At 74.6% G+C, this 48,716-nt stretch carries 34 protein-coding genes and 1 pseudogene; 17 read left to right on the forward strand and 18 right to left on the reverse strand.

Features of this window, described 5'->3' with window-relative positions; genetic code table 11:
• Positions 1–1,071: 1,071 nt before the first annotated feature.
• The 4 genes from UO65_RS11780 to UO65_RS11795 are packed head-to-tail and all read right to left on the reverse strand — an operon-like array spanning position 1,072 to position 11,417.
• The gene (locus tag UO65_RS11780; RefSeq protein ID WP_035281720.1) at positions 1,072–4,566 is read right to left on the reverse strand and encodes a DUF5682 family protein; all 3,495 of its coding nucleotides are present in this window, start codon (positions 4,564–4,566) and stop codon (positions 1,072–1,074) included.
• On the reverse strand, positions 4,550–5,698 hold the full coding sequence (locus UO65_RS11785; protein ID WP_035281722.1) for an ATP-binding protein: 1,149 nt from the start codon (positions 5,696–5,698) through the stop codon (positions 4,550–4,552). Before UO65_RS11785 ends, UO65_RS11780 begins: the two co-directional genes overlap by 17 nt.
• The gene (locus tag UO65_RS36705; RefSeq protein WP_052021056.1) at positions 5,695–10,569 is read right to left on the reverse strand and encodes a hypothetical protein; all 4,875 of its coding nucleotides are present in this window, start codon (positions 10,567–10,569) and stop codon (positions 5,695–5,697) included. Before UO65_RS36705 ends, UO65_RS11785 begins: the two co-directional genes overlap by 4 nt.
• Positions 10,566–11,417, reverse strand: a complete 852-nt coding sequence (locus UO65_RS11795; protein WP_035281723.1) for a DUF4132 domain-containing protein — start codon at positions 11,415–11,417, stop codon at positions 10,566–10,568. Before UO65_RS11795 ends, UO65_RS36705 begins: the two co-directional genes overlap by 4 nt.
• Positions 11,418–11,613: 196 nt before the next feature.
• Here UO65_RS11795 and UO65_RS11800 point away from each other — a divergent pair, with 196 nt between their 5' ends.
• The 7 genes from UO65_RS11800 (at position 11,614) to UO65_RS11830 (ending at position 17,068) form a co-directional block, all read left to right on the forward strand.
• Entirely contained in the window at positions 11,614–12,030 is a 417-nt protein-coding gene (locus UO65_RS11800; RefSeq protein WP_035281725.1) for a hypothetical protein, read from the forward strand.
• Between the two features lie 82 nt (positions 12,031–12,112).
• Positions 12,113–12,925 carry an alpha/beta fold hydrolase gene (locus UO65_RS11805; RefSeq protein ID WP_035281727.1) on the forward strand — a complete coding sequence of 271 codons (813 nt, stop codon included), beginning with the start codon at positions 12,113–12,115 and terminating at the stop codon, positions 12,923–12,925.
• Positions 12,926–13,010: 85 nt separating this feature from the next.
• The gene (locus UO65_RS11810) at positions 13,011–13,547 is read left to right on the forward strand and encodes an RNA polymerase sigma factor (RefSeq protein WP_110078831.1); all 537 of its coding nucleotides are present in this window, start codon (positions 13,011–13,013) and stop codon (positions 13,545–13,547) included.
• The gene (locus UO65_RS11815; RefSeq protein ID WP_035281730.1) at positions 13,544–14,368 is read left to right on the forward strand and encodes a zf-HC2 domain-containing protein; all 825 of its coding nucleotides are present in this window, start codon (positions 13,544–13,546) and stop codon (positions 14,366–14,368) included. Before UO65_RS11810 ends, UO65_RS11815 begins: the two co-directional genes overlap by 4 nt.
• Positions 14,369–14,394: 26 nt before the next feature.
• Positions 14,395–15,189, forward strand: coding sequence for an ABC transporter ATP-binding protein (locus UO65_RS11820; protein ID WP_035281732.1), 795 nt, complete (start codon positions 14,395–14,397; stop codon positions 15,187–15,189).
• Positions 15,186–16,508, forward strand: coding sequence for a hypothetical protein (locus UO65_RS11825; protein WP_052021057.1), 1,323 nt, complete (start codon positions 15,186–15,188; stop codon positions 16,506–16,508). The genes UO65_RS11820 and UO65_RS11825 overlap by 4 nt, the downstream gene beginning before the upstream one ends.
• Positions 16,505–17,068 carry a hypothetical protein gene (locus tag UO65_RS11830; protein ID WP_035281734.1) on the forward strand — a complete coding sequence of 188 codons (564 nt, stop codon included), beginning with the start codon at positions 16,505–16,507 and terminating at the stop codon, positions 17,066–17,068. Before UO65_RS11825 ends, UO65_RS11830 begins: the two co-directional genes overlap by 4 nt.
• 29 nt (positions 17,069–17,097) lie before the next feature.
• Here the strand turns inward: UO65_RS11830 and UO65_RS11835 are convergent, their stop codons facing one another.
• Positions 17,098–18,063 (reverse strand): SDR family NAD(P)-dependent oxidoreductase, encoded by a 966-nt coding sequence (locus UO65_RS11835; RefSeq protein WP_035281736.1) that lies wholly within the window; start codon positions 18,061–18,063, stop codon positions 17,098–17,100.
• A gap of 246 nt (positions 18,064–18,309) precedes the next feature.
• On the reverse strand, positions 18,310–18,684 hold the full coding sequence (locus UO65_RS33230; RefSeq protein WP_052021059.1) for an ATP-binding protein: 375 nt from the start codon (positions 18,682–18,684) through the stop codon (positions 18,310–18,312).
• A gap of 451 nt (positions 18,685–19,135) precedes the next feature.
• Here UO65_RS33230 and UO65_RS11845 point away from each other — a divergent pair, with 451 nt between their 5' ends.
• Both UO65_RS11845 and UO65_RS11850 read left to right on the forward strand, forming a co-directional pair.
• A complete protein-coding gene (locus UO65_RS11845) occupies positions 19,136–19,771 on the forward strand; it encodes a GntR family transcriptional regulator (RefSeq protein WP_035281738.1) in 636 nt (211 codons plus the stop codon).
• Positions 19,768–20,229: an OsmC family protein gene (locus UO65_RS11850; RefSeq protein ID WP_035281740.1), complete on the forward strand. Its 462-nt coding sequence runs from the start codon at positions 19,768–19,770 to the stop codon at positions 20,227–20,229. Before UO65_RS11845 ends, UO65_RS11850 begins: the two co-directional genes overlap by 4 nt.
• A gap of 699 nt (positions 20,230–20,928) precedes the next feature.
• On the opposite strand, the gene UO65_RS11855 is transcribed toward UO65_RS11850, so the two are convergent.
• Entirely contained in the window at positions 20,929–21,603 is a 675-nt protein-coding gene (locus UO65_RS11855) for an SDR family oxidoreductase (RefSeq protein ID WP_035281741.1), read from the reverse strand.
• A gap of 69 nt (positions 21,604–21,672) precedes the next feature.
• Here UO65_RS11855 and UO65_RS11860 point away from each other — a divergent pair, with 69 nt between their 5' ends.
• Entirely contained in the window at positions 21,673–22,494 is an 822-nt protein-coding gene (locus tag UO65_RS11860; RefSeq protein ID WP_035281743.1) for a LysR family transcriptional regulator, read from the forward strand.
• A 40-nt stretch (positions 22,495–22,534) separates the two neighbouring features.
• On the opposite strand, the gene UO65_RS11865 is transcribed toward UO65_RS11860, so the two are convergent.
• The 4 genes from UO65_RS11865 to UO65_RS11880 all read right to left on the reverse strand — a co-directional run bounded on the left by UO65_RS11865 (position 22,535) and on the right by UO65_RS11880 (position 26,408).
• Positions 22,535–23,458 (reverse strand): DUF5996 family protein, encoded by a 924-nt coding sequence (locus tag UO65_RS11865; RefSeq protein ID WP_035281745.1) that lies wholly within the window; start codon positions 23,456–23,458, stop codon positions 22,535–22,537.
• Positions 23,458–24,318, reverse strand: coding sequence for an NmrA family NAD(P)-binding protein (locus UO65_RS11870; RefSeq protein ID WP_035281747.1), 861 nt, complete (start codon positions 24,316–24,318; stop codon positions 23,458–23,460). The genes UO65_RS11865 and UO65_RS11870 overlap by 1 nt, the downstream gene beginning before the upstream one ends.
• A gap of 79 nt (positions 24,319–24,397) precedes the next feature.
• Complete coding sequence (locus UO65_RS11875) at positions 24,398–25,354, reverse strand: alpha/beta hydrolase (RefSeq protein ID WP_035281765.1); 957 nt, start codon at positions 25,352–25,354, stop codon at positions 24,398–24,400.
• A 58-nt stretch (positions 25,355–25,412) separates the two neighbouring features.
• On the reverse strand, positions 25,413–26,408 hold the full coding sequence (locus UO65_RS11880; protein ID WP_052021060.1) for an alpha/beta hydrolase: 996 nt from the start codon (positions 26,406–26,408) through the stop codon (positions 25,413–25,415).
• Between the two features lie 118 nt (positions 26,409–26,526).
• Here UO65_RS11880 and UO65_RS11885 point away from each other — a divergent pair, with 118 nt between their 5' ends.
• Both UO65_RS11885 and UO65_RS11890 read left to right on the forward strand, forming a co-directional pair.
• On the forward strand, positions 26,527–29,256 hold the full coding sequence (locus UO65_RS11885) for an AAA family ATPase (RefSeq protein WP_052021061.1): 2,730 nt from the start codon (positions 26,527–26,529) through the stop codon (positions 29,254–29,256).
• A 158-nt stretch (positions 29,257–29,414) separates the two neighbouring features.
• Positions 29,415–30,374 carry a glutathione S-transferase family protein gene (locus UO65_RS11890; protein WP_052021066.1) on the forward strand — a complete coding sequence of 320 codons (960 nt, stop codon included), beginning with the start codon at positions 29,415–29,417 and terminating at the stop codon, positions 30,372–30,374.
• Positions 30,375–30,394: 20 nt separating this feature from the next.
• On the opposite strand, the gene UO65_RS11895 is transcribed toward UO65_RS11890, so the two are convergent.
• The 7 genes and pseudogenes from UO65_RS11895 to UO65_RS36710 all read right to left on the reverse strand — a co-directional run bounded on the left by UO65_RS11895 (position 30,395) and on the right by UO65_RS36710 (position 41,730).
• On the reverse strand, positions 30,395–31,225 hold the full coding sequence (locus UO65_RS11895) for a hypothetical protein (RefSeq protein ID WP_035281750.1): 831 nt from the start codon (positions 31,223–31,225) through the stop codon (positions 30,395–30,397).
• A gap of 18 nt (positions 31,226–31,243) precedes the next feature.
• A complete protein-coding gene (locus tag UO65_RS11900) occupies positions 31,244–32,170 on the reverse strand; it encodes a Dyp-type peroxidase (protein ID WP_052021062.1) in 927 nt (308 codons plus the stop codon).
• Entirely contained in the window at positions 32,167–32,637 is a 471-nt protein-coding gene (locus UO65_RS11905; RefSeq protein ID WP_200873367.1) for a DUF4265 domain-containing protein, read from the reverse strand. Before UO65_RS11905 ends, UO65_RS11900 begins: the two co-directional genes overlap by 4 nt.
• Positions 32,634–40,382 (reverse strand): RHS repeat-associated core domain-containing protein, encoded by a 7,749-nt coding sequence (locus UO65_RS11910; protein ID WP_161784451.1) that lies wholly within the window; start codon positions 40,380–40,382, stop codon positions 32,634–32,636. Before UO65_RS11910 ends, UO65_RS11905 begins: the two co-directional genes overlap by 4 nt.
• 207 nt (positions 40,383–40,589) lie before the next feature.
• Positions 40,590–41,093 carry a GNAT family N-acetyltransferase gene (locus UO65_RS38045; protein ID WP_035281754.1) on the reverse strand — a complete coding sequence of 168 codons (504 nt, stop codon included), beginning with the start codon at positions 41,091–41,093 and terminating at the stop codon, positions 40,590–40,592.
• 234 nt (positions 41,094–41,327) lie between these two features.
• A pseudogene (locus UO65_RS38955) lies at positions 41,328–41,435 on the reverse strand (tetratricopeptide repeat protein); the annotation flags it as partial.
• 94 nt (positions 41,436–41,529) lie between these two features.
• Positions 41,530–41,730 carry a hypothetical protein gene (locus UO65_RS36710; protein ID WP_161784452.1) on the reverse strand — a complete coding sequence of 67 codons (201 nt, stop codon included), beginning with the start codon at positions 41,728–41,730 and terminating at the stop codon, positions 41,530–41,532.
• A gap of 312 nt (positions 41,731–42,042) precedes the next feature.
• Here UO65_RS36710 and UO65_RS36715 point away from each other — a divergent pair, with 312 nt between their 5' ends.
• The 5 genes from UO65_RS36715 to UO65_RS33240 all read left to right on the forward strand — a co-directional run bounded on the left by UO65_RS36715 (position 42,043) and on the right by UO65_RS33240 (position 48,571).
• Positions 42,043–44,733, forward strand: coding sequence for a tetratricopeptide repeat protein (locus tag UO65_RS36715; RefSeq protein WP_035281756.1), 2,691 nt, complete (start codon positions 42,043–42,045; stop codon positions 44,731–44,733).
• Positions 44,734–44,909: 176 nt separating this feature from the next.
• Positions 44,910–45,557, forward strand: a complete 648-nt coding sequence (locus UO65_RS33235; protein ID WP_052021063.1) for a TetR/AcrR family transcriptional regulator — start codon at positions 44,910–44,912, stop codon at positions 45,555–45,557.
• 17 nt (positions 45,558–45,574) lie between these two features.
• Positions 45,575–46,426, forward strand: a complete 852-nt coding sequence (locus UO65_RS11930) for a metal-dependent hydrolase (protein WP_035281758.1) — start codon at positions 45,575–45,577, stop codon at positions 46,424–46,426.
• 17 nt (positions 46,427–46,443) lie between these two features.
• Entirely contained in the window at positions 46,444–47,877 is a 1,434-nt protein-coding gene (locus UO65_RS11935; RefSeq protein ID WP_052021064.1) for a carboxylesterase/lipase family protein, read from the forward strand.
• A 64-nt stretch (positions 47,878–47,941) separates the two neighbouring features.
• Positions 47,942–48,571: a maleylpyruvate isomerase N-terminal domain-containing protein gene (locus UO65_RS33240; RefSeq protein WP_084175485.1), complete on the forward strand. Its 630-nt coding sequence runs from the start codon at positions 47,942–47,944 to the stop codon at positions 48,569–48,571.
• Positions 48,572–48,716: the final 145 nt, after the last annotated feature.

Raw genomic sequence — 48,716 nt, forward strand, 5'->3', positions numbered from 1 at the left:
CACCCGATCCGGCCACCAAAACGGCCGACCCGCTCTGCCCACCCGCTGCCGCCTGCGAGCCACCCGGCCCACCCACCGCAGCAGCCGCACCACCCGACCCAGCCGCCAGCCCGGCCGATCCACCCGACCCGGTGGCCGAGTCAACCGACCCGCCCGGCCCACCCGCTGCCGCCGCCGCCGATCCACCGCGCCCACCCACCATTGCGGCCGAGCCACCCGACCCGGCCACCACAACGGCCGACCCGCTGCGTCCGCCCGCCGTTGCGGGCAAGTCATCAGACCCACCCACCGCGATATCCGCACCACCCGGCTCGGACACCGGGCCGGTCGGTTCACCCGACCCACTCGCCGTCGCGGCCGAACCACCCGACCCGGCCACCACAGCAGCCGAACCACGCCCACCCGCTGCTGCGGGTGAGCCACCCGGCTCGCCCGCAGCAGCCGGACCACTCGGTCCGGCTGCCGGGGTGGCCACTCCATCCGGCCCGGTTGCCCCGGTGGCCGGCCCACTCCGCCCGCCCGTCCCTGCGGGCGAGTCATCCGGGCCTGCCGCCGGGGTGGTCGATCCACCTGACCCGTCCGCCCTGGTGACCGGGCCACCCGGCGCACCCGCTGCTCCCACCGATCCACTCGGGCCGCCCGCTGCCGCCGACGGGTCACTCGGGTCTGTCGGAGTGGTCGCACCTGGATCGGCAGCGGTGGTGGCCGCTTCCCCGGGGTCCGGCGTGCCCGCGCCGGGCGCCGGATCGGGGTTTCCCGGATCAGGACCAGGAGCGGCCGGGTCCGGGGCGGGTTCGGCGATGTCGGCGGCGGCGACGGCGATGCCGCGGTGCAGGCACCGGGGGGCGAGCAGGCAGGTGCAGGTGAGGTCGGTGGCGGTGGTGAGGATGCCGGAGTGCAAGGCCCAGACCAGGGTGGTGTCGGGGTCCAGGTCGGCTCGGGCCGACTCGGGGGTGTGGGTGATCGTCCACTCGGCTGCGCGGGAGAGGGCGGCGTCGACCCGTTTGCGGAGGCGGGGTGGGAGTTCGTCGAGGACGTCGGCCAGGACGGTGGGGGCTATCGGGGGTGGGGTCATGTGCGCACCTTTTCCCCGACCCAGTGGGCCAGTTCCTGGGGGCTGAGGGCGGCGACCGGCATTCCGGCGGCCACCAGGCGGCCTGCCACCGAGGTGGAGTAGCGGGCGGTGCCGGTGTCGTCGAGGCTGGCGCAGCCGAGGACGGTGACGCCCGCGGTGACGAGTTCGCGGACCTGGGCGATCAGGGAGCCGAGGGGGCCGCCCTCCTCGAAGTCGCTGATGAGGACGACCATGGTGCGTTCGGGGACGGTGACCAGGGAGCGGGCGTGGCGCAGGGCGCCCGCGATGTGGGTGCCGCCGCCCACGCGGACCTCCAGCAGCAGGGACAGCGGGTCGGTGACCCGGTCGGTGAGGTCGACGACCTCGGTGGAGAACGCCAGGAAGTGCGTGGATAGGGCGGGTACCCCGGCGAACACCGACGCGGTCAGCGCGGCCCAGACCGTGGAGGACTCCATGGAGCCCGACACGTCGACCACGAGGACCAGTCGCCAGTCGGAGGAGCGGCGGCCCCTGGTGCGGAACACCGGGCGTTCGGGGACGACCCGCACCCGGCCGTCGGTGCCGCGGCGGGCGGTGGTCAGGTTGGCGCGGAGGGTGCGGGGCAGGTCCAGGCGACCGCCGGGGCGGCGGGTGGGTGTGGGCAGTTGGATGCCGGTGAGCGCGGGTCGGATGCGGTTGGCCAGTTGCGCGGTCAGTTCCCGGACCAGCCGGGCGACCAGGGGGCGCAGGCGGGCCAGTGCGGATTCCGAGAGGCCGCCCGCCAGGGACAGCACGGATCGCAGCAGTTCGACCGAGGGGCGCACCGACGCGGGGTCGATCTCCAGTGCCGCCTCCAGCCTGCCGCCCTCCGCTGAGGCGGCCAGGACCTCCTCGCGGATGTGGTCGCCGAACAGGTCCCGGAGTTCGTCGGACCAGTCGCGGACGTCCGGGAACGGGTTGGTGCGGTCCGCCCCGAGGTCTCCGCGGGCGGCGCCTTCGCCGCGGTCGTGCCCGTACAGCTCGTCCAGCGCTGCCGCGTACCGGGCCGCTCCGGCGGGTCGTTGGCCGCGCGCGCCGAGCAGGAGTTGCCACCGCAACCCGGCGGGCAGTTCCCCCGCCGCCGCGCCACCGGGCGCGGGCCCGTCGTGCGCCGGGAGGCCGGCGTCGGGGTGGTCACTCGTCGCGGGCCCTTGGACGGCGGTTTCACCGACATCATCCACTGTGGACATTGAATCGGTGAGGCCGTGCTCGATGAGGGCCTGCCTGCCCGCCTGTTCGGCTTCCAGCCACACCGCGAGCAGTTCCGGGTCCGGTGCCGTGGCGGTGTCGACGCGCGTTCCCGTCCGCTGTTCGACCACCGCCAGCACGCGGGAGCGGGCGGCCGGGCCGATCGAGGTGAACGCGCCGCGCAAGGCGGGCAGGCGGTCGAGGAAGTCCTTGTCCACCAGGCTTTCCACGCGTTCCAGGAGGGGGTCGAGTGCCTCGGGGGTTTCCAGCAGCGGGCCCGCGGCGGCGAGCACACCGGTCAGGCCGCGGCGCAGGGTGTCGCGGCGGGGTGGGGTGGTGGCGGTGTCGATCCAGGACGCCACGCGTTCGCCCAGGGCCTGGGGTGTGCTCAGGCCGAGCAGGACGCGGGTCGCGCCCGCGGCGCCCGCGATGAGGGGGGCGGCCTCGTCGGTGAGGCGGCGGAGGGTGGCGGTCAGGCGCAGGCCGGTGCCGTGGGTGTAATGGCGCTGGCCGAGTTCGACCAGGGCCCGGGCGTCGGCGACGTCCTCGGACCCGGCGAGGCCGTCGAGTTGGGCGACCGCCGCGGTCTCCAGGTCGTGGGCGAGGCGGGGGTGGGCGTCGAGCACCGTGGCGGGGGTGCCGGGGAGGTGGCCTGCGCGCAGTCGGTCCAGCAGGTCGAGGCAGGACAGCAGGTCGTGCGGGATGCCCGCGGCGGGCAGGACGGTGGCGGCATCGGACAGCAGGTCGTCGACGAGGTCGGGCAGGCCGCAGGCGGCGGCGTCGAGCAGGTCGGCGCGGACGTCGGCGGGGGTGTGGCCGCCCTGCTCGGTGCGGGCGGCGCGGCGGGCGCGCAGCCTGCCGAGGGCGGCGAGCGGGAGCGTCGCCCCCCACAGGCCCGCGACGGGCAGGGTGGCCGCGGTGGACGGGGTCCAGGTGGCGGTCCAGCGGGTGGTGAGCGCGTCGCCGCCGCCGACGCCGGTGGTGGCGGTCTCCTCGGCGTAGGTGACGCCGAGGACGGCGAGCCTGCGCAGCGCCAGTTCGCGGCGGCTGTCGAGCGGGGAGCGCAGCGGGTCGAGCCGCAGCACGGCGGGTTTGCCGCTGCCGGGGCCGGGCAGCCGCAGGTCCGCCAGCAGCGCCTCGACCGCGGGCGCCAGGCCGGAGCGGGGTGTGGTCGGGGCGAGCAGTCCGGTGCGGCGGCCGACGAGCACGTCCCCGGCGGCGCGGGCCACGACCCGGCCCCGGCCCAGCGGTTCGGCGTGGGTGAGCACGGTCTGGACCGCCTCCACGACCTCGCCGCGCCCGGGGGCGGGCAGGCCGCGCAACCGGGCCAGGTCGACCGCCAGCCGCAGCACCTCCCGCGCCTCGCCGGGACCTGCCGGGTGGCCCAGTTCCCTGATGCGGGCGCACACCCGCACGACGACCGACGCGGCGGCGGCCTCCACCGCGGCCGGGTCGCCGCCGGACTCGAACACCGCCTGCTGCCACTCCGGGTCGCGGATGCCCGCCGGGTAGCCGGACCGCTCGTCGAGCAGCGCGAACCCGTACGGCACCAGCGACGTCACGACCTCCGGGCCTGCCCCGGTGTCCTCCGGGGCGTCGTGCCCGGGGCCGTGCAGCAGGGCGGCGGCGTGGAAGGACCCGATGACCGCGGTGCAGCGCCTGCCGTCCGCCCGCGCGACGGCGCGGCGCATCCAGGCCTCGCGGCGCAGGTCGAACGGGTCGACCCCGGCGCCCTCGGCGTCGCGGCGCATCGCCCAGCCGACCAGCAGCGCCGCCCGGCGCACGGCCTCGGGGCTCTGGCCGGGAGCGGTGGCCTCGACCAGCCGGTCCCACAGGTCGTCGCCGTCGCGGCCGGTCACCGTGCGCCGCAGCGCGTCGGTCAACGGGCTCGCCGCCCACCCCGGTGCCCGGTGGCCCGGCCCGCGCAGGCGCAACGGCAGGTCGCACGGGCGGACCTCGACGCCGTTGCGGTGCGCCCAGCGGAGCGCGGCCAGTTCGGGGGAGAAGTCGGCGAACGGGTAGAAAGCCAGGCCGCCGCCGTCGCGGGCGGCGCCGGAGAGGGCGACCGGTGCGGTGAGCGCCGGGTCGGCCAGGTGCGGCAGCCACTCCCCCAGTTCCTCGGGCAGCTCCACCAGCAGCAGCTCGGGCGCGGCGGCGTCGAGCAGGGCGGGCACGGCGGCGGCGAGGGCGGGCGAGTGGTGGCGCACGCCGATCAGGTGCGGGGCGCGGTGCTCGGCCAGCCGGGCGGCCTCGGCCGCCAGGACGTCCTCACGAGTCGAGGACATCGCGCAGCTCCCACAGCCGTCGCCAGGTGCGCGCCCCGGTCTCCGCGCGCCGCCGCACCGCACCGTCCCAGTAGCCCAGGAGCCGGGCGGCGTCGCCGGGGTCGTCCTTGCGGACGACGCCGAGCAGGTGCCCGGGCAGCAGCGACAGCGGGTCGCGGTCGCCGGGGAAGTACGCCTCGGCCAGGCCGAGGGAGGCCGCCACGGACACCGCCTCGGCGGTGCTCATCACCGTGGAGGGCCGCTCGACCGCCCACCCCTCCTGCGACACGCCGTTGCGCAGGTCGCGGAAAGCGGTGACCAGCGCTTCCAGCACCACGTCGTCCACCGCGAACGGCGCGCTGACCCGTTCCAGCGCGGCGGTGGCCTGCCTGCGCACCAGCGCCGTCTCGGCGGCGAGGTCGCCGATGGGGCCGACCGCCTCGAAGTTGAAGCGCCGCTTGAGCGCGGCCGACATCTCCGACACGCCCCGGTCGCGCAGGTTGGCGGTGGCGATGACGGTGAACCCGGGTGCGGCGTGCACGGTGGCGCCGTCGGTGCCCGACAGCTCGGGCACCGCGATGCGCCGGTCGGACAGGATCGACACCAGCGCGTCCTGCACCTCCGGCAGGCAGCGGGTGACCTCCTCGACCCGCACGACCGCGCCGCCGCGCATGGCGGTGAGCACCGGGGACGGGACCAGCGCCCGCGGGCTGGGTCCCTCGGCCAGCAGCAGCGCGTAGTTCCAGCCGTAGCGCAACTGGTCCTCGGTGGTGCCCGCGGTGCCCTGCACGACCAGTTGGCTGGTGCTGGACACGGCGGCGGCCAGCAGTTCCGACAGCATCGACTTAGCGGTGCCGGGCTCGCCGACGAGCAGCAGCCCGCGTTCCCCGGCGAGGGTGACCACGGCCCGCTCGACCAGGGCCCGCTCGCCGACGAACTTCGGGCTGATCACCATCCGCGCGGGCAGGCCGTCGGCCTTGGCGCCCGCGGGCAGCGCCAGCGCGTCGCCGCCGCTGCCGGTGACGAAGGTGACGACCGCGCGCGGGGTCAGCCGCCAACCCGGCGGTCGGGGGCCGCTGTCGTGGGCGGCGAGGAACGCCAGTTCCGCGCGGTGGGCGTCCTCGGCCGGGTCGACCTGCCTGGGGGCGTTCACCGGCGGCCTCCGGTCTTGAGCTCCTCGTAGGCGGGGGCATCGCCGTCGAGGACGCGCCGCCAGGCGCGGGTGAACAGGTCGGCGGCGGGTTCGCGGGCGACGATCGCCGAGTCGGGTTTGCCGGTGATGCCGAACATCGGGGCCTTCCAGGTTTCCAGCGGCAGGTGCGGGGCGCCCAGCGGCAGCCAGCCGCCGGGCAGGAACAGCGAACGCCCGGCCCTGGCCCGCTTGGCGGTGAGCACCAGGTCGGTCTCGGCGAGCGCGGCGCGGGCCTTGCGCAGCCGGGCGGGCTTCCACCCGGTCCACCGGGCGGTGTTGGCGTCGGTCGGGTCGGGCAGGGCGAGCAGTTGCAGGTAGAGCACGGCGGCGTCCTCGGCGAGCCCGAACTTCCCCGCCACCTCGGCGACCAGGTGCGGCGCGGACACCGCCGGGTCCTGGAAGTACGCGGCCGGGTCGGTGCCCTCGGCCGCGGTGGCGGCGCAGGCGGCGGCCAGCCCGGCGGAGGCCAGCAGGTCCGCGGCCGTCACCAGGTCCCCGCAGTACCAGACCTCGGCGAGGGCGGTGAACAGGTCGCGATCCTGCGGACCGATCAGGCCGGGCCGGACGACCAACCTGGAGCGCTCGTCGCGGTACCTGCCCACCTCCAGCCAGCCGCGGTGGGTGCCGAACAGCTCGTCGTCGGGCCCGTCGAGGCCGAGCAGGGCCCGCAGTTGGTCGTTGTCCGCCCAGTGGGTCAGCTCGACGGCGAACCCGGGGTCGGCGACGCGCCGCCGGGCCAGGTCCAGCGCCTCGGGCAGCCGGGCCCGCAGCGGGGACCCGGCGGGCAGCCGCTGCGCGAGCCAGAGCAGCACCTGCGGCACGGCGCGCAGCGTGGACCGGTCGAACCCGCCCGGGTTGTCGACGACCGAGGCGCCCTGCTCGTCCACGCGCACGCCCTGGCTGGCGGCCAGCCACGGGGTGAGCCCGGGGTTGAGCACGCCGGTCACGTACTCGCCGCTGTTGTGCAGCGGCAGCAGCTTCGTCGCGTCGACCAGCACGTCGTCGGGGACCGGGGTGCGGCGGCCGAACTTCGCCGTCCACACCTCGGCGACGGCGTCCACGTCCGGCCCGGTGGTCCACAGGTCGGCGGGGTCGGTGGGCACGGCGGCGGCCAGCAGCGCGCGGCGGAAGGAGTCGGTGAGCGGCCGGAGGGTTTCCTTGGCCGCCTTGGCCGCGCCCGCCGACAGGCCGAGCGCCCGGCGCTCCTCGGTGCTGAGGTAGTGGGCGTCCCAGCGGTCCACCCCGGGCATCCCGGCCAGCAGGACCGTGGCCTCGGCGATCCCCATGCCGGTGCGCTCGACCAAGGCGAGCACCGCCTCGGGCAACCACGGCGCCGGGCCGCGTTCGGCGAGCGCGGTCAGGAACGCGGCCACCCGGTCGGGCCCGAACGACGGGCGGACCTCCTCGGCGGCCTCGACCCGCCACCCGCGCGGCAGGTCGAACACCCCGGGGGTGCGGGTGTACTGGACGCCGTCGAACCGGTTGTCGGCGTCGTGGCGCCACTGCTGTTCGAACACGGCGACGAACCCGCCGTCCACCGGCACGACCCGGGTCTTGGGGTCCGGTGAGCCGTTCGGGACCAGCAGGCCCACGGTGCGCCAGTGCCCGGTGCCGTCGACGAGACCGGCCGCGGCGACCGACCGCAGGAACAGCACCAGGGCTTCGCGCTGGGCGTCCGGGGTGAACGGGGAGGCGGCGCGGTGGGCCAGGGCGGCGGCGTGGGGCAGCACGTCGTACCAGTCCGGGCTGGTCGACTCCGGCAGCGCCCCGGCCGCCGGGGTGGGCTCGGCGGCGGTCTCACCGAGTGCGGTGAGCAGGTCGGGCAGGTTCGTCGGCACGGACCCGTGGCCGCGGTGGGAGCGGTAGGTGCCGAACCAGGACAGCGCCGCGTTGAGGTCCTCCTCGGTGACCACGGGGCCGACCGGGGCGAACAGGGCGGTGTCGACCCGGCGGGCCGCGTCGGCGATCGGGGCGTAGCCGCGGTGCTCGCGCAGCAGGCCCGCCGCCCGCCGCACGACGTCGAGGACACCGGCGAGCAGCGCGGGGTGGGTCAGGCCGGGCAGGGCGTCGGCGACCGCACCGGCCAGCCCGCCGCGCTTGCCCGCGACCAGGTCGGCGAACACCTCGTCCGCCGGGCGGCGGGCGTCGTCGGCGGGTTCGGCCAGTGCCGCCTCCAGGACCCGTTCGACCGCCTCGCGGCCGACCTCGCGCAGCGCCGCCGATCCGGCGGGGTCGCGCGGGGTGAGCAGGTGCCACCACTCGACGGGTGCGACGAACGGGGTGCCCGCGGCGTAGGCCGGGTGCCGGTCCGAGGCGGACACGGCGCCCAGGGCACTGCCGTCGGTGGCGTGCAGCATCAGGTGGCCCTGGCGCCTGCTGAGCACCACCTCACCACCGCCGGGCAGGCGCAGCACCCCGGCCGGTCCCTCCCGGCCCCCGGTCAGGCGGGCGCGCCTGCCGTCGACGCCCTCACCGGTCCAGGACCCGTCTGCCTCGCGGCGCACCCGCCAGCCGTGCAGGCCGCCCGCGGCCCCGAGCGGGCTCATCGAGGTGGCGGCGGCGACGGGCCGCAGGTCGCACCACTGCGGTTGCAGGGCCGCCCCGTCGAGGGCGAAGTCCTCGACGAACCGGGGCAGGCTGGCCCGACCGCGTTCGCCGGTGGCCGGGTCGAGTTCGACCCAGCGCCACTCGCCGTCGGAGTAGCGGTCGGTCCACAGGGTGGTGCCGTCGCCGAAGACCCGGCCGCTCCGGGGCGCCTGGGTGTCGCCGGGGTGCACCGCGCGACCACCCGTGCCGCGCCCGCCGCCGGTCAGGGCGATCGACGGCGCGGGCAGGTCCCGGCCGTAGTGGGCGGTGTGCTCGCCGGGGTCGAAGACCCGGTCGGGGGCGTCGCTCCAGTAGGCGCTTTCGCCGTCGTCGGTCTGCCAGCGCACCAGCAGCACACCGTCGCACCACAGGGCGGTCGGGGCGAACGCCCACCGGTGCCTGCGCTCGGTCGGGATGCGGGACAGGTGCTCGGCGAGGACCCCGTCCGGGCCGACCACGACGAACGACTCACCGCGGCGCAGCACCAGCGCGGGCCAGCCCTCGCCGCACACCACGACACCCTCGTTCGGGGCGGCCGACGCGGCGGTGAGCCGGGCGACGGCGTCCTCCAGCGCGGGCCAGCCCAGTTCGTCAAGCAGACCGGCGTGCAGGGTCGCGCGCAGCGCGGCGGCGACGTCGGTGGCGGCGATCGCCTCGGCCGCCTCCGGGACGTCGGCGAACGCCTCGGGCAGCCGCAGCACGGCCACCGCCTGCAACCGCTCGGCCAGCCCGGGCAGGCCGGTGGCCGCGGTCTCGGCGGCGCGGGCGGTGAGCCAGTGCCGCAGGGCGGCGCGCAGGCCGGGCACCGCCAGCACCGGCAGCAGCGCCTCGCGGCTGACCGCCCCGGAGCGCGCGGCGGACCGGGCGTGCTGGACGAAGCCCTCCCCCAGCGGCCCCACGAAGCGCTCGGAACCCGCCAGCGCCACCAGGTCGCGGCGGCCGGGGCCGTCGTCGCCGAGCCACCCGCCGACGTCCAGCCGCGGGGTGTCGCGGTCCCCCTCGGCGACGGGGATGCCGCGGGCCACCATCAGGTCCAGCACGTCCAGTTCACCCTGCCGCCACCCGCGCAGGACCCGGACCGGTTCGGCGTCGGCGACCAACCGGTCGGCCATGGCGGTGATCAACTCCAGCAGCCGCTCCGACCGGCCGGACCCGGTCCCGTAACCGGACCCGCGCACGCCCAGCACCGTCGACAGCCACGCGGCCGGGGTCGGCGCCGCCCCGGCTCCCGGTTCGACCAGCGCGCGGTCGGCGCCGCAGGCCGACAGCAGGTCCAGCCACAGGTCCAGGGTGGGCCGGGCCGACGCCGCGGACGGCACGAACGCCAGTAGCTGCGAGCGCACCCGGGCGTCGGCGGTGGCCATCGCGACCAGGGTGTCGCGGTGGGACTTCCAGAACGCCGCCCCCGCGCCCTTGATCGCCGGGCTGTCGAGGATCGCGCGCAGCAGCCGCTCGTCCTCGGCGGCGACGTCGCGCCCGGCGGCCCTGGCCAGCCTGCGCAGGTCCTCGGGCATCCCGGTGTAGGGCGGCAGGCCGCCGCGGGTGCGCTCGACGCAGAGGGTGAGGAACAGTTCGTGCGCGGCGCCCGGGTCGTGCTTGCGGGCCAGGCCCTTGGCGTGCGCGGACAGCGCCTTGGCGGTCAGCGCGCCCGCGAAGGCGAACTCCAGGAACACCTCGCGGGTGCGCTCGGCGTCGACGGCGAGGTCGTGCACCTCCTCGGCCTCGCGGGCCTTGCCGAACATGGTGGCCGCGTAGGTCGGGTTGGCGTGCTCCAGGAAGATCCGCCCGGCCTGCTCGTAGAAGGTGGGCAGGAAGTGCGGGGCGGAGCGGCCGAGCATGTCGCCCAGCGCGGTGAAGCCGTCCTTGGCGGCGCTGGCCTTGGACTTGGCGGTGCGCGCCAGCCGCTCGACGTCCTTGACCAGGTTGAGCGCGTGGTGGGCGTTGGCCGGGTCGTTGACCAGCGCCCAGGCGGGGAACCCGAGGGCGCTGCGCCGCCCGGTCCCCACGCCCTCGGCGCGCACCGGGGCGTCGAACCCGAGGTACTCGCAGGTCAGGTCCTCGGCGCGGCCCAGGACCTCGGGCACCAGCCGGACCACGACCCGGTCGTCGAGGGCGGGGTGGGTGTAGCGGCGGGCGGTGACCGTGTCGCGGTCCGGCCCGGCCGCGGAGGTGCCGGGCAGGATGGCGCCCGCGGCCAGCAGTGCCGCGTCCACGCGCGGGTCCAACGTGTTCTCCGACGTGTTCACCGCGCCACCGCTTCCTCGACGACCCGACCGGCGTGGATCGCCGACGCCATCCGCATCCCCTCCGACCAGGCCACCGCACCGACCTCGGCCAACGGCACGGCGGTGCCGTCGTCCAGCGCCCAGCGCAGGCCACCGGTCCAGGTCTCGCCCTCGGGGTGGTCCGAGCCGATCCAGAACCGCGCCTCCACGGTCCGGCCGCCCTCGAACGCCGAGTACACCGCCTCGCCGCCGCGCACCGGGTAGCCCAGGGTCCGGCAGCGGCCCAACGCGTGGTTGAGCTGCTCGAACCGGCCCCGGGAGTAGTCGTCCACCTCGGACTTGCCAGCGGGGAAGGCGGCGGGCCTGGTGAAGGTCTGCCGGAACAACTGCTGCGCCTTCTGCTCGACACCGAGTTCGGCGCCGAACTCGCGCAGTTCGTCGAGGTCGTCGAGCAGCACCGGGTGCGGAATGGACACGGCCTCCGGCCGCACCCGCACGGTGTCACCGTCGAGGGTCACCACCCCCAGCCCGCGCCCGGGGTCGGCGTCGCGCAGGAACCCGGTCTCGTCGCCGGTGCTCACCACGAGGTCGCGCAGCACCCCCGCCCACGCCGGGTCCGCCCACACCTCGACCAGCACCGCGGTGGGCACCGACAACGACCGGACCATCCAGCCGTCCACTGCGGACAGGCACTCGGCCTCGTGCCGGGACAGCCACTCCGCGAGCTGGCGCAACCGCACCACCCGCGGGTCGTCCTGGATGGACGCGGGCACCGAGGAGAGCTGCTTTCCCTTGCCGTTGCGGCACTGGACCCGCCCGCTCTCCCCGAGCCGCACCTGGTAGCCGGACGCGGCGTCGAGCCAGCCCACGGTTCCTCCTGCGATTCGATCACTGCCGATGAGATCACTGCGATGACGGGCGAGACGGTACCGAGGCGGTACGACAAAAACCGTCGATCCGGTTGTTCGCAACCTTCACGTGACTCGGCGGCGGGCCCGCGTGGCACCCCCGCGCCCCGGGCCGGTGATACTGGTGCCGAGACAGGTGGTCGGCGGAGGAGGTGCGGTGGCGTTCACCAGACCCGGCTTCGAATCGCTCTCCGAGGGCCCGTTCAACAACTACGTCCTGGCCAGCCGGGGTGACGACTTCACCGTGCGGTCCCTCGTGGACAGCGTCTTCCAGGGCGGCGAGGGCGTCCACGGGCACATCCCGCCGTTCCACCCGCGCCTGGTGCGCCAACTGCTCGACCACGCACCCGACCCGGAATTCCTCGGCGTGCACCGCTGGAACCGGTCGCTGCGCGCCGACGAGATCGCCGTCGAGTTCGGCGAACGGCCGCCGCCGCGGCACACCTGGCTGCTGCGGGCCGACGAGATCGCCCGGGCGTGGGGGCGGCCCCTGCTCGGACCCGACGGGGTGGTGGCCGACGTCCTCGGCCCCGACGCCCCCGGGCACCTGCCGGACCCGCCCGCGCCGCGCTGACCCCCGGGCGCCATGGCCTGGCGCGGTCGCGCGGACTGGTCGAGCATGGTGGGACAACGCAACCGCCGACAGGAGGACGCCGATGACGACGGAGACCACCGTGCGCACCGGTGACGGGGTGTCGCTGCACGTCAGCGCGACGGGCAGCGGCCCGGCCGTGGTGCTCGTGGCCGGGTACGGCGCCACCGCCGCGTCCTGGGTGTTCCAGGTGGACGCCCTCACCGCCGCCGGGTACCGGGCGGTGTGCGTGGACCGGCGCTCGCACGGCCGGTCGGACAACCCCCCGTTCGGGCACCGGGTGTCCCGCCACGGCAAGGACCTGCGCGAGGTGCTGGACGCGCTCGACCTCGGGCCGGTGGCCCTCGTCGGCGGCTCGATGGGCGCGAGCGCGATCTGGGCCATGCTCGACCTGTTCGGCACCGGGTCGGTGCGCGGGGTCGTCAGCGTCGACCAGACCCCGAAGATGATCAACTCCGCCGACTGGGAGAACGGGTTCTACGGGCTCACCGACGACAACAGCGGCACCTTCTTCGCCGACGGGGTACCACAGACCAGCCGGGGACTCACCCCCGAGCAGTCGCTCCCGGCCCACACCCGCCTCGTCGAACGCCTCGGCGACCCCACCGCGCTGGGCGTGCGCCCCGAGGGCACCGAGGCGCTGCTGCGCGACCACGCCCAGCAGGACTGGCGCGACGTCGTCACCCGCGCCGACCTGCCGGTGCTGATGGTCGCGGGCGCGCAGAGCCAGTACTGGCCCGCCGCGCACGCCGAGGCCGCCGTGCGCGACACCGCCGACGGCCGGGCGGTGACGATCGAGGACTGCGGGCACGCGGCGAACCTCGACCGGCCCGCGGAGTTCAACACCGCCCTGCTCACCTTCCTCCACGACCTCTGACGCATGTGACGCGGGTCACCTGAGCGGGGAGAACCGGCAGGCCGCCCCCCGGCGACCCAGTCACATGCGGAAGGGAACGACCGGGATGGACGAGCGGGCGCTGCTGCGCCGGGCCGCCGCGGGCGACCGGGCCGCGTTCGAGGAGTTCTACACCCGCACCTCCCCCTGGCTGGCCGTGCGGCTGCGCAAGCGCTGCGCCGACGAACAGCTCGTCGCCGAGGTCGTGCAGGACACCTACCTCGCGGTGTGGCGGGCCGCGGGCTCCTTCGCCGACGGGGCCGCGGTCGACGACGCGCTCGGCTGGCTGTGGACCGTCGCCGCGCGCAGGCTCGTCGACGCCTTCCGCCGCGAGGGCAGGCACCGCAGCGCCACCGAGGCCGCCACCGCCACCTCGGCGGCAGCCGCACCCGCCGCCGAGGACGCGCTGCTGGAGTGGACCCTGTCCGGCGACGTCGGCGCCGCACTCGGCGCCCTGGCACCGGAACTGCGGCAGGTGCTGCGGGCGATGGTCCTCGACGGCCTGACCGTGCGGGAGACCTCGGACCTGCTCGGCATCCCCGAGGGAACCGTCAAGACCAGGGCGCGCCGCGCCCGCCTGATGCTGCGGGAGGCCATGTCATGACCGACAACACCGGCGCGCACGCCTCGCGCGCGGCCATCGCGGCCTACGCCACCGGCGACCCCGCGCTGCCCGCCGCCGCCGAGTGGGCGGTGGAAGCGCACCTGGAGACCTGCGCCGACTGCCGCACCCACCTCGCCGACGCCGTGCGGATCGGCGACCCCACCCTCGACAGCGCACTGCGGCGGGTCTGGACCGAACTGGACGCGCGCGCACCGCGAACCCCCGCACCCGGCAGACCCGCCTGGTCGCGGTGGGCCCGCACGTGGGCACCACCGACCCTGGCACCGCGACTGACGACCGGGGTGCTGGTGGCCCTGGTGGCGTTCCTGGTCGACCTCATCGCACCGGAGCACACCCCGACCCCACTGGTCCTGCTGGTGGCACCGGTCGCACCGCTGTTCGGCGTCGCGGCGGCGTGGTCCCGGCGGCTCGACCCGCTGCACGAGCTGACCGCCTCGACACCCCGGGCCGGACTGGCCGTGGTGCTGCGCCGTACGGCCGTGGTGCTGGCCGCGGTGATCCCCGTGCTCGCCGTGGCGGGCGCCTTCACCGGCCTGAACCCCGCCCTGTGGCTGCTGCCCTGCCTGGCGTTCACCACCGGCGCGCTCGCACTGGGCACGGTCTTCGGCGTCGACCGCGCGGCCCTGGGCCTCGGTCTGCTGTGGACCGCGCTCGTCATCGCGCCCACCCTGATGAACCTGGGCGCCCCGCAACCGCTGCGGCAGGCCGGACTCCCCGGCTGGGCCATAGCTGCGGCGGTGGCCGCGGTGGTCCTGACCGCGCGGGCCAGGTCGTTCACCGCCCTGTCCGACAAGAACTGACAACACTTCGACCAGAGGAGACAACCATGGTTCGGGCGGTGAACCCGACCGAGTCGGCACCCACGCGGTACGCGTGGGAGGTCCAGGCGAGCGGACTGCGGGTGCGCGCGGGCAAGCGGATGGCCGTCGACGGACTCGACCTGCGCCTGGGCACCGGCGTGCACGGGCTGCTCGGCCCCAACGGCGCGGGCAAGACAACCCTCATCCGGGCACTGGCGACCGTGCTGCACCCGGCGGGCGGAAACCTCGAACTGCTCGGCGTGCCCGTCAACGGACGCCCCGACCTGCGGGCACTGCGTCGCAGACTCGGCTACCTGCCCCAGGAGTTCGGCTACTACCCGAAGTTCACCGTGCGCGAATTCGTCGAGTACATGGCCTGGCTCAAGGAGGTCGACAAGCAGGACATCCCGGGCGCGGTGCAACGGGCGATCGAACGCGTCGGACTCGCCGACCGCGCCGAAGACCGGATGAAGACGCTGTCCGGCGGGATGCTGCGCCGCGCGGGCATCGCCCAGGCCGTCGTCAACGACCCCGACCTGCTGCTGCTCGACGAACCCACCGTCGGCCTCGACCCCGCCCAACGACTGGAGTTCCGCGCACTGCTGCGCGCACTGGGCGAACGGTCGTGCGTGCTCGTCTCCACCCACCTGGTCGAGGACGTCGCCGCGGCGTGCAGCCGGGTCGTGCTCATGGCCTCCGGCCGGTCGGTGTTCCAGGGCACCCCCGACGAGGTGGTCGCCGCGGGCGGCACCGACGACGTCGGCGACAGCCCGATGGAACGCGGCTACTCCGCCCTGCTCGCCGCCGAGGTGACCCGGTGAACGGCCGCGTCCTGCGCACCGAACTGCGCCGCTCGACCGCGCTCACCGCGGGCGCCGCCGTCGCCACCGCGGGCACCGCCGGGCTCTACGTGCTCGCCCTCAGCGACCAGACCGGCCTGTGGGCACCGCAGTGGACCATGCTGGCGGGCATCCAGCGGATCATGCTGGTCGTCCTGTGGCCGCTCGCCCTGGGCGCGGGCGCCTGGCAGGCCAGGCGGGACCGGCGCTCCCGGATGGAGGAACTGCTCACCACCACACCGCGGCCGATCCGGTCCCGCGCCCTGCCCCCGGCCCTGGCCATGGGCATCTGCCTCGGCCTCGGGTACCTGCTGGTCCTCGCGGCGGGAGCGCTGGGCGTGTCGACGCCCTACCGACACCTCGGCTGGGTGCCCATCGCCGTGGCAGGCGCGCTGTCCCTGGTGGCGGCGGGGTGGCTCGGGCTCGGCATCGGCAGACTGCTGCCCTCGCAGTACACCCCACCCGTGCTCACGGTGGCCGGGTTCCTCCTGCTGGTGGTCCCGGTCCAACTGGCCAAGGACGGCCCGACGGGCGCGGCGGCCCTGCTGACGCCGAACCTGACCTCACCGCTCGACGAGGTCACCACCGTCACCACCCCGGTCAGCCTCGGGCAGTCGGCGTGGTTCGCGGCACTGGCCCTCAGCGGCCTAGTGCTGCTCGCGGTCACCCGCCGCCGCACCGCGGCGTTGGCGGTCGTGCCCGCGGTGCTGGGGCTGGGCATCGCCCTCCCGGTGCTCACGGCGGCCCCCGCATCCGGCCTGGCGACCGACCCCGCCGCGACGGCAGAGGTCTGCACCACCGACGGCGGACCGGCGGTGTGCGTGCTCAAGGTCCACGAGAACGACCTGGCCGCCCTGGTCGGACCGGCCCGAACCGCGCTGACCCTGCTGGCGGAGCTGCCGGACGCCCCGACGTCCGTGCACGAGGTGCCCGCCGACCGACCGGGGCCGCAACCCGCCACCGAGGTGTGGCTCGACATCGAGAACCACCTCCCCGGCGGCAGTTGGCTCGGCACGGGCGACGAACTGGTGATGCGCGTCCTCGCAGGCGGAGGCACCCGGCCCTGCCCGGAACAGGTGGACCGGGGCCGGGCGCTGGCAACGGCCTGGCTGCTCAACCGCTTCCCCCTGCCAGGAGCGGTACCACCCACCGAACATGCCTCCCCTCGAGAAATCGACTGGTACGCCGAGCGCCAAGCGGAGTGGGACGACCTGCGCGCCCTGCCCCGCGACGAACAGGTACGCCGGGTCACCGCGATCCGCACGATCGGCCTCCAGTGCGTCCGGGGGGTCGAGCGATGAGACTGCTCGTGCTGTACCTGCGATCACGGCAGGTACCCACCGGGCTGCCCGGGGCCGTACTGGCGGTGACCACGATCGGACTGCTCGGGAACGGGTCGACGAACCCCCAGGCGGCCGTGGCGTCCGCGGTGCTGGCCCTCGCGATCGGGCTGGCCGTGCTCGGCTACGGGCTCGGCGGAGCGGACCCCGCACTGGAGCGGACCGCGTCCCTGCGCTGGCCACCGCGCCGGGCCGCGCACGTGCTGGCCACCGCGGCGGCGGTCGCGACCACGGCGCTGGCCGCGACCAGCGCACCGACCGGGTTCGTGCTGCGCGCCGCGGTCGGCCTCGCGGGCCTCACCGCCCTCGCGGCCACCCTGCTCGGCAGGCAACTGGCCTGGACCCTGCCGGTGGCGGGGGCGACGGTCGCCGCGGCGATGCCACCGGTGGCGGACCCGCTCGCCCTGCGCCTGCTGACCTGGCCCGTCCAACCACTGGACAGCACGACGGCCACGATCACCGCGGGCGCGCTCGGCGTCGCGGGCCTGGCCCTCTACACCGCGCGCGGCTGCCGAACCTGAGCCACGCGCCGCCCGACACGGCGGGCGACCTACGCGCCGACCCCGCGGAAGGCGTCCACCCCGGTCAGCCGAGCCGACAGGTCCCACAACCGCGCCGCCTGCTCCGGGTCCACGGCGTAGTCGCGGACACCCGACGGGGCACCCGCCTCGGCGGGCTCCGCGACCTCGCAGTCCTCCAGGTAGAGACCACCCAACCCGTCGAGCCGCGGGGACGTGGCCGCCCAGACCTGGGTCGCGGCACCCTGCTCCGGGGACTTGAAGTCCACCAGGACCGTGCCGTCCTCGGCGTACCACCCGCGCTCCACCATCTCCTCGCGGCTCAGGTGGCGCTGCAACGGGGTCAGGATGCCCCCGGGGTGCACGGCGAAGGCCCGCACCCCGTGCGCGCGGGCGAGCGCGTCGAGCCGCACGGCGAACAGCACGTTGGCCGTCTTCGCCTGGCCGTAGGCCTCCCACTTGTCGTAGTCGCCCGAGGTGAAGTCCGGGTCGTCCCACCGGATCGGCGAGCGGTGGTGCCCGTACGACGACACCGCCACGACCCGCGCACCCGGCCGCAGCGCGGGCCACAACCGGTTCAGCAGGGCGAAGTGGCCCAGGTGGTTGGTCGCGAACTGCGCCTCCCACCCGGGGCCGACGCGGGTCTCCGGGCACGCCATGACGCCCGCGCTGTTGATCACCAGGTCGATCCCCCGGTCCGACGCCAGGAACCCGTCGGCGAACGCGCGCACGCCCTCCAGGTCCCCGAGGTCGAGCGCGGCCGTCTCCACCCCCTCGATCCCCGCCAGCGCCTCCGCCGCCACCGCGGGCCTGCGCGCCGGAACGACGACCCGCGCACCCGCTGCGGCGAGGGCGCGGGTGGTCTCCAGGCCGATCCCGGAGTAGCCACCGGTGACGATGGCGAGCTTGCCGTCGAGGTCGATCCCGGCCAGGACCTCGGCCGCCGTGGTTCGCCCGTTGAAACCGGAACCGATCTTGTGCTGCTGGCTGACTGTCATGGGACCAGGCTAGGAACTGGAGTGCGCTCCAGGTCAAATCCCGCAGCTCAGCGCCCCGGGGTCCTGCCACCCCACCCGATACCAGCCTCTCGGCCTCGCAGCGGGTTTTGGTTCGGCAGTGATCGGTGCTGACGGTGTTTCTGGTTATCTTGATACAGGTTAGTTGGAGTGAATACCTGATTTGGGAGCGATCAGTCGCCTCTAGGTGGTGCAGCGTTCGAAGTGGCGCGGGAGTGGGAGAGCGGATCAGCCCGCGCTGACCGCACACCTCGTCGACGACCTGCACACGCAGGTCATCACGGCCCACACGGTCTTGCCGTCGCGGGAGCGGCGGACCCCCCACTCGGTGAGCCCGTCGACGATGGCCATCCCCCGGCCCCGCAGCCGGGTCGGGTCACCGGACACCACGCGCGGTGGCGCGCTGGAGAAGTCGTCGATCTCGACGGTGAGCAGCCCGCGGGAGTGGTCGTGGCGGACGCGGAAGCCGCCGATGCCGCCGCCGTGGTCGAAGGCGTTGGCCACCATCTCGACGCACACGGCGAGGAACATGTCCGCCTGCTCGGAGGCCAGGAACTCCAGGTCGGCACCGATGATCGAGCGCAGTTCCGCAGCGGAAGCCACCGAGGGGACAGCGTGTCCCATTGTCATTCTCCAGCCCGAGTGTCCACGAAACGGACTTACCGTACCCGCACCGCGCACGGGCGCGCAGAGCGCCCACCACTCGCGTGCGCAGGTGAACACGCCTCGAAACACACCCTGACAACTCGAACCCGCCTTGGCCGAAGCGACGGTGGGAAGCCGGATGAAAACCCGCCTCCGATTCGACGAAGGTCCACGAATCGGAGCCAGGCCCCGCCGGGAACCACTCCCCCGGTGCGAACCCCGAACACCGCTCTGGTTCGACACCGCCATCCCGAGCACCGCGGCGATTTCGCCATGCCCCGGAATGCGAGCAAGCCGATGGCCAACCCGACCTGGCCGCCACCGACACGGCCGCCGGGGACACCGCGTGGCTCGGCCGGGTCGGTGGAGCCCCTTCCGCTCGACCCGCTGTTTGTATACATTGCATGCAATGGACGTTTACGACGAGGTCCGCGGCCTGATCGTGCTCGGCACGTACCCCGCCGGACAGCCGATCACCGAGTTGGAGCTGTGCGAACGGCTCGGCGTCAGCCGCACGCCGGTCCGGGAAGCGTTGCGGCGCCTGGAAGGCGACGGCCTGGTGCGGGCCGCGCGGCGCGGTGTGACCGTCGTCGAACTGGATGCCAAGGCGCTGCGGGACGCCTACCTCGTGCGCGCCTGCTTGGAGGCGTTGACCGCGGAGTCGGCCGCGCGCAGGCAGCGGGACGGCGAGCTGTCCCCGGCGAACCTCGCCCGGCTCGTCGAGCACGCCGACCTGGCCGATCAGGCCACGCGGCAGGGGGACCTGGTCGCGGGTGTCCGGCACAACCGGGTGTTCCACGGGTACGTCGCCACGCTCGCGGACAACCCGGCGGCGTCGGAGGTGCTGGTTCGGATCTGGGACCAGATCACCGTCTCCACGCGGGCCTCGTTGACCGCGCCTGCCCGGCCGGTCCTGGTGGACGACGAGCACCGGCAGTTGATCGACGCCATCGCGGCGGGCGATCCGCAGCGGGCTGCCGCCCACGCGCGTGAACACGTCCTGTCCACGATGTCCGTTCTCACCGAACGAGGAGGAGAAACGTGAGCAGGCAGCACGACTACCGGGTCACGGTGCGCTGGAGCGGCGACACCGGAGCGGGCTACCGCGACTACGTGCGCGACCACGACGTGGTCGTCGAGGGCAAGCCGGTGCTGAAGGGCAGCGCCGACCCCGCGTTCCGCGGCACGTCCGAGCGGTGGAACCCGGAGGAGCTGCTGGTCGCCTCCCTGTCGGAGTGCCACATGCTCACCTTCCTGTCGCTGTGCGCACGGGCAGGCGTCGTGGTGACCGGCTACGTGGACGCCGCCACCGGTGCGATGCGGGAGAAACCGGGCAACAGCGGCCGGTTCACCGAGGTCGTGCTGCGGCCGGAGGTGACCGTCGCCGACCCGGCCATGGTCGAGCGGGCCGAGGCGCTGCACGAGCGGGCGCACGACACGTGCTTCATCGCCAACTCGGTGAACTTCCCCGTCCGGCACGAACCGACCACGACCAGTTCGTGAACGCGGCTCGTCCGTGATCGGGCCGGTTCGGCCCGACCAGGGCGGAGTCCACCGCCAGACCGGGTTCCACGATCACGCCGCGGGGGATGCGCGTCATCGGCGAGGCGATCGACCGCCCACTGCGCTGGGCGGCACTGTCCCCCTGACGTGGGTCGAGCGGCCGCGCGGGGTTGTCCGCAGCGGCAGGCACCGACGGGTGGTGACCCGCGCTGGGCAGTGCGGCGTGGCCGCGGTGAACGTCGATGACGTGGCGGGACACCGAGCAGTACCCCACCCGCCGCACGAAGAGATGGGGCGCCGTGCGACTCTCCGGATGGGGGTTCGGAGAGCCGCACGGCGCCCAGGGCCGCACGGAAACCGGGGCGGCGGCGGAGCGGTTGATCGCCGGGGCGCTGGCGGCCCACCGGGGCAGGCCACCGGGGACCTGCCGGATTCGCTGGAGGCCGACCTGCGGGCCGCCGGGATCGCGGTCGCGGTCCGGCCGGAACTCCGCGACCCCGCCCGCGTCCCGGCTGACACCCGCGTCCGACGCGGTACCGGACACGGTGGTGGAGCACCCGGCCGCCACCACGCAGGACACGACCCCCACGAGCACACCCACGCGCACGACCCGCTCCCTCCGGCCCCACGTCACCGCCGAACCGGAGGTTAGCGAATCCGCGCCGGGCGGGTGCCCGTTCGAGGCACCCGGGGTCGGTCTCACCAGGCGACGGTTCCCTCGTCGTCGAAGAAGCCGCCGGTGGGGCCGTCGTCGTCCAGGGTCGCCAGCATCACCGGGGTGGCGGCGCCCTGGGCGGCGGTGCGGTGCCCGGAGTGGCCGTTGAGGTCGGTGGCGCAGTGGCCGGGGCAGGCCGCGTTGACCCGGAGCCCCGGTTCGACCTTGGCGTAGAGGGCGGTGACGGCGTTGAGCGCGGTCTTGGACGGGACGTAGGCCAGCGACGGGGGTGAGGTGCCTGCCGCCATCCCGGCCAGTGAGCCGACGGAGCTGGAGACGTTGACGATCCGGCCGTGCCCGGACGCCCGCAGCAGCGGGAGCAGGGCCTCGGTGACGGCGATGACGCCGAAGACGTTGGTCTCGAACGCCTCGCGGATCGTGGTGAGGTCGGCTTCGCCGGGGGCGTTGAGCTTGCCGCCGGTGATCCCCGCGTTGTTGACGAGGACGTCGAGCCGGTCGAGGCTCGCCGCCGCCCGCTGGATCGAGGCCGGGTCGGTCACATCCAGTTGGAGGAAGCGCGCCCCGGTGTCGGCGGCGGCCTTCTCCCCCCGCTCGGCGTCCCGGCCGCCGAGGTACACGGTCAGCCCGCGGTCGACGAGCTGCTTGACGATCTCCAGGCCGATCCCCTTGGTGGCGCCGGTCACCAGTGCTGTGGTCATGTCCCCAGTGTTGTGCCTGCTCAGCGCGGGGTCCAAGACCGGTTGGGTGGCTCTCGATACCCTGGGGGTATGGATTCCCGAGAGCTGCGGTACTTCGTCGCGGTGGCCGAGGAACTGCACTTCGGCCGGGCGGCGACGCGGCTGGGCATGGCGCAGCCACCCCTGTCCCGCGCGATCCAGCACCTGGAGCGCAGGATGGGCGTCGCGCTGCTCGACCGCACCAGCCGCTCCGTGGCGCTGACCGCCGCGGGTGAGGTGCTGCTGCGCGAGGGCAGGCGGGTGCTGACCGCGCTGACGGCCGCGGAGCGGCGCACCCAGCGGGCGGGCAGTGCGCGCCTGGTGCTGGCGATGAAACCGGTCAGCGACGGCGACCTGCTGGGCGAAATCCTCGCCGACTACGCGGCCGACCCGGCCTCGATCGAGGTGGAGGTGCGGATCTGCGGCATCGGCGAGCAGTCGGGGCTGCTGCGCGCGGGTGAGGCGGACGCGGCCCTGCTGCGCTTCCCCCACGACGACCCGGAGGGCTTCGCCCACGAGGAACTGCTGACCGAGCGGGACGTGGCCGTGCTCCCCCGCACGCACCGCCTGGCCGACCGCGGGTCGCTGACCATGGCGGACCTGGACGGCGAGCAGTTCCCGCACTGGCCGGGCCACCCGCCCAACGGGGGCCCGCTGGTCCGCGACACCGCCCAGCTCATGCAGTTGATCGCCCTGGGGCGCACGATCGCACTGCTGCCCGGGTCGGCCAGGCAGCACCTGCGCCCGGACCTGGTCAGCGTCCCGGTCACCGACGCCCCGATGACGACGATGGCGATCGCCTGGCCGGAGGACTCCCGCTCGCGCCCGCTGGCCGCTTTCGTCGAGGCGGCGGTGAAGGTCGCGCGGCGGTGACCCGGGGGTCACCGCCGCGCGTCCAGGGTGATCGGCGCGCTCAGCCCAGGGCCGGGTCGGTGGCACCGTCGGCGCAGGCGTACTTGGCGAGGTCCCAGCCCGCGCCGGTGGCGCCCGCCCGGTAGGCGGCCTCGTAGAAGTCGAGGACAACGGCGCGGCGGTCGCCCGCCCCGCGGACCGCGTCGTAGGGCAGGACGGCCAGGTGGCTGCCGCCCCGGTCGACCCAGGTCGCCCCGGCGGGCAGCGGGTGGTCGGTGGTGCCCGCCGGTTCGGGGGCGGTGTAGGAGTAGAACGCCGGGTCGGGGAAGGTCGGGTCGCCGAACCAGAAGCCGAAGCTGACGACCTCGCGGGAGTAGGCCTCCCGGGTCACCGGGTCGGTCGTCGGCGGGTGGTCGACGACCGTGTCGGAGAAGCGGGTCAGGGCGAGGTCGAAGGTGTGCCAGAAGTGGTGCACCGGGCTGGTCTTGCCGGAGAACCGGCCCGCGAACTCCTCCAGCACCACGTTGACCTGGCTGAGCACCTGCCAGTACCGGGTCACGGCGGCCGGGTCGTAGGTGGCGTGCTCGGTGTCCTGCGCGAACGGCCGGTCCGCGTCGGGCAGGTCGAACGGCCGGGCATCGACGATGCCCGCCGGGTCGACCCCGACCGCGCGCAGGGCGCCCAGGACCTCGGCGTGGAAGCTCGCCACGGAGTGGCCGCCGAGCGGGAACGACGCCGACCGGCCGTCGATGGCGTTCACCGCGAGGGTGTGCTCGACGAAGTCGAAGTCCACCGCGAACGTCGGGTCCACGCCCATCGGGCGGGTGGTGATGCCCCGGCCGGTCAGGTGGAAGGGCACGTTCCACCAGTGGTTGCGGCGGGGGCTGGCCGCGAGGCGGACCTTGCCGACCACCTGCGCGAAGCGGTGCAGGGTCGCCAGGGTGTCCGACCACTCGGCGTACGGGATCGGGGGGAAGAGTTCCATCAGTCGCTGTCTCCGGAGAAGGTGCGGTCCGCCCAGGTGCCGAAGCGGGTCCAGCCGACCGTACCGTGGTCGCGGCGCAGGGCGGCGATGTCGGCCTGGTAGCCGTCGCCGTTGAGGAAGCGCCACATCGCGGACATGTCCGGGCTGGTGATCGACTCCAGCGGCACGTGCTCGTGGCGCACGGGCCGCCCCAGGGCCGCGCCCAGGTCGTGGGCCATCTGCGCCGGGGTGGGGGCGTCGCCCGCGAGTTCGACGCGGGCACCCGCGTACTCGCCGGGGGCGGCCAGGACCTCGGCGACGAACCGGCCGAGGTCGTCGCGGTCGAGCTGCTGGAGCGGGTGGTCGGCGGGCAGCGGCAGCGCGAGCACCCCGGCCCGCAACTGCGCCGCGCCGCCGAGGGCGTTGTCGAAGAAGTACGTCGGCGCCACCACCGTGTGGGGCACGTCCCCGGCGGCCAGTTCCCGCTCCACCGCGGCCTTGCTCTCGAAGTGCGGCACCCCGGTCCCGGCGGTGGCCCCGGCGACGGAGGCGAACACCAGGTGCGGCAGGCCCGCGTCGGTGGCGGCGCCGAGGATCGCCCGGCCCTGCGCCACCTCAGCGTCCACACCGGACTCGAACGGCGTGGTCAGCGCGAAGGCCGCGGCCGCCCCGGACATGGCGGCGGCCAGCGCGGCCCGGTCGGTGAACCCGCCCACCGCCAGCTCGACCCCGGCGGCGGCCAGCCGGGCCGCCGCCGGGGCGGCCGGGTCGCGGACCAGCGCCCGCACCGGCCACCCGGCGTCGCGCAGCGCGCGCAGCACGGCGCCACCCTGCCCGCCGGTGGCCCCGAGGACCAGGACGGGCGGTTCGGACCGGGTCACGCGTCCCCTCCCACCGCGCGGAGGGCCGCGCGGACGACGTCGGCGAAGGCGCCGTGGACCAGGACGGCGGTGGCGGCGCTCACGCGTGCAGGGCGTCGTGCAGGAAGTCGCCGCCCTGGCGGGTGGCGGCCTTCGCGGCGTGCGTGTCGCGCATGGCGTCGACCATGACGAAGTCGTGGATGATGCCCTGGTAGCGGACCGCGGTCGTGGGCACGCCCGCGGCGCGCAGCTTGGCGGCGTAGGCCTCGCCCTCGTCGCGCAGGACGTCCGCCTCGCCGACGATCACCAGTGCCTGGGGCAGGCCAGCGAGGTCGTCGAGGGTGGCGCGCAGCGGTGAGGCGGTGATCTCGGCGCGCTGGGCCGGGTCGGTGGTGTACTGGTCCCAGAACCAGCGCATCCCGTCGCGGGACAGGAAGTAGCCGGAGGCGAACTCCTCGTAGGACGCGGTGTCGAAGTTCGCGTCGGTGACCGGGTAGAACAGCAGTTGCGCGGCCAGGGCGGGGCCGCCGCGCTGCTTGGCCATCAGGGTGATCGCGGCGGTCATGTTGCCGCCCACCGAGTCACCGGCCACGGCGATGCGGGTCGGGTCGATGTCGTGCTCGGCGCCGCTGGCGGCGATCCACTGGAGTGCGGTGTAGACCTCCTCGATCGCCACCGGGTAGCGGGCCTCGGGCGAGAGGCTGTAGTTGGTGAAGACCACCGCGGCGCCCGCGCGGACCGCCAGCTCGCGGACCAGGCGATCGTGGGTGTGCGCGTTGCCGAACACCCAGCCCGCGCCGTGGGTGTAGAGGACGGCGGGCAGCACGCCGGTGACACCCGCGGGGCGGACGACGCGGATCGACACCTCACCGGAGGGGCCGCCGGGGATCGTCAGGTCGGTGATGTCGGCGTCGGGCCGCTCGACGCCCTCGCCGGACTGGACACCGTCCACGGCCTTGCGCCCCTCGACGGGGCCGAGGTCGTAGAGGAACGGGGGCTTGCTGGTGGCGTCGGCGAATTCCTGGGCGGCGGGTTCGAGTACCGGTGTGTCGGTCATGCCGCCAGCCTGCGCCGCGCGGCCCCGGTCGCGCATCGGTCGAACGACGCAAGTGGGGTCAGCGCGGTGCCAGCGCTTCGCTGAGGAAGGCGGCGCCCTGGCTGATCGCCGCTCGGGCCGCCGGGGTGTGTTGCAGGGCACGCAGTGACACGAAGTCGTGGGTGGTGCCCAGGTAGCGGGTTGCGGTGACCGCCACTCCGGCCGCCCGGAGCCTGCGGGCGTACTCCTCCGCCTCGTCCCGGACGACGTCGGCTTCGGCGGAGACGACCAGGGCCGGGGGCAAGCCGGTGAGCTGCTGCGGGGTGGCGCGCAGGGGGGCGGCGGTGGGCTCGGTGAGGTCGGCGGGGCGGTCGGCGTACTCCTGCCAGTACCAGTGGGTCTGCTCGCTGCTGAGCAGGTAGCCGTCGGCGAAGAGGCGGTGTGAGCGGCTGCCGCAACTGGGGTCGGTCAGGGGGTAGTAGAGCAGTTGGGCGCGGATGCGGGGGCCGCCGCGCTGCTTGGACAGCATGGTCAGGGCGGTGGCCAGGGTCGCACCGGCGCAGTCGCCCGCGACGGCCAGGCGGGTGCCGTCCAGGTCCAGGTCGGTGGCGTTGGCCACGGCCCAGGTCAGCAGCGAGTAGCACTCCTCGATCGCGACCGGGTAGCGGGCCTCGGGGGTGCGGGTGTACTCGGGGACGACGAACGCCGCCCCGGAGGCGAGGGCGAGTTCGCGGACCAGCCTGGCGTGCGTGCGGCCGTCGCCGAGCATCCAGCGTCCGCCGTGGACGTAGAGGACGACCGGGAGGGGCCCGGGCAGGTGGGCCGGGCGGAACACGGTGAAGCCCACCAGGCCGGACGGTTCCAGCGGTGCCACGGCGAACCGGGCGTGCACGCGCTCGTCGTCGCCCGCGTGCTCCTGGGACTCCAGCAGGGCCAGCCTGCCGTCGTCCGGGCCGAGCTGTTGCAGGTGCGGCGGGGCGGCGGAGGCGCGCACCAACCGGTCGACCGCGGGGTCGAGGACCACGGGGACGCGCTCCGGGGGAACGTCACCCACGTCGATCCGGTCGGATTCCATCGGCTTCACCTCGGTGTGATCCTACGGCGCGGGGCGCCGCGCCCACCACTCCCCGGCCATTCGGAGGTACCGTTCCGGGACAGGCGAGGGGGGTCGGCGGAGCACCCGGGAGGCGCGTGTGGACCTGGTCGGGCGCACGGCGGAGCACACCGCCGTCCGCGACGCCGTCGACGGCGCGGCTTCCGGGCCGCGGGCGCTGCTGCTGCTCGGCGACCCCGGCGAGGGCAGGACGACGCTGCTGGCCGCGGGCACCGAGCGGGCGACCGCGGCCGGGTACCTGGTGCTGGCCGGGCAGGGGTGCCCGGCGGAGTCGGAGCAGCCGTTCGCCGCCCTGCACCAATTGCTGCGCCCGGTGTTGACCGCTGTGGACGACCTGACCGCGCACCTGCGCGACGCCGTGCTGACCGCCTTCGGCCTGGCCCCGGGGGTGCCGGACCCGACGTCGCTGCGGGTGGCGGTGCTGACCCTGCTCGGGGCGCTGTCCGCGCGGCGGCCGGTGCTGCTCGTCGTCGACGACGTGCACCTGGCCGACCGGGACTCCTGCGCGGTGCTGGGCTTCGCGCTGCGCCGCCTGAGCACCGAGCGGCTGGTGGTGCTGCTGGCCGCGCGCGGCGCGGTCCGACCGTCCCGGGTCGACGCGTCCGTGCCCGCGGTGGTGCTGGGCCCGCTGTCGGAGGGCGACGCCGCCCGGCTCCTCGACGCGCTGCCCGGCGCCCCGACCGGCCGGGCCCGGCTCGACGTGCTGCGGCAGGCGGCGGGCAGCCCGCTGGCCCTGGTGGAGCTGGCGCGGGCGGTGGGCGGCACCGCCGCGCCGTGGGTGCGGGAGGTCTTCGCCGACCGGCTGCGCGACCTGCCCGAGGACACCCGGCGGCTGCTGGTCTACGCCGCCGCCGACCACGATGACCTGGCGACCACCATGGCCGCCGCGGGCATCGGCGACGACCTGACCCGCTGGGCACCCGCGGAGGACGCGGACCTGCTGTCCATCGCGGACGGGCGGGTGCGGTTCCGGCACCCGCTGGTCCGCGCCGCCGCCTACCACGGCGCACCCGCCGCGCTGCGCGCCCGCGTCCACCGCGACCTGGCCGACGCCCTGGCCGCGACCCCGGACCGCCGGGCCTGGCACCTGGCCGCGGCGGCGGTCGGACCGGACGAGGACGTGGCCGCGGCCCTGGAGGGGACCGCGGCCCTGGCCCGGCTGCACGGTGGGGTCTTCGCCGCCGCGCGAGCCCTCGAACGCGCCGCGGAGTGCACCCCCGACCCCGGGGAGCGGGCGCGCCGGTACGCCGGGGCGATCACCGCGGCCGACGACGTCGGCGACCCCGCCTGGGTCCGCGACCTGCACCGGCAGGTCACCCGGCTGACCGACGACCCGGACGTGCTGGGCGTGGCGGCCTGCGGGGCCGGGCGCGCCCTGTCCCTGTCGGCGCGCCAGCGCGAGGCGTTCACCCTGCTCCTGACCGGCCTGCGCGAGCAGCGCCCGCGGGCGGTGGGCACCGCGCTGGCGCTGACCGGCGCGCTCGCCGCGGTGTCGGTCCAGTCAGGACTGCCCGAGCACCGCGCGCCGCTGCCGGACCTGCTCGCCCGCCTCGACCGCGACGCGACCGGTCCGGCCGCTCCGCAGGTGTGGGCGGTGCTGCGGGAGGACCTGCTCGCCCACGCCGACCCCGCCGCGAACGCCGTCCGCATCGTCCGGTCCGAGCACGCCGCGGTGCACCGGGGCCTGACCGGGGCCGCCGAGGTCACCCGGCTGCTGTGCCTGGGGTCGGTGGCCTGGCTCGCCGACGAGTCCGACACCGCCGTCACCGCGTTCCGGCAGGCGCTCGCCGCGCCGCACCCGCAGCGGTCGACCGGCGCGGTCGTCCGGTGCGCGCCCGCCCTGGCGTCGGCGTTGATCGCCACCGGCCGCTGGGCCGAGGCCGATGACCTGCTCGACGAGGTCTCGGTGGTGGCGGCCGTGCACCGCCTGCACCACCTCGCCGCCGACGTGGTGGCGCTGCGCGCGGAGCTGGTGGTCCTGCGCGGCGGTCCGGGGGCCCGGGTGGCGCCGGGGTGGCCGTCGATCGAACTGGACGAGAACCGCGCCACCCACGCCAGGCTCCTGCGCGCCGCGGGCCTGGCCGCCCTGGTCGACGGGGACGGGGAGACCGCCTACCGCCACTTCCGCGCCCTCTTCGCCGCCGACGGGACGCCCCTGCACCACGTGCTGTCCGCCCATTCCGTCGCCGACCTCGCCGCCGCCGCCCGCCTCACCGGCGACGCCGGGCACGCCGACGACACCGCCGCCCTGATCGCGGCCGAGCGCGCCCGCCACGGCGGGCAGCCCACCACCCGGATGCGCCTGCTCCTGCGCCACGCCGAAGCCCTGGTCGGGGAGGTCGAGCGCGCCGACGGCCCGGCCCCGCTCGCCGACACCGAACGCGCCTACCGGCTGGCCGTGGTCGACCCGGCCGGTGAGCAGTGGCCGCTGGAACGGGCGTGCGCCCGCCTGCACTACGCCCGCTGGCTGCGCAGGCGCCGCCGCGCCCTGGAGGCCCGCCCCCTGCTCAGCGCCGCACTGGACACCTTCACCCGGCTGGGCGCGGTCGACCTCGCCGACCGCACCCGGGCCGAACTGCGCGCCAGCGGCGCCGCTCCCGACCCCGCGCCCGCGGCCGACCCGCTCGCGGAGCTGACGTCGCAGCAGCGCGAGATCGTGCGGTTGGCCGCCCGCGGCCTGCGCAACCGCGAGATCGCCGAGCAGTTGTTCCTGTCGCACCGCACGGTCGGCTCCCACCTGCACGCCGCCTACCCGAAGCTGGGCATCAGCGGCCGCCACCAACTCCGCGACGTCCTCGGCGACCACTGACCGCGCCGGACGGGCTGCCTGCCCGCGCGGGCGGGGATAGGGTTGGTGGCGTGGCAGAGCAGAGCACGGACACCCCGGCAGGCAGCGAGAACTCCGAGCACACCGAGGGCGGCAAGTACACCGTCGCGGGCAAGGAGTTCACCAGGGACACCAACTACATCAGCACGCGGATCACCGCCGACGGGCGCGACGGGTTCCCGGTGGAGCCCGGGCGGTACCGGCTGATCGCGGCGCGGGCGTGCCCGTGGGCGAACCGGGCGATCATCGTGCGCAGGCTGCTGGGCCTGGAGGACGCGATCTCCATGGGGCTCGCCGGTCCCACGCACGACGCGCGGTCGTGGACGTTCGACCTCGACCCGGGCGGGCGGGACCCGGTGCTGGGGATCGAGCGGTTGCAGGAGGCGTTCTTCAAGCGGCAGCCGGATTACCCGCGCGGCATCACCGTCCCCGCCATTGTGGACACCACCACCGGCGCCGTGGTCACCAACGACTTCCCGCGGATCACCGAGGACTTCTCCACCGAGTGGCGCGAGCACCACCGCGCCGGGGCACCGGACCTGTGGCCCGAGGAGCACCGCGACGAGATGGCCGAGGTCAACAAGCGGGTCTTCACCGAGGTCAACAACGGCGTCTACCGGTGCGGGTTCGCGGGCAGCCAGGAAGCCTACGACAAGGCCTACGACCGGCTCTGGACCGCGCTGGACTGGCTGGAGGAACGGCTCACCGACCGCCGCTACCTCGTCGGCGACACCATCACCGAGTCCGACGTGCGGCTGTTCACCACCCTGGCCCGGTTCGACCCGGTGTACCACGGGCACTTCAAGTGCAACCGGAACCGGCTGACCGAGATGCCCGCCCTGTGGGCCTACGCGCGCGACCTGTTCCAGACCCCGGGTTTCGGCGACACGACCGACTTCACCCAGATCAAGCAGCACTACTACATCGTGCACAAGGACATCAACCCCACCGGCATCGTCCCCGCCGGACCCGACCTGTCCGACTGGGTCACCCCGCACGGCCGCGAGTCCCTGGGCGGCAGGCCCTTCGGCGACGGCACCCCGCCCGGCCCGACCCGCGAGTCCGAGCGGGTGCCCGAGGACGCCACTCCCCTGCGCTGACGGGCCGGAGTGCGTGCCGATCAGGCGAACCGGCGGGGGCCGACCAGTGCGGCGATGCCGATGAGCAGGTAGCCGACGGTGGGGCCGAAGGCGCCCGGGCTGAGGTCGGTGAGGTCGACGCCCTTCGCCAGGTCGACCACGGCGGACACGTGCACCCCGGACAGCGCAAGCAGGACCACCCCGGCGATGCGGCGGAACATGCTGATCGCCGTCTTCAACGCGAACGCCACGCCGATCGCCAGCACGAGCGCGCCCGCCCCGATCGCCAACTGCTCGGCGCTGAACCCCTGCTCGACGCCGAACAGCCCGGTGAACGGCCCCAGCCCGAAGCGCAGTGCCACGTACCCGAGTCCGAGGAGGGCGAGCCCACCCCAGACGACCTTCATCGCCACCGACTCCAGCACGGCGGAGAAGGCCAGCAGCACGCCGAGCACGACCAGCGGGTAGCTGAACAGCAGGACGTACCAGTCGCCGAAGTCCTTGGGGCCGCCGTCGGCGGAGACGGTCTTCCACAGGTCGATCAGGGAGGCGGAGTTGCCGCCCGCGCCGGTCAGCCAGGGCAGCAGGGTGAGGCTGACGACCTGGACCAGGGTGCCGAGCAGCGCCAGCACCATGCCCAGGCCGGGGACGCGGAACCCGCCGCCGCCCGATTCGGACCGCTGCGACCGCTGCCGCTCGGGTCGCGGGCTGGGCGGCCGTTGGGCGCGGGGTTCCCGGGTCTGCGGGCGGTGGCCCGCAGGCTGGTGGCCGCCGTCCTGGTACCCGGATTCGCGGTACGGCTGTGCGGGGTGTCCCTGCTCGCGCCACTGGTCCTGGTGGGGCCTGCGCGGCGGGTGGGGCGGTTCCGACATGCGGAGACCGTACAGTCCTCAGGCCGGGACCACGAAGTACCCGCCGCCCACCGCGAGCAGGTACGGGTGCAGGGCGTCGGCGGTGAGGCGCTGCTGGGCGAGGGCGAAACCCGTGCTGAAGTCGTTCTGGAAGGCCATGAACACGACCCCGTCGTCGCCGGGGGTTCCCTCGTAGATCCAGGAGCGGCGGAGCATGCGCGGGGCGGGGGTGCCGGGGGTGCGCGGGTTCATGGTGCGCACGTGGGAGTCCAGCGGGGTGGTGGCGCCGTCGGGGTCGGCGCCGAAGTCGGGGGTGCCCAGTGGGGGTGTGCCGTCGAGCCAGGTGCCGTCGGGGTGGCGGCCGAGGACGCGGCGCTGGGTTTCCGGGGGGTCGGCGTCCCAGAGTTGGTGGGCCATGCGGATGACCCGGACGGCGACGAGGCTCGCGCCGGAGGGCAGCAGGATCGCGTCGGCGGTGTTGGTCTGGCCTTCGACGAAGCCGAAGGGGTTGCGCTGCAACGGTTTGCTGTCCGCCGCGGCCACGACGTCGCGGCGGACGGGGGTGCGCCAGCGGACCGCGAGACCGGGGAGGTCGGCGAGGACGTCGTCGAGGCGGCGGGAGCACTCGGCCTGGTCGTCGCCCTCCACCTGGACGAAGGCGTCCGGGTGGGTGCGTTCGGGGAGCAGGACCTCACCGGGGAAGTCCGGCATCCGGCCCGCCTCGGGGGCCAGGGTGGCGCCGAGGCCGACCATGACGTCCGGGGCCCGGGCGGCCAGCAGTGCCTCGCGGGCGGCGGGGGCCGCGCCGAGGAAGGCGATGGCGCCCGCCGGGCGCGGGGTGCGCAGCGCGGGGTGCAACCCGGACCGGTCCGGGGGTGCACCGGGGTCGGCGCAGGCGGCGAGGCAGGCCAGGGCGGCGAGTCCGGCCGTGCGGCCCAGCAGTTCCCGCCGGGTCAGCGGGCTCATCCGGAGCTGCCGCCGGGGCGGCTGCCGACCTCGAACACCAGGTGGCCCCGGTCCTCCCGGGCGGTCAGCCGGGCGGTGACCGCGTCGGCCACCGCCGCGTCGGCGGCGTCCACGGCGAGCAGGTTGGGCGAGGACCACTCCAGCAGGCCGCCCGCGGCGGCCAGGTCGGCGGCGACCGCGTCGCGTTCGGCCCTGCCGAGCGGGGACTCGCCGAACCAGGCGCGCAGGACCGAGCGGCCGGAGCGCACCCGCACCTCGACCAGGTCGTAGGCGGCGTCGGTGGTGACGACGTCGCCGAGGGCCACGTCGTAGAGGAAGAACGGGACGCAGCACACCTCGAACCGGTGCTCGCCGAGCCTGCGGGCCCACAACTGCTCGCTGCGGCCGGGTTCCGGCAGGGGCGCTCCGATGATGAAGTCGGAGCGCTCCCGCCACACCGGTTCGGGGTGCACGGCGTCCTGGGTCACCGGGGCCACCAGCTCGGCGGCCAACTGCCGCGGTAGCCCGCAGGCGGTGTCTTCGGCACGGTCCCGGAGCCCTTCGACGCGTTGCAGTGCGGGCAGGTCGTCTGCGCGTTCGGCAGGGTGGCGTCGCCGCCCTTCACCCGGGGGATCGCGTGGTCGACCTGCGGGGTCTTGGTCTCCATCCGACAATACACACAGGTGCTCGGGTTCTCCTTGAGTGCCTGCTGCCGCACGCTTTCCGGGAACCGCTTGCCCGCGGTGGGGCCGCCGGAGGAGCCGGGTTTGATCCCCGGGAAGGACTTGCCCGCCGAGCCGAGCCAGCCGCCGAGGGCGCCCACCGCGCAGCCCGCCGCCGCGGAACCGCCGACACCGCCCCAGCCCCAGTCGACCTTGCGGCCGGAGAGGCGCTGCCCGAGGTAGTCCATCGCGGCACCGGAGGCGGCGCCGACCAGGCAGCCGACCACGATGGGGTTGTTGCCGGAGGGGTCGGTGTAGTTGGTGGGCGAGTTCTCCACGTAGGCGTAGAGGTTCGTGCCGCCCTGGATGCCGATCGGGTCCTCGGAGACGAACCGCTGCGTGCCGGGGCTGTAGTAGCGGCCGCGGTACTGCATCAGCCCGGTGCCGTCGTCCTGGCGGCCGGTGAAGCCGAGGTCGGACCCGCGCTTGTCACCGGTGGTCGTCGGCACGCCGAACGGGTCGGTGGCCAGGTCGGCGGCGGTGGTGCCGTCGGCGCGGCCGAGGGCGATCGGGGAGCCGAGGGCGTCGGTGAGGGTGGTGTCGGTGGTCCCGGCCTTGGTGCGGGCGAACCACTGGTCCACTCCCCCGGACAGCAGGCTCGCCGACAACGCGCCGGTGCCGTCCAGTTCGGCGGCGGCGTTCGCCCCGTCGTAGAGGAACCTGGTGGTGACGCCGCCGACCGTGCGGGCGCTGCGGTTGCCCGCCGCGTCGTAGGTGTAGGTCCCGGTGAGGCCGGTCTTGCTTGTCCCGGTCAGCTCGCCGCGGGCGTTCCAGGTGTAGGTGGTGGTGCCGTCGGAGGTGAGGTTGCCGTCGTTGTCGTAGGTGACGCCCGCGCCGACGAGCTGGTTGGCGTCGTTGTAGGTCTGCGCGGTGCGGGCGGTGGGCAGGGTGGTCCTGGCGAGGGTGCCGGTGACCGCGGCGAGCCTGCCGGTGGGGTCGTAGGCGTAGCCGATGGCGCCCTTGGCGGTGCCGCCCTGGGCGTAGGCGATGCCGGTGACCTGGTTTGCGGCGTCGTGGGTGTAGGTCTGGGTCCAGCCGCCGGGCAGGGTGACGGTGGTCGGCCTGCCCGTGGTGTCGCGGGCGACGGTCACCGACTCGGTGCCGCGGGTGACCCCGGTGAACCAGCCCGCCGCGTCGTAGCTGTAGGTCGTGGTGGGCAGGCCGGGCAGGGTGGTCGTGGTGTGCCGGTCGACGGCGTCGTAGCCGTGGCCGGCGGTGCCGTTGGGGCCGGTGGTGCTGACCAGCCGGTCGCGGGCGTCGAAGGTGTGGGTGGTGGTGCCGCCCGCGCTGTCGGTCAGCGCGGTGAGCCGGTCGAGGGCGTCGTAGGTGTAGGTGACCTGCGATTGCTGCGCGGTCGCGCTGGTGACCCCGAACCGGGTCTTGGTCGGGCGGTCGAGGGCGTCGTAGGTGGTCTCGGTGCGCAGGCCCGCGCGGCTCACCGACGCGGTGGGTCGGCCCGCGGCGTCGTAGGTGGTGGTGGCGCCGCGGTTGAGCGGGTCGGTGGTGGAGGTGGCCCGGTCCTGGCCGTCGTAGGCCCAGCGGGTGACCTTGCCGCGCTGGTCGGTGAAGGTGGTGACGTTGCCGCCCGCGTCGTAGGCGTAGCGGCTGACGCCCCCGTTCGGGTCGGTGATGGCGATCGGCTGGTTTTGCGCGTCGTACTGGGTGAGCGTCGAGGCGCCGAGCGGGTCGGTCTCCTTCACCGGCCTGCCCGCGGCGTCGACGAACATCGTCGAGACGCGGCCCAGCGGGTCCTTGACCGAGACCGGTGACCCGGCCTCGTGGGTGATGGTGGTGACGGCGCCGCCGGGGGTGGTGACCGTCGCCGCCCGGCCCGCCGAGGTCCAGGTCATGGTGGACTTGCGGCCCAGCGGGTCGGTGACGGTGAGCGGGTTGCCCTTGGCGTCGTAGGTGTAGGTGGTGGTCTTGCCCGCCGCGTCGGTCGTGGTCAGCGGCTGGTCGAACGGACCGTAGGTGACCTGCCCGGTCACGTACTGGTCGGCGGTGCCCACCAGTGCGGTGATCGCGGTGGGCCGCTGCTGGGCGTCGTAGGTGTAATTGGTGCGCCGGTTGTAGGGGTCGACGACGGCGTCGATGCGGTTGTCGGGGCCGCGAACGTAGGTGGTGGTGCGGGCCAGCGACGTGCCGAACGCGGTCGTGTCGGAGGCGACCATGTGGTTGGCGTCGAAGGTGACGCGCCGGACCGAGCCGTTGGGCTGGGTCACCCTGGTCTCGGTGACCTCGTTCGCCGCGTCGAGGGTGTAGGCGAACTGGTAGCTGCCGCCGTCGGCGAGGTTCTGCCGCTGCACCCGGCCGTTGGCGTCGTAGACGACGTCGAGGTAGGCCACGCCGCGCGCGTCGGTCATCCGGGTGATGCGGTTGGCGGAGTCGTAGGTGTAGCTGGAGACCTTGCCCGCCACGTCGGTCACCGTGGCCAGGCGGCCCGCGGTGTCGTAGGTGTAGAGGACCTGGCGGCCGATGTTGTCGTAGGCGCGGGTGACGCGGGCCGAGGAGTCGTAGTCGAAGGAGATCCACCGGCCGCTGGGCGAGAGGATCTGCGAGACCTCGCCGTTGCTGCCGCCGTTGCGCACAAACATGATCTGGTTGCCGTTGCGGTCCTGCATGGCGCGGGCGCGGGCGTACCAGGGGAAGAAGTACTTGGTGCCGTCGCGCAGGGACAGCACCCAGTCACCGTTGACCTGGGCGATGGTGGAGCCGGTGAACCTGCCGGGTGAGCCGACGGCGCCGAAGACGGCGTCGGTGTACCCGGTGCCGGGAGAGGTGCGGGTGTAGTGCGCCCGCCCGCCGCCGGGGGTGTAGACGTCGACCTCCTGGTACTGCTGCTCGGAGGCCAGGAACAGGTTGAAGTCGGAGCCGGAGTTGAGGCCGAACTCGCGGCTGTGGTTGTCGCCCTGCCAGTACTGGCGGTTGACCGAGATGGGCAGGGTGTCGTTGAGGCCGAGGTCGGTGTGGGTGTCGGTGAGCAGGCCGGTGGACAGGTCCACCGGGTCGCCGGAGAGCTTGTCGAGCAGGTCCTGCCACCACGGCTTGTCCGGCTTGGGGTTGCCGCCGGTGTTGAACATGGCCCCGTCGAGGGTCCACAGCCGGGTCTTGTCGTCGGGCACGACCTGGCGGGCGTCGGCGCTGACCCTGCCGTGGCCGTAGACGTACCAGCCCTTGTCCAGCGGGTCGTAGTTCCAGAAGTCCACATCGGACCCGGCGGGCAGCCCGGTGTAGTTCGGGTACACCACGCTCGCGCCCTGCGGGAAGATCGACGCCCCGCCCGGCTGCACGGTGAAGTACACCGGCACGATCCCGTTGCGCGGCAGCGGGTACGGCGACCGGTCCAGCGGGATGGCGGTGATGCCCAGCTCGCGCACCACGTTGCCGTCCATGTCGCGCACCACCGAACCGGCGGGGATGCGCACCTCCAGCCCGGGGATGTCCGGGGTGCTCAGCACGGTGTCCCGCGCGGTCGGCGCGTCGAGCTTCTGGGTGTGCTTGGTGTCCAGCCGCGGCAGCCACACCGTGGCGTCGAGCGCGGTGGTGGCGCCCTCGACGACCTTCGCGCGGATGCGGAAGGTGCCGTAGCGGGCGGGTTCGGTCTTCGCGGCGAGGCCGTCGACGATCACCGTCGTGGCGTTGGCGCGCACCCCCCGGACGAGGAACCGGCCCTGGGCGTCGGTGGTGGTGCGGACGTTGTCCACCCGGACGGGGATGCCGCCGAGCGGGGCGCCGTCGAGGCCGCGGACGTGGCCGCTGACGGCGGTGACGCCCTTGTCGGCCACCAGGTCGGCCACCGGACCGGGGTCGGAGCGGCGGGTCAGCCAGTCGCGGCCCGCCAGGCTGCCCGCGTCCGGCTTCCAGGCCGCGGACGTCCTCGGGTCGCCGTCGGGCAGCGGGGTGGCGGCGTTCGGCGAGTCGGGGGCGGCGTCGACCACGGCCTCGCGAGCGGGCGGGGCACCGACCGGGGCGGGCGTGCGGTCGAGCGCGGCCAGGCGCTTGGTCTCGTCCTGCGCGGCCACCACCGGGCTGACCGGCTGGGTCGCCTTGGGCGCGGGCGGCGGGTTGACGGGCGGGACGGCGGCGAGGGCGGTGGTGACGGTGGCGGTGAAGGTGCTGCCGCCGACGAGCGCGGCGCCCGGGCCCATGACCAGCCTGTGGGCGCCGGTGGTGGGCAGGGTGATGTCGAGGGTGTAGTTCGGGTACTGGGTGGAGCCGACCCGGTTGCCGTCGGGGCCGGTGACCCACCAGGTCATCCCGCAGCAGCCGAAGGCGGCGGACGTGGCCGAGGACTGGATGACGACCCGCTGGCCCGCCGTGCCGGAGAACCCGGAGTAGGCGTCCTGGCCGGGGCTGGTGACGGTGATGGTCTTGGCCGTGCCGGTGAGCGGCAGGGCGCCCGCGTCGAGGTCGGCGGGGACGTTCCAGGCGGTGAGGGTGGTGGAGCCGACGAGCGTGCTGTCCGGGTCCACCCAGATCTTGTAGGTGCCGGTCTGCGGCAGGACCGTGGTGTCGAGCGTGTAGTTCGGGTACTGGGTCGAGCCGACGCGGCTGCCGTCGGGGGCCTGCAACCACCAGGTCAGCCCACAGCAACCGAACACCGGGGACGTGGCGGACGACTGGATGATGACCCGCTGGTTCGCCGTGCCGGAGAACGTGGTGAAGGCGTTGCGGCCGGGGTCGGTCGTGGTGACGGTCTTGGCGGTGCCGGTGAGCGACTGCGCACCCGCGTCCAGGTCGGCGGGGACGTTCCAGGCGGTCAGGGTGGTGGAGCCGACCAGGGCGCTGTCCGGGTCCACCCAGAGCCTGTAGGTGCCGGTCTGGGGCAGGGTGGTCGTGTTGGGCGTGTAGTTCGGGTACTGGGTGGAGCCCACGCGGCTGCCGTCGGGGGCCTGCAACCACCAGGTCAACCCACAGCAACCGAACACCGGGGACGTGGCGGACGACTGGATGATCACCCGCTGGTTCGCGGTGCCGGAGAAGGTGCTGAAGGCGTTCTGGCCGGGGGTGGAGATGGTGAGCGTCTTGGCGGCGCCGTCGAGCGGCTGGGCGCCGGTGTCCGCGTCGGCGGGCACGTTCCAGGCGGTGAAGGTGGTGGAACCGACCAGGGCGCTGTCCGGGTCGACGATCACCTTGTAGGTGCCGGTCTGCGGCAGGGTGGTCGTGTTCAGCGTGTAGTTCGCGTACTGCGTGGAACCCACGCGGCTGCCATCGGGCGCCTGCAACCACCAGGTGAGCCCGCAGCAGCCGAACTCGGGTGAGGTGGCGCTCGACTGGATCAGCACCCGCTGGCCCGTGGTGCCGGAGAACGTGGTGAAGGCGTTCTGACCGGGGTTGGCGATGGTGACGGTCTTCGCCGTGCCGGTCAGCGGCAGGGCACCCGCGTCCGCGTCGGCCGGGACGTTCCAGGCGGTGAACGTGATCGACCCGATCAACGCGCTGTCCGGGTCGACGATCACCTTGTAAGTGCCCGTTTGCGGCAGGGTGGTCGTGTTCAGCGTGTAGTTCGGGTACTGCGTGCCGCCCACCCGCGTGCCGTCCGGCGCCTGCAACCACCAGTTCAGGCCGCAGCAGCCGAAGGCCGGGGACGTGCCGCTGGACTGGATGAGGACCCGTTGGCCCGTGGTGCCCAAGAACGTGGTGAACGCGTTCTGGCCGGGGTTGGCGATCGTGACGGTCTTCGCCGTGCCGGTCAGCGGCAGGGCACCCGCGTCCGCGTCGGCCGGGACGTTCCACGCGGTGAGGGTCAGGGAGCCGACTAGGGCGTTGTCCGGGTCGACGATCACCTTGTAGGTGCCGGTCTGCGGCAGTGCGATCGTGTTGAGCGTGTAGTTGGGGTACTGCGAGCTGCCGACCCGGGTGCCGTCGGGGGCGGCCAGCCACCAGGTCAGGCCGCAGCAGCCGAAGGCCGGGGAGGCGCCGCTGGACTGGATCAGCACGCGCTGGCCCGTGGTGCCGGAGAACGTGGTGTAGGCGTTGCGGCCGGGGTTGGTGGTGCTGACGGTCTTGGCCGTGCCGTTGAGCGGCTGCGCACCGGCGTTGAGGTCGGCGGGCACGGTCCAGGCGGAGAACGTCAGCGAACCGACGTTCGGGCCCGAGGGGTTCATCCAGATCTTGTACGTGCCCGCCTGGGTGAGGGTCGTGGTGTTCATCGTGTAGTTCGGGTAGAACGTGCTGCCCACCCGCGTGCCGTCCGGGGCCTCCAGCCACCACTCCAACCCGCAGCAGCCGAACGCCGGGGACGCCGCGCTGGACTGGATCAGCACCCGCTGGTCCACCGCGCCGGTGAACGTGGTGTACGCGTTCTGGCCGGGGCTGGCGATGGTCACGACCTTGGCGGCGCCGGTCAGCGGCTGGGTGCCCGCGGCGAGGTCCTTCGGGACCTTGTGGACGGTGACGGTGGTGGTGCCCGCCGAGCCGGTGTTGTTGTACAGCAGCAGGGAGCGCAGGCCGGGGCCGGTCGCCGGGCCGGGCTCGATCCAACCGCCGGTGCCGACGCAGTTCGCCGCGCCCACCTGCTTGTTGCGCTCGTCGTAGGTCCACGAGTCCAGCCCGCAGTAGCCGAACGTGCCACCGCTGAGGGAGACGGCGAACCGCTCGCCGTCGGCGGCGGCGAAGTGGCGCAGGGCGTACTTGCCCGCCGCGACCGGGACCGGGGTGGCGGTGCCGACCGGGATGGCGGCGGCGGTGTCGAGGGTGGCCGGGGTCGCCGCGCCCGGGGGCACGACCAGCACGGCCGTGCTGGTGGCGGTGCCCGCCGGGGTGCTGAGCTGCACGGTGCCGCTGCCGACGCCCGGCGGCACGGTGACGGTGAGCGTGGTCGCGGTCCGGGCGGTGACCGCGGCGAGGATGCCGTTGACCCGCACCAGGTTGTTGGCGAACTCGGGGTCGGGGTTGGTGACGGTCAGCGTGACGGGGGTGCCGACCGCGGCGGTCTTCGGGGTGAAGTCGGAGATCGTCGGCTTGTCGTTGGCGAGAACGGTGACACCCGCCAGCGACGCCGTCCCCGCCGAGGTGGTGACGGTGACCGCGCCGCTGGTCGCGGTCGTCGGCACGGTGATGGTGAGCTTGTCGGCGGCGGCGGTCTTGACGGTGGCCGTGGTGCCGTTGACCTTGACGGTGTTCGCCGAGGTCGTGGTGGCGAACCCCTTGCCGGTCAGGGTGACCGTGTCCCCCGCCCGCACCCGGCTCGGCACGGCGGACAGCACGGCGACCGCCGGGGTGCCCAACCGGTCGACGGACGCGACGTTGCCCGTGGCGTCGTAGGTGTAGCGCGCGATCGACCCGTCGGCGGCGACGACGCCCACCAGCCTGCCCGCGGCGTCGTAGGCGTAGGACGCCGCGCCGGGCGGCGGGTCGGCCTGGGGTGCCGCGGCCCGGGCGGGAGCGGCTGCGGCTGCGGGGGTGGGGGCCGGTGCGGCCTGCGCGGGAGCGCTGACGGCCGTGACCGTCGAGGCGACCACCGCCAGGACGGACAGCAGGACCGAGGGCAGTCGTCGTCTCTGGCGCACGTCAGTCTCCTTGACCGGCAACGCGAACGGCGGCACGGATGTCGATCCGCCCATCGCGTCGCGGACCGGCCGCGTAACAGCGCGGCGGCCCCCGGCGGAGAGATTCGGACAAGCGCCGCAAACCCGGGTACCGGACAGTCCAACGGCGGCGTCCGAACGGCCCTCGACCGCCCCGCCCCGGCCGTACGGCCGACGAGGTGCGCCGTGCTAGACGCCGAAGGCCGCCGGGTAGCGGACCACGCCGGTCGGGGTGGGGCGGGTGGGGTCGAGGGCCAGTGCCAGGAAGGCGTCGTCGGGGACCTCGAACGGGGCGCGCACGCCGAACCGGGAGGCGGGGGTGAAACCGAAGCGCGGGTAGTAGTCGGCGTGGCCCAAGACCACGACGAGGTTCTCGCCGAGGCGGCGGGCGGCGTCGAGGCCGGTGCGGATGGCGGCGGACCCGGCGCCCGTGCGCTGGTGGGCGGGCAGGACGGCGCACGGCGCCAGCGCGAGCGCCGGGGCGTCGCCGACGTGGCAGCGGGTGAGCAGGGCGTGCCCGACGACCTCGCCGTCGGCGGTCTCGGTCACGATCGACAGGCCGTCGATCCAGGCCAGCGGGTCGGCGCGCAGCGCGTCGACGAGGTCGGCCTCCTCGGAGGTCGGGAAGGCCGCGGCGTTGACGGCGTGGATGGCCTCGGTGTCGTCCGGGGTCTCCGATCGGGTGGTCCGCATGGGACTGCCTTCCTTCTGGTGCGCCTCGGGTCGCGCCCGGGTGGTCGGGGCGGTGGGTGAGTGGACCTTAAACCGTGTCCCGCACGGCCTTGATGAGACCGTCGACCTGGCCACCTGGTTGGTCAGCGCAGTGGTTCCAGCCGCTCGGTGATCTCCTCGCGCAGCTCGTGCCCCGGGGCAGTCCGCAGGCACCGGCTGCGGCTGCTTCCAGCACCGCGTTCGCGGGTGGTCGGCGCCCAACACCCTCCGCCGCGCCCGCCACACCTGCTCGTTCAGGGCGACCGCCTCCGCGGACCGACCGTCGGTCTGGAGCGCGATGGCGAGGTTGTTGGCCGAGGCCAACGTTCATCGTCGTAACGATGCCCGGCCCGACTGGTGATGACCACCTGCACCGCACCCCCAGCGGGCAGGTGCGGGTGCACCGCGTCGGCCTCGGTCACGTTGTCGAACACGAGCAGGGCCGGGTCCTCGCGGGTGTTGAACGTGCGGCGGAGCCGGTGCGGGACTCGGGCAGGGCGCCGCTGACGACCCGGTCGGGCCGGTCGGGACCTGCGTGCTGGTGGAAGTGCACGCCGCCGAGGACGCGGTCCGCCTGGACGACGTTCTGCGCGGCGCCACTGATTTCGTAGCTCGACATCGTCCCTCGCAGCGCCGCGCCTGCCCCGAGCGCCCAGTCCAACCAGTACGGGCGGCTTGGATCAGGAACTCCGAACCCCACCCGCGCCGCCCGCTTGCGCAATCGGGGGACGCGGCGATTCCAACCGGAGCACACCCGTGGCGGCGGACCGGGCCGAACGGGTGACCAGACCCCGGTGACCGGCCTCCCGTTTGCTGCGGAGAGTGCCGGGGGTGACCGCTCTTCTGGAGGCTGGGGAACGGTCGGGGGGTGTGCGACCGTGGACGGGCCGTACCACGACCACGGGCGGCGCGACCTCGCTGGAGGTGGGGTGTGGACTGGGTCGCGGCGGGCGTGGTGGTGGGGAGCGGGGTGGTGGCCGCACTGGTCGGGGCGGCTGGGCTGGTGCGGCGGCGGGCGCGCGGTGCCCGGCGGGTCGCGGCCAGGGAACGCGTGCTGGAGCGGTTGCGACCGGACGGTCCGGCCTCGCCGCTGCGGGTGTTGACCGCGCCGGGGTCGGCGACCCGGCTCTGGGGGTGCAGGCGGGAGCGGCGCGAACTCGTCGAGTGGTGCGTCGGCGGTGGTCCGGCGGTGCGGGTGCTCGGCGGTCCCGCCGGGGTCGGCAAGAGCCGGTTGGCGCTGGCGGTGGCCGAGGCGCTGCCGAGGGCGTGGTCCTCGGGCTGGTTGCGCCGGGTCGAGGGGTTGGCGGAGGTCGTGCGCGGCCCGGCGCTGGTGCTGGTGGACGACGCGGACCTGCGGTCGGACCTGCCCGCGCTGCTGGAGGCGGTGCGGCGGGGGCCCGCGGCGCTGCGGGTGCTGCTGATCGCCCGGGACGCGCCGCGGCTGCGGGATTCCCTGCGCGCACGGGGTTTCGCGGACCTGCTGGACGCGGACCCGTTGGTGTTGAAGCCCTTCGGCGGCACCACCGACCGGATTCGCTGGTACACCGACGCGGCGCGGGCGTACGCGGGGGTGCTGGGCCGGGCGCTGCCGCCGTTCGGCACGGCCGCGGTCGGCGCGGACGGCGACACGGTGTTCCTGGTGCACGCCAGGGCGTTGCTGGCCGTGGTGCACCGGTCCGACCCGCGCTCGGCCACCCCGCGCGACGTCGCCGCCGAGCTGCTGACCCTGGAGACGGCGCGCTGGCGCGGCGCGCCGGTCGGCGACCCGGACCTGCTGGCGGCGGTCGCGACCCTGGCCCTGGTGCCCGCCCCGGACCAGTACCGCGCCGTCATCGCGCTGCGGGCGCTACCGCGGTTCGCCGACCGCCCCACCGCCGAGCTGTACCCGCTCGTCGACTGGGCGTGGCAGCGCCACCCGCCAGGTCCCGACCACCGGTTGGACATCCGCCCCCGGCTCGTCGCGGCGTGGCTGCTGGCCCGCCACCTGACCGAACCGGCGGTGACCGGCCTGCCCGAGGACTCCGCCACCCCGGTGTTCCTCACCCTCACCAGGACCTACCAGGAGTTCCCGGAGTTCCTGCCGCTGCTGGCGCACGCGTTCACCGCGAACCAGGCCCTCCTCGGTCCCGCTCTGCGCGCGGTGTTCACCCTGCTGTCGCAGGACGCGGCGGTGGACTCCGCGCTGGCGGCCGTCGTGCGGGGGTCCGCGCACCCGGTCGACGTGACCGCCGAGGAGGCGCCGGCGGGGTTCCCCCGGGTGCGGCTCGCCCTCGCGGTCCGCCGGATACACGGGCTGCTGGCGCGGGCGGACACCGACCGGGCGAGCGCGGCGCGGGCGTGGGACGTGGTGGGGACGCAGTGGCGGGTGCTCGGCAACGCCACCTCCGCCGTCGTGGCGCACCGCAAGGCGCTGGCGCTGTGGCGGGGCGCGCGGGAGCGGGCCGACACCGTGCTCGGCGTGGCGGGTTCGCTCAACTCCGTCAGCAACTGCCTCCTCGACCTGGGCGATCCCGAGGCGGCGCTCACCGCCGCCCAGGACGCGGTCGGGGTCCTCGAACGCGGGGCGGACGTCCCCGGGTCGGCCGCCCTGCTGTGGTGGGTCCGGGCAACCCTGGTCGACCGCCTGCGCCACCTCGGCCGCTACGACGAGGCGGTCGCGGTGGCCCGGCCGGAGATCACCGGCAGGCGGGCGGCGACCCCGGAGGACCGGCTGCGCCTGGCGGGCGACCTGGACAGCCTCAGCGTCAGCCTCGACTTCGCGGGCAAACCGGACGAGGCCGTCGACACCGGCCGCGCCGCGGTGGCCCTCCTGCGCGGGCAGGACGACGCGGGCCACCTGGAGGCCCTGGCGACGGTCCTGACCAGCCTCAGCGACCGCCTCGACAAACTGGGCCGCCCCGACGAGGCGCTGACCGCGGTCGAGGAGGCCCTCCGGCACCGCCGCCGCCTCCCCGACGGCATTCCCAACGGCATTCCCGACCTGGCCACCACCCTGCTCGCGGTCGCCGACCGGTTGTGCGCGGCGGGCCGCCCCGGCGAAGCGCTGCCCGTGGTCGACGAGGCGCTCGGCCACTTCCGCGTCCTGGTCGCCCTGGACCGCCGGACCCACCTGCGCGGCCTCGGCACCGCCCTCACCGTCCGCGCCGAGTGCCTGCGCCGCACCGAACGCCCCCGGGACGCGGTGGCCGCTCTGCGCGCGGCGGTCGAACACGGCCGGGAAATGGCCGAGGACAACCGGTCCAGGGCACTGCCCCACCTCGGCGCGTGGCTGCACGCCCTCGCCGCCCACCTCCTCGCCACCGACGAGGACGTGGAGGCGTTCAAGGTGGTCGAGGAATCCATCGCCGTGCACCGCGAGCTGATGGACACCAACCCCACCGCCACGATCGGCCTGCTCGCGGCGGCCCTGCGCACCTGCGCCCACTGCCTGGACCGCCTCGACCGCCCGGCCGAAGCCCTCACCGCCCTGCGCCGCTCGGTCGCCCTGTGGCGAGAAGCCGCCCAGGCCCACGGCGAGGTGCACGGCGAGAACTACCAGGCCGCCCTGGCAGACCTGCGCCACCACCTCGACGCCGCCCACCGGGACCCGAAGCGGGCCTACCAGATCCGCGGGAGTTTGTGAGGCACCTTCACAGGACCGGTCCACCACCCCGGGAACCGCCGGGCGGATTCGCTCACCCGAGTGCCAAGGCAGGCATCTGACCTGGTCAAACCGAGGACGGTCCACCTTGGGCACGACCACGGTCAATCAAACCGGCAGGCTTGCCTGTTTGTGTGATCCGGGTCTACCGTCGAGCCATGGGCCACCACCACCGCCGGGCGTCGCTGGAGCGGGCGCGGGTGTCGCAGGCCGAACGGGCCGGGGCGATGCGCGCCCGGCTGATCGACGCGACCATCGAGTGCGTCGCCGAGCTGGGCTACGGGCGGATGTCCACCAACGACATCGTGCGCAGCGCCCGGGTCTCGCGCGGGGCGTTGGCGCACCACTTCCCCACCAAGGCCGACCTGGTCAGCGCGGCGGCCCAGCGGCTGCTGGAGCGGCGGGTCGAGGACTTCCGGGACCGGTTCACCGCCATGGCCCCGGACCGCCGCACCCCGGCCGAGGCGCTGTCGGTGCTGTGGTCGTTCTACGACGACACCGGCGGCCTGGTGCTGCTGGAGCTGATGGTGGCCGCCCGGCACAACCGGGAGCTGGCCGAGGTGATGGCCCCGGTGCCGGAGCGGATCGCCGAGGTCAGCGCGGACGTGTTCGCCGAGTTCTTCCCGGAGCTGGCCGGGCGGCCGTTCCTCGGTGAGGCGCTGCGCGCGGTGCACGCCCTGTTCAGCGGCCTGGCGCTGAACGCCCTGCCCGACGGCGACCGGTCGGGCCGAGGCGCGGAGGTGCGCGCCTTCCTCAAGATCATTGTCTCGGCGATGCCGCAGATCGTCGCCTTCGACCCCGCTTGACCCCCGAGGAGATCCCCATGCCCATCCTGCCCAAGCCGCGCCGCATCCGGTTCGACTACGGCGACAAGACCGGCCTCAAGACCGGTGTGGACCGCCACTACGTCCAGGGCGACCTGGTCATGAGCCACATCGTGGCGGTGCTGTCGGCGATGTTCCCCGAGGGCGAGGACTTCTTCGTGCGGTCGGTGCGGCGCTTCTCCGACCAGGTCACCGACCCGGAGCTGAAGGCGCAGGTGGCCGGGTTCATCGGCCAGGAGGTCACCCACGGCCGCGAGCACCGGGCGCTCAACGACCGCCTCCAGGAGATGGGCTACCCGACGCGGCGGGTGGACCGGGCGGCGAAGCGGGGGCTGGGCCTCTACGAGAAGAAGCTCCCCGCGTTGTCCTGCCTCGCCGTGACCGCCGCGCTGGAGCACTACACCGCCGCACTGGCCGAGACGCTGCTGACCGACGAGCGCGCGCTGGCCATGCTCGGCGACAGCGAGGTGCGCTCGGTGCTGCTCTGGCACGCCTTCGAGGAGGCCGAGCACAAGTCGGTGGCGTTCGACGTCTACCGGGCGGCGGGCGGTTCGGAGCGGCGCCGGATCAAGACCATGCGGTTCATGACGTTCAGCTTCCTGTTCGCCGTCATCATGCACACGGTGCTGTCGATGCTGGCCGACCGCGCCACCTACAACCCGAAGCGGCTGTTCCGGAGCATCGCCGCGCTGCGCCGCTCCCCCTTCCTGAGCAAGGAGGTCGTGGCCCGCGTCAAGGACTACAACCGGGTCGGTTTCCACCCCGAGGACAACGACAACACCGAACTGCTGGGACGATGGTCCGCGGAGCTGTTCGGCGAGCAGGGCACGCTCGCGGCGAACATGAAGTAGTCGTCGAAGGGGACGCCATGGATCGGGTGGTACGCACGTCGGCGGGGTCGGTCCGCGGGGTCAGCGACGGCGGGGTGAGCAGGTTCCTGGGCATCCCGTACGCCGCCGCCCCGGAGGGACCGCTGCGGTTCGCCGCACCCGCCCCGCCCGCGCCGTGGGAGGGCACCCGGGACGCGGTGGCGTTCTCCGCGTCCCCGCCGCAGCTTCCGCCCGCCCCGGGGATGCCGTCGCCGTGGCTGCCGGAGCACGGGCTGGACCACCTGTCGGTCAACGTGTGGGCGCCGGACGCGGGCGGCTCCGGGCTGCCGGTGCTGGTGTGGATCTACGGCGGCGCCTACCAGCAGGGTTCCTCGGCGCTGCCGACCTACGACGGGTCGAGGCTGGCCGCACACGGCGTGGTGGTCGTGACGATGAACTACCGCCTGGGCTTCGAGGGCTTCGGCGTGCTGCCCGGCGCCCCGGCCAACCGGGGGCACCTGGACCAGCTCGCGGCGCTGGAGTGGGTGCGCGCGGAGATCGCCGCGTTCGGCGGTGACCCGGACCTGGTGACGGTCTTCGGCGAGTCGGCCGGGGCCGGGTCGGTGGCCGTGCTGCTGGGTTCGTCGCGGGCGAAGGGCCTGTTCCGCCGGGCGATCGCCCAGAGCATCCCGACGGGCTACCGCAGCCTGGAGCAGGCCGGGGCGATCACCGACGTGCTGGCGGCGGAGCTGGGCGTGCCCGCCACCCGCGAGGGCTTCGCCGCGCTGGCCCCGGAGGCGCTGCTGGCCGTGCAGCACGTCCCGGTGCGCGGGCAGGTCGCGGGCATCACCGCCTTCGGCCCGGTCATCGACCACGAACTGATCACCGGCAGGCCGTGGAACGTGCTGGAGACCGGGGCGGGCCGCGAGGTCGACCTGGTCTGCGGCTTCACCCACGAGGAGTTCCGCCTGTTCACCGCGCTGACCGACATGTCCGGCGTGCGCCCGGAGGACGTGGCGGCCCCGCAGCGGCTGCCCGCCGAGGCCATCGCCGACTACCGCGCCGCCTACCCGGACCTCCCCGACGCCACCCTGGTCGAGGTGATCCTGTCCGACGCGGTCTTCCGGATGCCCACCACGTGGAGCGCCGAGGCCCACACCAGGGCGGGCGGGCGCACCTGGCTCTACGACTTCGCCTGGGCGGGCCCCACCCTGGGCGCCTGCCACAGCATCGACGTGCCGTTCACCTTCGGCACCAGCAACACCCCGATCGGCGCCCTGCTGCTGGGCACCCCGGTCCCCCCGGACTTCGAGCCCCTGTCCGAGGCGCTGCGCGAGTCGTGGACCACCTTCGCCGCCACCGGCGACCCCGGCTGGCCCGAGTTCACCCTGGACGAGCCGCACACCAGGACCTGGAACACCCCGATCACCGACGGCCCGTACCCGATCCCGGCCTCCCGCGAGATCTGGCGCCGCGCCCGCCCCAACCCCTGACGCCCACCAGCGGTCCGGCTCCCGGCACCCTGCCGGGAGCCGGACCCCGTGGCAGGGTGGGGCAATGCGAGTGGATCACGCTGACGGACTCACGGCGTTCCTGGCGGCACTGGACTCCTTCGACCGCGTGTGCGAGTCCCTGACCGACGAACGCGCCCTCAACCCCAGCCGCTGCCACGGTTGGGTGGTCGCCGACGTCCTCGCCCACGTCCACCTGGGACTCCAAGAACTCCTGCTCGGAATGCAACACACCACCGGTGCGGAACCGACCACCGACGCCGCCGACTACTGGCGGGCCACCCCACCCACCACCGACCCCGACGCCGAGGGGATCGACGGTCTGGTGTTCGCCCGCCGGATCAGCGCCGCCTACCGCAGGCCCACGGGTCTGATCGGACACCTGCGCCCCACCCTGGAGGGCCTGGCCCGCGCCGCCGACCGACTCGGCGACACGGCGGTGGAGTTCCAGGGCCACGTCCTCACCAGCGGCGACCTGTTGGCCACCTGGGCGGTCGAACTGGCCGTGCACCACCTCGACATCACCGACGAACCGCCCGCCGAACCCGCCCTGCGCCTGGCCGCCGCCACAGTGCGGGCACTGGTGGGCGAGCCCCTGACCGGCAGCGACACCGAGATCGTCCTGGGCGGAGCGGGCCGCATCCCCTTCGGCGGCAGACCAGCCGTCCTCGGCTGAGCCCACCCCCAAACCCGACAACCACCCGCGCAGCCGCCACGATCACCCCCGATACCGGCGGCCCAACGGCCAGCCGCCCGGGACCCCAGCAGCGCAGCCGCCGACCACCCCCACGACCGCCGCCCGGCGGCCAGCCACCTGGAAC

The sequence above is a fragment of the Actinokineospora spheciospongiae genome (genome assembly GCF_000564855.1).
Classification (GTDB): Bacteria; Actinomycetota; Actinomycetes; order Mycobacteriales; family Pseudonocardiaceae; genus Actinokineospora; species Actinokineospora spheciospongiae.

Coding starts and splice junctions, on each gene's coding strand:
- UO65_RS11780 (WP_035281720.1), bottom strand. CDS start 4,566: ATGTCCTCGACTCGTGAGGACGTCCTGGCGGCCGAGGCCGCCCGGCTG.
- UO65_RS11805 (WP_035281727.1), top strand. CDS start 12,113: ATGACGACGGAGACCACCGTGCGCACCGGTGACGGGGTGTCGCTGCAC.
- UO65_RS11810 (WP_110078831.1), top strand. CDS start 13,011: ATGGACGAGCGGGCGCTGCTGCGCCGGGCCGCCGCGGGCGACCGGGCC.
- UO65_RS11815 (WP_035281730.1), top strand. CDS start 13,544: ATGACCGACAACACCGGCGCGCACGCCTCGCGCGCGGCCATCGCGGCC.
- UO65_RS11820 (WP_035281732.1), top strand. CDS start 14,395: ATGGTTCGGGCGGTGAACCCGACCGAGTCGGCACCCACGCGGTACGCG.
- UO65_RS11830 (WP_035281734.1), top strand. CDS start 16,505: ATGAGACTGCTCGTGCTGTACCTGCGATCACGGCAGGTACCCACCGGG.
- UO65_RS11835 (WP_035281736.1), bottom strand. CDS start 18,063: ATGACAGTCAGCCAGCAGCACAAGATCGGTTCCGGTTTCAACGGGCGA.
- UO65_RS11845 (WP_035281738.1), top strand. CDS start 19,136: ATGGACGTTTACGACGAGGTCCGCGGCCTGATCGTGCTCGGCACGTAC.
- UO65_RS11855 (WP_035281741.1), bottom strand. CDS start 21,603: ATGACCACAGCACTGGTGACCGGCGCCACCAAGGGGATCGGCCTGGAG.
- UO65_RS11860 (WP_035281743.1), top strand. CDS start 21,673: ATGGATTCCCGAGAGCTGCGGTACTTCGTCGCGGTGGCCGAGGAACTG.
- UO65_RS11865 (WP_035281745.1), bottom strand. CDS start 23,458: ATGGAACTCTTCCCCCCGATCCCGTACGCCGAGTGGTCGGACACCCTG.
- UO65_RS11875 (WP_035281765.1), bottom strand. CDS start 25,354: ATGACCGACACACCGGTACTCGAACCCGCCGCCCAGGAATTCGCCGAC.
- UO65_RS11880 (WP_052021060.1), bottom strand. CDS start 26,408: ATGGAATCCGACCGGATCGACGTGGGTGACGTTCCCCCGGAGCGCGTC.
- UO65_RS11895 (WP_035281750.1), bottom strand. CDS start 31,225: ATGTCGGAACCGCCCCACCCGCCGCGCAGGCCCCACCAGGACCAGTGG.
- UO65_RS11900 (WP_052021062.1), bottom strand. CDS start 32,170: ATGAGCCCGCTGACCCGGCGGGAACTGCTGGGCCGCACGGCCGGACTC.
- UO65_RS38045 (WP_035281754.1), bottom strand. CDS start 41,093: ATGCGGACCACCCGATCGGAGACCCCGGACGACACCGAGGCCATCCAC.
- UO65_RS36710 (WP_161784452.1), bottom strand. CDS start 41,730: ATGTCGAGCTACGAAATCAGTGGCGCCGCGCAGAACGTCGTCCAGGCG.
- UO65_RS33235 (WP_052021063.1), top strand. CDS start 44,910: ATGGGCCACCACCACCGCCGGGCGTCGCTGGAGCGGGCGCGGGTGTCG.
- UO65_RS11930 (WP_035281758.1), top strand. CDS start 45,575: ATGCCCATCCTGCCCAAGCCGCGCCGCATCCGGTTCGACTACGGCGAC.
- UO65_RS11935 (WP_052021064.1), top strand. CDS start 46,444: ATGGATCGGGTGGTACGCACGTCGGCGGGGTCGGTCCGCGGGGTCAGC.
- UO65_RS33240 (WP_084175485.1), top strand. CDS start 47,942: ATGCGAGTGGATCACGCTGACGGACTCACGGCGTTCCTGGCGGCACTG.